This window comes from Oribacterium sp. oral taxon 078 str. F0262 (assembly GCF_000160135.1).
Taxonomy (GTDB): Bacteria; Bacillota; Clostridia; order Lachnospirales; family Lachnospiraceae; genus Oribacterium.
In genome coordinates this window covers 62,170-119,840 of the sequence record NZ_GG729934.1, presented here as the reverse complement: position 1 = coordinate 119,840, position 57,671 = coordinate 62,170, and the positions used below count along the sequence as shown (strand labels likewise).

Below are 57,671 nucleotides of genomic sequence, written 5' to 3'. Positions count from 1 at the left end.
TATGAGCTTCTGCATTACGATCTCTCCCCGCTGGATCAGTTTCTGGGCTCTACCTCCTTCTCCCTCCTCCGAAACTATCAGGCAGCGGGAAAAAGGACTGTCCACAGCCTCCGAGAGGCATCCCTCACGATCTCGGCGCTCGAGCGCTCCCTGATGAGAGCGGGAAATCCCCTGGGCATACAGCGTGCGATCTCGGAATTCTACCGCCGCTTTGGAAGCGGGAGCTTCGCGCTCCACCGAGCTTTCCGCATCGAGGGCACGGAAAAGGAGAGGGAGCTCGTCCCGATCAAGGCGCTGGACCCGGTGGATTTCGATTCACTCCTGGGCTATGAGGCGCAGAAGAAGCTGCTCTGTGAGAACACGGAGGCCTTCCTTCAGGGAAGGCCCTGCAACAATGTCCTCCTCTACGGGGATGCCGGAACCGGGAAATCCACCATGATCCGGGCGTTGCTCCATCATTTTCAGGAAAAGGGGCTTCGGCTGATTGAGATCTATAAGCAGCAGCTCCGGGAGCTCCTCTGGCTGAACGAAATCCTGCGGAATCGGAATTACCGCTTCCTTCTCTTTCTGGATGATCTCTCCTTCGAGGAGTCAGAGACAGAATATAAGTACCTGAAGTCTTTGATCGAGGGCGGAATCGAGGCGAGACCCGACAATATCCTGATCTATGCGACCTCCAACAGGAGACATCTCGTGCGGGAGTTTCTCTCGGACCGGAAGGATATGGTGGATCAGGAGGAGCTGCACCACTCCGATACCATGGAGGAAAAGCTCTCCCTCTCTGACCGCTTCGGCCTGAATATCCTCTTTCAGGAACCGAGCTTCGAAGACTATCAGAGGATTGTGCTCCTTCTCGCGGGGAGGGAGGGGCTTAAGATGGAAAGAGAGGAGCTTCTCCAAAAGGCGAGGGCCTGGTCGGTGCAAAGGGGCGGGCGCACGGGGAGGACAGCGAGACAGTTCATCCATTCTCTGGGCTGAGTTTAACTCCAACGGGGCGATTCAAGCTTGCTCCAGTCCGAGTGCCGTGATCTCCGGGATCGAAATCTCCGTTCCGTCCGAAAAGCGGAGAAGCCGCTTCTGCCGGTCGATCTTAGAAAGGCTCCCCCGGTAAAACTGCGTGCTGCCCCCGTCCTTCCGCTCATCCGGCAGGAAGAAGCGGAGCGCGATCCGGGGACTTTCTCCCCTGTCCAGCTCCGCCGAAAGCTTTCTAAATTCCCGATCGAGCTCCTCCTTCTGATCCTCGGAGAGCTCCGGCCTTTGCTCGGTCCGCCTCGCGCTCTCCGAGACCGCGGCGGCATAGCCCGTGAGGGCAGCGAAGGGAGAGAACTGAGAGGCGCGCTTATGGAGGCTCATCCTGGGATAAGCCGGAAGAAGAGGACGATCTGCATCCAGGATTTCTCCGTATTTTTCGATACATTCTCTTCTCTCTCCTTCCGCTTTTCTCTCTTTTCCTTCTGTATTCTCTGCTCCTTCTGTATTCTCTGCATTCCCCGAATTTCCCCTATTCCTTCTATTCTCTTTATCCTCCTCTCTCTCTTCCCCCCTGTCTAAAGGAAAGTCCGGAAAAATCCCCTTCCCTCCTCTTCGGAGAGAAGAAATGCTCCTCCCCTCTGCCGCACTTTGCATGCTGTCTTTCCCCACGAGAGTGCCGAGCTCCGGGCACTGCTTCATCTCCTCCTCTCCGCTCCTGTGTCCGCCGATTTCAGCATTTCTCTCTATGGCGGTTCCGCCCTCCTCGAGATTCATACCGCGGAGAACCGCGTTCTTCCCAAAGCGCCTTTTCAGAGAAAGGATGGCCTCCTGCGCTTTTCTCTCCTTCCCGAGCCTTTCCTCCCGCTCTCTTTTCTCCTTCTCCAGCTTTTCATAGTCCGTGAAAAGGTCGAGCTGCCCGTAGCTCTCACACTCTCCTCCCGCCTCCTGCTCCGGCACCGCCTCTTCAGCGCAGAGATAGATCCTCCGCACAAGAAGACGGGGATCCGCGATGCTGTCGTAGAGCTCCATCATGGCCTCCGTGATCAGCCGTGCCGAGGAGGTCCGGAAGGGGAGCCTTCTGCTCCCGTGCACAGGCTTCGGGACCGCTCTCCCATAGTGATCCCGCTCGACGCTCCCGCAGTAGCTCCCTCCGGATACCCCCCTTGGGAGGTTTTCGATGTCAAAGCCGATATTCAGAGAGATCAGGTCCGTGACCAGCCTCTTTTCCAGGAGCTCCAGAGCCAGAAGGTCCGTCATCTCCCGCACGATAAGCCTCGCCTTCCCAAAGGGATAGGGTGTATGCAGCACCTGGCCGTTTCCGAGACTGTTTTTTTCCGGACGATAGGACTGAATCTCTGAAATCGTACAGCTCTCCTCCCCGAAGGCATGATCGATGAGAAGCTCCGCATTGACCCCGAAAAGGCGGTAGAGAAGCTCCGCGCTCTGGCAGCCCCTCTCTCTGAGAGCGCAGCGGGCGATGTCCCCCATCGTGAGGAGGTTCTGCTTTTCCAGCTGCCTCTGCATCCCCCTCCCAAGCCTCCAAAAATCCGTGAGCGGGCGGTGATTCCAGAGCTTTTCCCGATAGGAGCGAAGGTCCAGCTCCGCGATCCGCACACCGTCCTGATCCGCTGCCGCATGCTTTGCGACGATATCCATCGCAATCTTCGCAAGATACAGATTCGGCCCGATGCCGCAGGTCGCCGTGATTCCGCTCTCTCTGAGCACCTCCCGGATCATCCGGATCGCAAGCGCATGCGCTCCGACCCGATAGGTCGGAAGATAATCCGTGATATCAATGAAAACCTCATCGATCGAGTAGACATGGATATCCTTTTCCGAGACAAAGCGAAGATAAATTTTGTAGATCTCCGTGCTGTACTTCATGTAGAGAGACATCCGGGGCCTTGCGACGATGTAATCGATAGAGAGCGCGGGGTCCGCGGAAAGCTCCTCCAAAAAGCAGGAGGAGCCGCAAAGCTTTGCCCCCGGCGCCCTCCGCCTTCTCTCATAATTCTTCTCCTTCACGCGGGCGGCCACCTCGAAAAGACGGGGCCTTCCTGGGATTCCCAGCCGTTTAAGGGCCGGTGTCACCGCAAGGCAGATCGTCTTCTCCGTCCGGGAACGATCCGCGACGACGAGATTGGTCCTGAGCGGGTCCAGTCCCCGGCTCACGCACTCCACCGACGCAAAAAAAGATTTCAGATCGATCGCGAGATAGCAGCGCTCCCACGGGCAAAAGGATTCCCCCATACTCCTGACCTCCCAGGCTCCACCGCCGGATGTTTTCCGCCTTTCCTTCCTGAAATCACTGTATCACAGAACATGTATTCTGTAAACATATTTTCTGTTATTTCTTGATTTTTGACAGAAAAAAGGAATAATGCTATGATTACGACATTAAAGCCCATGGAGAAACGCCTGAGAAAGCGATGACAAGCTCCGGCTCAGATTAGAATGGAGGACAGCTCAAGTGAGAGACGACGACAGTTTTTTCTTTGTGATTTTATTTTGTTATCTTTTTTCGAAGAAGGGCCTTCTGGCCACATTGATCATGCTCTACGCCACCGCCCTGACACTGATGGACACCATGCCAAGAGCGGTCCAGGGCTATCGAAGAGAGCGGCAGAGAAGAAACGCCTCCTCCCGCGAGGACTGAGCTTTTTCTGATTTTTATCCTGCGCCAGCTGCGGCCCGGCAGGGACTTTTTTATCTTTTGCGTACTGCCTATCGTCCGACAGGGGCATGGAGAAATTATTTGGAACTATGCCCTGATGCTTGTACAGGAATTGATCGTATACTCCGTTCCTAGCTGCAGCTTTTAACAGTCCGTCACTTCCCAGTATCCGTTTTTGTTGGCTCCGTGACGAATGATCCTCTTTTCTTCTTTCAGATTCGCCAGTATCCGCTGTACCTGCCGCTGTGTCAGCCCAAGTGAAGATGCCAACACCCTGGATGTAAGTCTTCCATCCTGGCGGAGCATGGACAGCAGTTTATCCTCATTTGTTACGACATTTGTTGCGACATTTAATGCGACATTTAAGCCGTCAGTCTTATTCTGGTTTTCATGCAACTCCTTCAAGGCGTCGCGGATCATACCAAGCATAAATGCCACAAATTCCGTGGAATCTCCGGCATTGTTTGCTTTTTGCAGCACACGGTAGTATTCTTCCTGATTTTCATGCACCAATGTCTCTACCGGGAGCCATGCGAATAGCTCATTCCACTTCAGAAGGATCAAGGACTGCCAGAGTCTTCCAGTGCGTCCGTTCCCATCCGCAAAAGGGTGGATAAACTCAAACTCATAATGAAAGATACAGCTTTTTACCAGCGGATGATATTTGGATTCTTTCAGCCAGGTCATCAACTGCGATATCAAATCGGGAACATATCGCGCCGGCGTCCCGGTATGGATCAGCTGATCCCCGGCATAAACACCCACATTGCCGCTGCGGAATCTTCCGGCCTCCTTTACAAGCCCCGTCATCATCAGCTTGTGTGCATAAAGCAGGTTTTTTACGCTGTACGGATCAAGCTCAGAAACTCGCTCGTAAGCCGCATAAGCATTCTTCACTTCCTGAATATCCTGCGGTGGTCCAAGTACGCGTTTCCCATCAATCACATCACTGACTTGATTCAAAGACAGCGCATTCTGTTCAATTGCCAAAGAAGAATAAATAGATTTAATCCTGTTTTCTCTGCGCAATACAGGATTCTGATGAAGAGCCTCATATGTCACGATGGAACCAACATACTGCCCGATTTCAACAATCAGATTCGTGATCTCCTCCGTCATATGAAATGGCGGCTGATATATTTCATTCATCGACAACCCCTCCATTACGCCAAGAATACCGTTTTTTGGGGAAGAACCTCCTTTTTGGCTTCTTCCGCCTCACAATACTTCTGCTTCCTCTCTCCTCCCAGAAGAAACATCATTGGCCGCCTTATCCGGAGACCCATATGGATCATTCATAAGCGGAATTTCATATCCGGAATCCATACGCTCGGCTGCCCAGTCATAAATGTCTCTCTGTACCTGCTCTCTTTCCGGAGAGATTCCGTTCTTTAGATAGTCTTCCTTCCATCGGTTTTGCATCATCTCAAATTCCGGAGATTCAATCCACAGATTCAGGAATTTATAGCCCTCCTCTGTCAGCCCTATATCTGCCACAAACCATATCCCACTTCCCTCATCTCCGTTATCTGTATGAAGAACATTTTCCAGGTAGAAGATAATTTCATTGACTCCTCTGGAAAGCGGCGTAACCTTTGTAATAAAAATCTCTCGATCATATGAGCTTACAGCATGTGATCTGGTCAGAGCATAATCATAGACAAATGCTTCGATCAAAAGTCGATTCTCTTTCCGGACTTCATTGGAGAGGTCGTAGTATACTCCCAGATCCGGCATTTCTCTGCTCAGATAACTGTCCAAGTACGTCCTTGTGAACTGATCGATCAGCTGATTTTCCCCCTCCGGGATCGTCACGGTCCGCTCGCTCGAGTCATTCAGTTCATCTCCGATCTTCCTGCTGTTTTTCAAAAACAGCTTCTCCACGTTCTCGTTCTTCAGCGGTTTTTCCCAAGAGTAACGGGTTTCCAGCTCGACTTTATCCGCATCTTCCCCGTCCTTTCGCTCTGAGGCAGCGGCTTCCTCCGAAACAACAACATGGATATGGGAATTCCAATCCTCAGCATCTTCCTCTCCCATACAGGCCTTATCCCATTCCGATAATAAAAAGTCGAGTTCATCCGCGTCGTTAATCGAAATGGAAAAAATCGGAAGTAAAAGTGCCGCCAGTGCAGAGAGCAAGACAACGGACAGGATACTTTTTCTCCCCCTCATTTGCTTTTCTCCTTCCGGAAGGTCTGCTGTATTCCTGTCTAAATCCGTCTTACAGCAGACAATTTTCGACTGCTCTGCTCTTTCATTTACAGCCCCGATGAAATCTACTGTCACTTTATCCTTTTCCCGCCCCCGGATCAAGTAATTTTATTTGATTACAGCTTCCGTCGGCAGAAGCAGGGGCTCCCGTGTGTCGTCCCCTTAATATACAGGAGATGACTTTAATATTGTCTTGGAATAGCTTCTTATACAAGCATTTTGACCCTAACTTTTTTATATTTTATGATTTCAGTGCCAAAAGTCCTGTCTCCACGACATGCTTGCACAAGAGTGGAGACAGGACTTTATGGCACGCCCCTTTATAAGCGTATAACGGGACTCTGTCCTGTGTGAATGCGAATATAGGGCAGCAGGGAGCAGCATGCTGTGAACTAAGGAAACACGGATTCCATCGAGACAATTCCGTGCCAACGGGCGTGATGCCGAAAAAGCGTGCGGAACGCCGGTACTTAATGAACACGAGTGTAACGAAGTGTGAATTTAGTACCGCTGCGTGGAGCCCCGAACGAGAGTGTCTTTTAAGGCACACGCCTATGGCACAGGCGTCATGAATCCATCCGTCTTTCCCCAAGAGGAAGAAAGCTTAAATCCCCTTAAAGACAAAGGCAAACTGGAGTGCCCGGTCGTTTGGGAGAAGATATTCCTCGTGGGTACGGGCTCCCCAGCTGTCATCCCCTCCCTCTCTCATCCGTGATCTCCGCCCAGCGGACCGCGCATCGGTTCCCGCTCTCCTGCGGAACAAGGTAGGGCTCCCTGAGGTGCGCGATTTCTCTCTCGTAGATGCCAAGCCGCGCTCCGCTCCTCCTGTCGCAGTAGTTTTCTCCGGGGCCCAGCCCATAATAGAGGAGCCGCTTAAAGTCCGCATCCAGGATAAGGAGATAACCGAACTCCGGCATGGGCGGGAGCAGCGCGTTTCCCGGATAGTCCAGGATGACGCGGACCCTCCCGTCCGGAAAGATCCGGTAGGAAAGATAGAGCGGCGTCCCCAGCGTCCCGGGCAGGAAATGCTTCCATTTCAGCTCGATAAAATCCTCGGTCTCTGAGAGGATCGGGTAGCGGAGGAAGTCCTCCGCTCTTTGCCGCGCTGTAGTTATCCGGAAAGGAAAAGCTCCCGCAAAAGCCCGCTTCTCCCGGGCTTTCCTCCCCGTCCCCCGTAAAAAGCCGCCGGGACCGAAGGCCTAGGCCGGAGGCAGAATCAGCTGCCGCATCGAAGGCCTCCCCGCCGCTTTTTTCTCTCCCTCCCGCTCCTCCCGCCGGGGAAAAAGCATCAGCTTCTTCTATCCGGAAGACCGTCTGTCCGAAGGCAATTTCATATCCTCTTTTCGCATAGGGCCTGTCCTCCCAGAGGCGAAAGGAGAGTGTGAGCGCATATTCTCCCGCCGGAAGCTCGGGGAGATCCGGGATCGCATACTTCCGCTCAGAGAGCGGGGGGAGAGAAAGAGAAAGACTCTCCTCCCGGATTCTCCTCCCCTCCCGCTCCAGAATAAGAACGCCGTCAAATTCCGAGGCATCCGTAAAGAGGAAGCGGTTTTTGATCCAAACGCTCCGCTCCCTTTGGCATATCCGGATCGAGAGGCCCTGATAGCAGAATTTCACCTCCTGCATCTTTTCGTAGGGCCTTCGGTTTCCGTCAAGGGGATGCCGATAAAGCAGATGGTCAGGTATGCCGTCGTGCCGTCTGCCGCCTCCGCCGGAGTGGACATTGCCGAAACGATTGGATTCACCAGCACAAGAAAAACCGCCATCAGAGTGACAGACACCGCCATAAACAATGTCGCGGTATTGCCGACATCCTTTGCCGCCTGTCTGCGATCACCCGCACCGATGGCTTGTCCAATGCTGACAGTTGTTCCCATCGCAAGCCCGACAATCATAACCGTGAGCATGTGCATGACCTGTGAACCGATGGAAACGGCAGTCGTGCTGGCAACGCCCTCAAACCGGCCGATAATATAGAGGTCAGCCATCCCGTAGAGCGTCTGCAAGAAATACGATAGTAAGTACGGCAGCGAGAACAGAATGACATTCTTAAACACACTGCCGCTTGTGAGATTTTTTTCCATGTGTCTTTGGCCTTTCTTTGCTGAACTGCCTCTATCATAAAGTCTACAACAGATATAGAGTAAAGAACTTTTTTCCGTCGCTGTTTTATAAAGGCGAATATAGGTGGCCGCCGTAGAAGTCCCTCCTTCCGACAAGCAGTGTTTTTGTTTTGGGACACTTTGTCCCTGTACCTCCTTAATAATATATGAAAATGAGCAGGATTAAGATAAAAATAGACACAATGGCTTTATTGCTTAAACGCTTAAAAGGCAAAGCGGATTTTTGAAAAAATCAAAGTCCGGCACTTTTCTCATAAAAAGGGCCGGACTTTGATTTCGAAAAAATTCCCCGGAGATCCCTCTCCGAAATCAATCAGTACGATGTGATATAATTATTGATATGTGCGACTCTATAGGAATGATAATATTCCATATACTTGGATAAGGGATATGCTGCATGATTATCAGTATGCGCTGCACAGTATATCTCCCCATTTCGGATTTCAGAAATAATTACAGAGTGCCTCCAGAAGCTCCCGTTATAGAACTGAATGACATCCCCGACCTGAGCATTTGACTTATCATATCCCGTCGTCGTAGCGCTGATTCCATAGACATCTCCCGCCTGCTTCGGATTATCATTTTTCTGGAAATACGTCCAGAGCTCATTGACTCCCACCCAGGAGACCGTTTCATAAGTATATTTTCCTTCATGATTCCTTTTGCAGGACCATTTGACGCTGTTATCTTTCCCCTGTCTGTCGAACGGCCAGCCGGGGCTCTGCCACATACACTGGGATACATAATTTGTGCAGTCTCCTCCGGAACCATTTTGGGGGACGAATAAATCGTTGTATTTATATGCGTACTTTTTTGCCTTTTTCGCTACAGTTTCCCTGTCATAAGCTATTGTGGTTCTCCTCCTCATAAGAGAAACATCATTGGCCGCCTTATCCGGAGACTCGTATGGATCATTCATAAGCGGAATTTCATATCCGGAATTTCGAACCTCTTCCGCTCGATTCCAAATATCCCTCTGGACTTGCTCCTTTTCCGGAGAGATTCCATTCTTTAGATAGTCGTCCTTCCATCGGTTTTGTGTTATTTCAAATTCCGGTGATTCAATCCACAGATTCAGGAATTTATAGCCCTCCTCTGTCAGCCCTATATCCGCCACAAACCATGTTCCGCTGTCCTCGTCTCCGTTATCTGTGTGAAGAACATCCACCAGATAAAAAATAACTTCGTCAACCCCTCTGGAAAGCGGCGTGACTTTTGTAATAAAAAATTCTCGATCGTAGCTATCCACCGTATGAGCTCCCGAGACCGCATGTTCATAAATATAGGCTTCGATCAAAAGTCGATTCTCTTTCCGGACTTCATTGGAGAGGTCGTAGTATACTCCCAGATCCGGCATTTCTCTGCTCAGATAACTGTCCAAGTACGTCCTTGTGAACTGATCGATCAGCTGATTTTCCCCCTCCGGGATCGTCACGGTCCGCTCGCTCGAGTCATTCAGTTCATCTCCGATCTTCCTGCTGTTTTTCAAAAACAGCTTCTCCACGTTCTCGTTCTTCAGCGGTTTTTCCCAGGAGTAACGGGTTTCCAGCTCGACTTTATCCGCATCTTCCCCGTCCTTTCGCTCTGAGGCAGCGGCTTCCTCCGAAACAACAACATGAATAGGGGATTCTGTTTCTTCCGTCTCCTCTTCCTTCCTGTAGTCCTTATCCCACTCCATGAGTTCATCGGAATCGCTGAGCGCAGAAGATGAACCCGGTGTCAGCATTCCCGCCAGTACAGAGAGCAAAACAAGCGCTATAATACTCCTCTTCCCCGTCATTTCTTACCTCCTTTCTTTGGTTTAAATATCTTACAATCACGATAAAATACATTTTGATATTGCCTGAGAATGGTTTCTTGTTCAAGTATTTTTGTCTTAATTTTTTTTTAATATTTTATGACTCCAGTGCCAAAAAGTCCTGTCTCCACGACATGCTTGCACAAGAGTGGAGACAGGACTTTATGGCACGCCCCTTTATAAGCGTATAACGGGACTCTGTCCTGTGTGAATGCGAATATAGGGCGACAGGGAGCAGCGTGCTGTGAACTAAGGAAACGCGGATTCCATCGGGACAATTCCGTGCCAACGGGCGTGATGCCGCAAAAGCGTGCGGAACGCCGGTACTTAATGAACACGAGTGTAACGAAGTGTGAATTTAGTACCGCTGCGTGGAGCCCCGAACGAGAGTGTCTTTTAAGGCACACGCCTATGGCACAGGCGTCATGAATCCATCCGTCTTTCCCCAAGAGGAAGAAAGCTTAAATCCCCTTAAAGACAAAGGCGAACTGAAGCGCCCGGTCGTTTGGAAGGAGATACTCCTCGTGGGTGCGGGCCCCCCAGCTGTCATCTCCTCCCACTCCCATTTGCTTTAGATTCGCGCGGAGAACCGTGAACTGAGGACGCGGGAGCTCGTGCGCGTGAAGAGCCTCCTCCAGCTGCTCCGGCGTATAGTTCGATGCGGAGAGCTCCATGCTGCCCGGCTCCGCCATATAGGGATCCTCCGGCACGCAGGGACGGAAATCCGCCCCGGAGAGCCGGAGCCCTCTTCCTCTCTCATCCGTGATCTCCGCCCAGCGGACCGCGCATCGGTTCCCGCTCTCCTGCGGAACGAGGTAGGGCTCCCTGAGCTGCGCGATTTCCCTCTCATAGATGCCAAGCCGCGCTCCGCTCCTCCTGTCGCAGTAGTTTTCCCCGGGGCCCATCCCATAATAGCGGAGCCGCTTAAAGTCCGCATTCAGGATAAGGAGGTAGCCGAACTCCGGCATGGGCGGGAGCAGCGCGTTTCCCGGATAATCCAGGATGACGCGGACTCTCCCGTCCGGAAAGACCCGGTAGGAAAGATAGAGCGGCGTCCCCAGCGTCCCGGGCAGGTAATGCTTCCATTTCAGCTCGATACAGTCCTCGGTCTCTAAGAGGATCGGGTAGCGGAGAAAGTCCTCTGATCCCGGGGAATGAGGATCCGTCTCCAGGGGTCTTGCCGTCTGGTAGAGGCTTGCGAGCTTCCAGATCCCGCAGCGAAGCGGCATCTGATTACCGAGATCGTTGCTGATCGGGGCTCTCCAGAAATTCGGTCTGGGAAGGCGCTCCAGAAGCTCCCTCCCCGCATAGCGGTAGGATACAAGTCCTCCCTTGAGGAGGGAGAAAAGGAGGTCGAAGTGCTCCCCCCGGATCCCGATATTGCAGGAGCCCCGGATCAGCCGAAGCCCTCTCCTTCCGAGTCCTCCGCTCTTTGCCGCGCTGTAGTTGTCCGGAAAGGAAAAGCTCCCGCAAAAGTCCGCTTCTCCCGGGCTTTCCTCCCCGTCTCCCGTAAAAAGCCGCCGGGACCGAAGGCCGAAGCCGGAGGAAAGGTCAGCTGCCGCATCGAATGCTTCCCCGCCGCTTTTTTCTCTCCCTCCCGCTCCTCCCGCCGGGGGAAGAGCGCTGTCTTTTTCTATCCGGAAGGCCGTCTGTCCGAAGGCAATCTCATATCCTCTTTTCGCATAGGGCCTGTCCTCCCGGAGGCGAAAGGAGAGCGTGATCGCATATTCTCCCGCCGGAAGCTCGGGGAGATCCGGGAGCGCATACTTCCGCTCAGAGAGCGGGGGGAGAGAAAGAGAAAGACTCTCCTCCCGGATTCTCCTCCCCTCCCGCTCCAGAATAAGAAGGCAGTCAAATTCCGAGGCATCCGTAAAGAGGAAGCGGTTTTTGATCCAAACGCTCCGCTCCCTTTGGAATATCCGGATCGAGAGGCCCTGATAGCAGAATTTCACCTCCTGCATCTTTTCGTAGGGCCTTCGGTTTCCGTCGAGAATTCCGTTTCCGCTGAAGTCAAAGTCCGTGGGGCGCTCCAGGAAGTCCCCGCCGTAGGCCTGGTACTCCTCCCCGTAGCGGTTTTTCGAGCGGAGAGACTGGTCGATGAAATCCCAGATAAAGCCCCCCTGAAAGCGCATCTCCCGGTCCGAAAGCTCCGTGTACTTCTGCATCCCCCCGTTGGAATTTCCCATGGAATGCGTATATTCACAGAGCAGAAACGGCTTCTCCCTGTGCTCTTTCAGAAAGTCCTCGATCCTTGAGACCGGGATATACATCTGCGACTCCATGTCCGTCGTATCCGGATAGCGCCGGTCGTGCGCAACACCCTCGTAATGCACGAGGCGAGTCCTGTCCTTTTCATGAAAAAAATCCGTCATCCTCTTCGGGATCTCTCCTCCGTAGGATTCGTTTCCGATCGACCAGATCAGGATGGAGCTATGATTCTTGTCCCGCTGATAGCAGGAATTCACCCGGTCCAGCATCATCGGAAGGTACTCCATCCGGTCCCCCGGTATGGCATCCTCCGCCCTCTTCTGCCCCTTTTGCACCATGAGCCAGACCCCGTGGCTCTCCATATTGTTTTCCGCGATGAGATAGAGTCCGAGCTCATCGCAGAGCCGGTAGAGAAGAGAGGCATTCGGATAATGACTGGTCCGGACCGCATTGATATTGTTTCGCTTCATGAGAAGGAGATCCCTCCTCACATCCTCCTCCCGCACGGCCCTTCCCCTGTCCGAGGAGAACTCGTGCCGGTTTACTCCGAAAAAGACGATGCGCCTCCCGTTAAGACACATTAGTCCATCCTTTAGCTCGAATCTCCTCACCCCCACATGCTCGGAAATCAGCTCGGAGAGCTCTCCCTCCTCATCAAAGAGCTCCAGCTGAAGCTCATAGAGATTCGGCTTCTCCGCGCTCCATAAATGCGGCTCCTCGATCCTCCCGGAAAAGGAAAGCGGAAAGGAGCTCCCGTCTCCAAAGCTCTCCTCCGAGGAATCCAATGGGAGGCAAAGCTCTCCTCCGAGGATTTCCTCCCCCAAGAAGCGGAGCCCCCAGCGAATTCTCCCTTTCTTTTCGTTCAGAAGAAGGCGGACCTTTACGGAAGCGCTCTCTAAGTCTTCCTCCGGCTCCGCCGTGATCGAAAGATCCCGGACATGGAGCTTTGGCTCTATGAAGAGATAGACGTCCCTAAAGATCCCGGAGAAGCGGAAGAAGTCCTGATCCTCCAGCCAGCTCCCCGCACTCCACTGAAAGACCTGCACGGAGAGCTTGTTCTCCCGATCCGGAAGGAGGAAGGGCGTGAGCTCAAACTCGGAGGGCGTGAAGCTGTCCTCGGAATAGCCGACAAAGCTCCCGTTCAGCCAGAGCGAGAAGGCGGATTCCACGCCCTGAAAGGAGAGATAGAGGCGCTTCCCCCGCATCCTCTCCGGGACCGAAAAGTATTTCACATAGCTTCCCACCGGATTAAAGTCCTCCGGGATCATCCCCGGATCGATCTCCTCCCTCCCGTCCCAGGGGTACTGCGTATTCACATAGCCGGGCCTGCCATAGCCCTCCAGCTGGATATGCCCCGGGACCCGGATCTCCCCCCAGCGCCTTGCGTCATAATCCATCCGAAAGAAGCCGGGCACTGTCTCCCCGTAATTTCTCGCATAGTGAAAATACCAGATTCCGTTCAGGGACTCCCGAAAGGAAGTGACGCCGCTCTCCCTCTCCGCGGCATTAGAAAAACAGAGGTGATCCGAATGTGCCGGCAGGCGATTTTTTGCAAAGATCTCCGGGTCCCGAACGATGGAATAGTCAAACTCATTCATAGGAAGTGCACTCCTTTCTGCCCTCTCCCTCTCACTCAGCCTTTCACCGAGCCCTGCATGAGACCGGAGAGCAGGAAATTCCGAAAGAGAACGGCGAGCAGCGCGGGGATCAGAAGAGAGAGGATTCCGGAGGCGCAGATCAGGCCGTAGCTCACATCATTCCTCCCCATGAAATCCGACAGCACAAGCGTCAGCACCCGCTTCTCCGGAGAGGATATGAGAATCAGGGGGATCTGAAACTGGCCCCAGCTCATGAGAAAGAGCATGAGGGACACCGTAAGAAGGATCGGTCCGGAAAGAGGCAGAATCACGCGGAAAAAGAGCTGCCTCTCCGTACAGCCGTCCACCCTCGCCGCGTCGTAGAGCTCATCCGGTATCGCGCTGAAGTAGTTCATCATGATCCAGGTGATCAAAGGCAGGAAGGAGGAGACATAGACGATGGCCGCCCAGATCCTTTTATCCAAAAGCCCCAGCTTGGAAAAGACAGCATAGAGCGGGATCAATGTGGCGAAGGCCGGGATGACGGTCGTGAGCACGAGAAGCCTCAGGATGAAGATCCTGCCCCGAAACTCATAGCGGGAGAAGGCATAGGAGGCGGGAAGAGCCGCGAAAATCCCGATAAAAATGCAAAGAAGGGACAAAAAAACCGAATTTCCGATGCCCTGAAGGAGGATTTGTCCCACCCTTTGAGAATGGTCCAGAAGCTCCCGGTAGTTTCCGAGATAGAGGGAGGGCGGAAGCAGTCCGCCTCCCCTGTGAAAAAGCTCATACTCCTCTGTCAGGCTTAAAAGGAAGCACCAGAGAATGGGCCCCAGCGAAAAGAGGAGGAAGAGAAGGGAAAAGACATAATAGAAGAGCCGCTCACTCCATTTCTCCTTCATCGGCTTCGCTCCTTTCCGATCCTTTTGATATAGAAATAGCCGAGAAGCCCGGAGGAAAGCAGGATGAGATAGCTGATGGCGGAGCCAAGCCCCAGATCCAGAAAACGAAAGCTCGTCCGGTAATGGTAGACCAGAAGGGTCGAGAGCTCATAGCGGTCTCCGGAGAGCGCCAGGAGCTCATCGAAGACATTGATGCCCGCCATGCTGGTCTGAAGAAAAAGGATGGGGAAGATCGGGAGGAGCAGGGGAAAGCTGATCGCCCAGTACTCCTGAAAGCGGCTGCTGCCGTCCACCCTGGCCGCCTCATAGAGCTCTGTCGGAATCGCCTGAAGAGAAGAAAGAACCAGGATACTGCCAAAGGGAATCACCCGCCAGACCACGACCAGGGCCGCGAGAAGGAGCGCCGAGAAACGATTCTCCGTCCATGGAAACGGGGCTGAGATCAGTCCGAGTCCGAGGAGGATCCGGTTCGCAAGACCATAGCCGGGGTAAAAGATGAATCTCCAAAGAATTCCGTTCACGAGCGGCGGCAGAGCCCACGGGATGATTGCCGCTGCCGTCAGGACGGAATTCAGGGGAGATTTCCGGTTCAGGAGAAGCCCCGTCAGCATGCTGACGGGGAAGGCGATCAGGAGCACGAAGAAAAGCACGAACACGCTGTTTGAAAGCGCGGTCCAGAACTCCGGGGAGCTCAGGATGCTCCGGTAATTATCGAGTCCGATGAAGCGAATGTCATAGCTTTCCGTCAGCCGGTACCTCTGCATACTGAAGAGAAAGGTGCGGATCGCCGGGTAGAATACGGTGCTTCCCATGATGAGGAGGCAGGGGGAAAGCAGAAGCCAGGGCGTCAGATTCTCTTTTTTCATCCTTCTTTTACAATTTTATTGACCTTTTCCACCAGCTGATCCGCAGCTTCCTCCGCGCTCAGCTTTCCGTTTGCCATCTGATTTATGGTATTGAAGATCTCCGTGCTCATCCTCGTATAGTAGATCGGGACGCCATTCGGGAAGGGGCTCTCTATCCTCTTCGCGAGCTCCAGCATTGCCCCCGGATTCTGAATCTTTCCATCCTTTAAGAGCTTCTCCAGGACAGAGGTTCTGGTGGGCAGATTGGAGATCTCCTCATAGAGCTGATACTGCACCTCCGGTGAGCTGTACCATTCCACGAACTTTTTGGCCCCCTCCGGATTCTTGCTGTAGGGGGAGATTCCCACAGCCTCCGCAAAGGGCGTCGTGACTTCCGCCTGGGCCTCCTTTCCGGGGAGAAGGATGGGGATCACCTGTCCCACCACCTTGGATTTTCTGGGATCATTGACCGCCATCACATTCGAGGAGGGGCCCACCATAAATGCCGCCTCTCCGTTCCGAAGCCGCGGGAAGGCCTCCGACACCGCGCGGTTTGCCGGGTCGGACAGTCCCTCCCGGTTGATCTCATCCAGAATGCTAAGGGCATCCAGCGCCGCCTCGCGGTTTAGGGTATTGTCCTCATTGAAGACCTTCCCGTCCAGGGTATAGGCCAGCCAGAGGAAGGTCGTCGTCGACTTCTCATCCGCGCTCATGGGATTCGAGACCGGGTATTCACAGATCCCCTTCTCCTTTAAAAGCTTCGCATCGGAGATGACCTCCTTCCAGGTCTTCGGGGGCTCGCTGATCCCTGCCTGGTCGAACATGCTTTTATTATAATAGGCGATCCGGTAGTCATTGGAATAGGGAACGGCATAGAGCGTCCCGTCCACGGAAAAGGTCTTCGCGCTCAGCATATCGTCCATATCCTCCTGAGAGAGGGAAATCGGGGCGATCCATCCCGCCTTCTGAAACTCCCCGACCCAGGACCAGTCCACCTCGAAGACATCCGCCGCCGCTGTCTTCCCGGCCGCGGCGGTGGAGATCTTGTTTCGGATATCGTCCCAGCCGGTCGTGAGCACATTGACCTTTACGCCGGACTGCTCCTCAAAGTCCTTCAGCATCTCCTCCGTCGGGACTCCCCAGTCCGGGATCATAAAGGAGATCTCGGAAGCGGCCTTTCCCTGCTTTTCGCTCTCAGACTCCGCCTTTTCCTCCGCTGCCGCGCTGCTCCCCTTCTTCTGCTCCGCATCCTTCGCGCTTCCCTCCTGCGTCTTTCCTCCGCAGGCATAAAGCAGCGAAGAGGCGAGACAGAGGCAAAGAGCCGCCCTTCGTATTGTCTTCATCCTATCCTCCGTTCTTCTCCGCTTCCGTTCCATGATGCCGCTTTACTTCTTTCCGCCGCCGATCAGCCGATAGCCGCTCAGCATGGCCATCAGCATACAAAACGTGGCCGCGATGGCCCAGAATTTGTGACTTTCCATCTTCTTCATCTCTCATTCGCCTTTCCGGCGAAGGCCCCGCAGATCAATACGCCGGTCCTCCGCGCTTCCTTTTCCTTCCGCTCCCCTCCCCCGGGCGCTTTCTCCCGGAGAAAAGCGGAGCGGTCCAACGCGCCTATCATACAACATTTTCCGGGAAAAGGGGAGGGATAAGGTCTCAGAGCATCATCCGTCCCTCTATTCCGAGAAAGTCAATTTCCTTTTTCCTCCCGTCCTTAAAGGACAAAAGCAGCGGCCCATAGCCTCCCTTTTTCTCCGGATCAAAGAAGCGGATGCTCTCCAGCGGGAAAAGCTCCTCCGGGCTGAAGTCCTCCGGAGCGTCCCGGCATAGTACCTGGGAAATACAAAAGTAGTCCTCATAGCTGTACTGCTTCAGGCAGTCCGCTTCCGCATAGACGAGGATCGAGTTCTCGGAATCCGGATTGCAATCCCTCTGCCGAAGATAATCCAGTCGGGAAAATCCGAAAAAGATGCTCATGGCAAGCTGCTTCGCTCTTCCCCGGCTGTCCCTTCCCTTAAGAATAAGGGCCTGCCAGTCCCCCTCTTTCTTTCGCAGGATTTCGCTTCCGTTATCCGGAAAGCCATAGGCCCCCAGGCGGATCCGAAGCGGCCTTTGGAAAAGCCGGAGCTTATCCGCGCGAAAGAGCCCCTCTGCCACCGGAAAATCCGCGAGATTGATCCCCTGAAGCCAGTGATATTCCTTTTCCGATGAGAAATCAAAGAACTGCCTCCGGTACAGTACGCCATCCTTCTGCCCCGCAAAAAAGCAGGCGTTGGCCGTGGAAACCGAAGAAAAGCTGAGATCCTCCAGTGTGTACTGCTGGCTCTCGATCCTCGGATCGCTTCCGGCCTCCCAGGGATACTTCGTATTATAGGAGAGCTTCCCGTAGTTCCAGATCCCGCTCCGGTCCCCTGCCTTCTTCAGGACCTTCCCCGTCCGAAGCTCCGTCATGCCGTTGCTGCCGTGATTCACACAGCAAAGTCCGGGACCATAAAGGCAGTACTCCCGGTTCTCTCCCCTTTTCAGCTTCTCCCAGCCTCCATTCGTTTCCCTCTCCGTCCAGAAGGGATGCTCCTTCGGAAGGCAGAGGCAGAGGAAGGCCTTTCCCAGCCAGAAAGGGGATGCGGCGCAGGAATAAGGCTGAATCAGGGGAGGAAAGGAACGATAGAAGCCAAGGCATGGGATCCCCTGATAAAACACATCCTCTCTGCTCAAAAACTGGAGGAGAGAGCCGGAGGAAATCCGGCGGGAAAGGCCCGGATCCGCCGAAGGATTTCGGAGAAAGAAATTCGCGGCAAAGGCGCTGGTCGCGGCATTTCGATAGATATTGCTTCTCCCCCACATATTGGTATATCCGTCCCGATCGAAAAAGGCGGGCAGGCTCTCCATCATCTGATTGGCATGCTTTTCGAAATAAGCGGAAAGCTTCGCTTCCTTTCGATAGCCGTACCAGAGATTCCAAAGCGGAGCGTAGACATTGAAGGCCCAGACCGAATAGTAGTCAAAGCACTGTCCGTCCCGGTACCATCCGTCTCCGGCGTAATAGTTTAAGACGGCCTGTGCATGATCCCGCATGAGGCCTTCCTCGATGGGATAGCCCTCCCGCTCGAGAAATGCGAGGGCAAGCATATTGAAAAGCCGCCAGTTCTGGGGGACGGTATTTCCCTCGGCATAGCCCCGGATAAAAGCCGCGATCCGGTCCTTTTCCGGGCGGCTGTAGCTTTGCCAGATTAGCTCCCGGCAGGCCCAGAGGCAGATCACGAGGGCACAGACCTCCACCGTCTGCTGGTAGACCCGAAAGGGATTTTGCTGCTCCCCCATGGCCTCCATCGCCGCATAATCCAGGACATAGGCGGGATCCTCCGGATCGCAGGCCCGAAGAAGCTGAGCGCGGTAATACTCCGAAAGCGATATTCCTGCGATCTTAAGCTCCGGCTCCTCCTTTAAAAGCGGGGCCGCAATGAAAAAGGAGCGGGCCAGTCCCTCGAAATACTCCGCCTGCACCTTGTGAGGCGGAGTATTTCGATTGGGATAGCTGATTGCATATTCGTATCTCGGCATGAGAAGAGGAGCCCTCGGGTCCTGAACATTCCGGAAAATTCCGTTTAAGAGAAACTTCCCTGCTGAAATCCAGCCCTCTCTGTTTAATCCGGTATAGGGACTTAGCTCCCAGTCCGGATCCCGCACGGAAAAGGAAGCCTGCTCCGCCTCGCATTTTTCGGTACAATTTCCCCGGGGCCCGGCAGCAGACCTGCAGCTCCTGACTTCAGAGGATTGTTTCATTGTGCTCTCCTTATCCATCTCCCTCTTCAAAAGTTTTTCCCTTCACAGGAAGCGAAAGACTCTCCTATCCTCATAGCTGCTTATAGAAGTACGGCGCCTGTTCCGTCTCATCCGCTCACGGAAGCACAGCGTCTGTTCTCTCTCCTGATCGGGCTTTATTCCGTAATATGCTCCGGTTTGGACGCTCAGCGGGAGGGATATCCATACGCCTCCAGCTCCGTCAGTGCCGGAAAGGGACTGGGATCATCCGCCGGGATCAGCTCCCGGAGACAAAGAGAGCGAATTCCCTTTTTGTCCACCGGAAAATGCTGCCCCTCTCCGTTTCTCTTCTCCAGATCCAGGGAAAGACTGCTGCCGTCCGAAAAGCTCAGCTCCGCCTTCACCCACCAGTTGTCGTGCGGAAAATCCGCACGGGTATAGAGCACCAGCTCCCGAAGATCCACCGGCCTCCCAAATTCAAGATGCCACTCGGCGTCTGCTCTTCGGTTGATGCCCCAGGACTGATACGGCCACCTTCCGTGTCCTTGGCAGAGCTTCACACCGTCTATCGCATTTTTAGCGGCAAATACCGCTTCTCCCCGGGTCTCCACATTGGCATGGGCATGGGGGAAGATGCCCGTCTCCCCATGCTGATCATAAGGATTCAGGGCGAGGTTTCTGTAGGCGCCATCCTCCTCCGGGGAAGCCTCCCGGAGATACAAAAGGCCTGAGCCCTTCGTGAAGGCCATGGGCGGATATGTGGATGCCGCCTCCCCGAAGGGAATCTCATAGCGGAAGCTGTCCTTTTTGGCATAGAGCAGCACCTCGTCGAGACAGGCGTCCAGCCGGACCCGGTATGCCTTTCCCGGCACGAGCCCGCTGAGCAGGATAAAGTCTCCCTCCTCATAGCAATCCTGATAGAAGAGCCCGGGCTCACTCCCCTCGGAAACTGCCTTGCACTGTCTTTTCTCCCGATCCCAGATTTCAATCCTTCCCCGCATCATATCCAATCTCTTCCTTTCCTCTTCTTACGCAGAGCTCCTCAGCTCATCCACAGGAATCATTCTACCATAACGAAAGGATAAAAGGGACTGCGGCTTCCCCGAAAGCGGAAAAGAGGGGGCAGAGCCTTGCGGATCCTGTTTTCGAATGCTATGATCTCCCTGCGGAGAAATGTGCCGCGTGATCGGAAAGAAAAGAGGAAACGCCTTGAATTATTTGGTCCTGGATCTTGAGATGTGCAAGGTCCCCAGGGAATATCAGAGCAGGGGCTACCTTTGCCCCATGGAGATCATTCAGATCGGCGCGGTGCTCCTGGACGAGAGCTTCCGGAATATGGAGGAGATCAGTCTCTACGTGCACCCGGAGCACGGCGTGATCGACCGCTTCATCGCAAATCTCACCGGTATCCAAAGGAGACAGGTGAAGGAGAGCAAAAAGCTCCGGGAGGCGCTTTTGGAGCTTGAGCAGAGAGTCTCGGAGAAGGGGGAATATAAGATTTATACCTGGAGCGGGAGTGACTACTCTCAGCTTCGTCGGGAGCTGGATCTGAAGGAGATTTCGGAGGAGGCGATCGAACGCTTCATGGAGCAGGAGCGCTGGGTGGATTACCAGAAAATTTTCGGGGAGCGCTACCGCCTCGGGCGGAAGGTAAGCCTGGAGGAGGCGCTCTCTCTCTGCGGGATCACGCCGGATGGAAAGGCCCATAACGGCCTGGATGACTCCATCAATACCGGATATATCATCGAAAAGCTGGAAAAGGACCCTGATTTTCAGCTCATACACTATGACGGAAAGGAGAAGCTGGACAGTGAGCCCATGCGCTTCGGCCTTGGCTCCCTGCTCGCGGGAATCCAGCTGGACGACAGCAAAGGCTGACACAGCATTGTTTCCATTCCATCCCGGATCCTATTCCGCTTTTCGCGTTTTCTGTGATTCCTCCCGGCCCTCTTTCCGGCTTTTATAAGCTATACGGAAATAAAGTACCGAAAGCATAGATAAAGCACTGAAAGCATAAAAGGAGCTGCCGAATCTCTTCGGCAGCTCCTCTCTCATGAAATACGGCAGCTCAAAGACCGATGCCCTCAGGATCTACCTGGGGTTCCTGATCTCCGCCTGTGCGGCTGCAAGCCTCGCCACCGGCACACGGAAGGGGGAGCAGGAGACATAGTCCAGTCCGATGTCATGGCAGAACTCCACGGAGGAAGGATCTCCGCCGTGCTCTCCGCAGATTCCGACATGGAGCTTCGGATTCGCGGGTCTTCCGAGATCGACCGCCATCTTCATAAGCTTCCCTACGCCCTCCTGATCGAGCTTTGCGAAGGGATCCGACTCGAAGATCTTCGCGTCATAGTAGGCGTTTAAGAACTTACCGGCGTCGTCTCTCGAGAAGCCGAAGCACATCTGCGTGAGATCATTCGTCCCGAAGCAGAAGAAGTCCGCATCCTTCGCGATCAGATCCGCGGTGAGGCAGGCTCTCGGAATCTCGATCATGGTTCCCACCTGGTAGCTTAAGCTGCTGCCCGCCGCCTTGATCTCCTGATCCGCGGTCTCGACAACCGTTTTCTTCACATAGCGAAGCTCCTTGTCCTCGCAGGTCAGCGGGATCATGATCTCCGGCTCGAGCTTCCAGTCCGGATGCTTCTTCTGCACATTGATCGCAGCGCGGATAACGGCTCTTGTCTGCATCGCGGCGATCTCCGGATAAGTCACAGTAAGGCGGCAGCCTCTGTGTCCCATCATCGGGTTGAACTCATGAAGGGAGCTGATGATATCCCGGATCTCCTGGACCGTCTTCTTCTTCGCCTTAGCGAGCTTCTCGATCTCGGCCTCCTCGGTCGGGACGAACTCGTGCAGAGGCGGATCCAGGAAGCGGATCGTCACAGGATTCCCCTCCAGGGCCTCATAGATGGCCTCGAAGTCACCCTGCTGATAGGGCAGGATCTTCGCCAGGGCCTCCTCTCTCTCCTCCACGGTGTCGGAGCAGATCATCTCCCGGAAGGCCTCGATCCTCTCCGGATCAAAGAACATATGCTCCGTCCGGCAAAGGCCGATGCCCTCCGCCCCGAGCTCTCTCGCCTTCTTCGCATCTCTCGGCGTGTCCGCATTCGTCCGCACGGCGAGCTTCCGGAATTTATCCGCCCAGCCCATGATGCGGCCGAACTCCCCGGCGATCACCGCGTCCACCGTCGGGATCAGTCCCTCATAGATATTTCCGCTGGTTCCATCGATGCTGATGAAGTCTCCCTCATGGAAGGTCTTGCCGGCGAGCGTGAACTTCCGGTTCGCCTCGTCCATGACGATATCGCCGCAGCCGGAGACGCAGCAGGTTCCCATGCCTCTCGCAACGACAGCCGCGTGGCTCGTCATACCGCCGCGGACAGTCAGGATGCCCTGGGCGGACTTCATGCCGGTGATATCCTCCGGAGAGGTCTCCAGACGGACGAGGACGACCTTCTCTCCTCTCTTCGCCCAGTCCACCGCGTCATCCGCCGTGAACACGACCTTTCCGCAGGCGGCTCCCGGAGATGCGCCCAGTCCTCTGCCCAGCGGCGTCGCAGCCTTCAGGGCCTTCTGGTCAAACTGCGGGTGCAGGAGGGTATCCAGATTCCGGGGATCGATCATCGCGACCGCCTCCTTCTCCGTCCTCATGCCCTCGTCCACCAGATCACAGGCAATCTTCAGCGCAGCCTGCGCCGTCCTCTTTCCGTTTCTGGTCTGCAGCATATAGAGCTTTCCGTGCTCAACGGTAAACTCCATATCCTGCATATCCCTATAGTGCTCCTCCAGGGTCTTGCAGACTGAGACAAACTGCTGGAAGGCCTCCGGGAACTTCTGCTCCATCTCCTTGATGTGCATCGGGGTGCGGACACCGGCCACGACATCCTCTCCCTGTGCATTGGTCAGGAATTCGCCGAAAAGTCCCTTCTCCCCGGTCGCCGGATCCCTGGTAAAGGCCACGCCGGTGCCGCAGTCATCTCCCATATTTCCAAAGGCCATGGACTGCACATTGACCGCCGTCCCCCAGGAATAGGGGATATCGTTGTCACGGCGGTAGACATTGGCGCGGGGATTATCCCAGGAGCGGAAGACCGCCTTGATCGCGCCGTAGAGCTGAGCCTTGGGATCATCCGGGAAATCGGAGCCGATCTTCTCTTTGTATGCGGCCTTGAACTGCTCCGCCAGCTCGCTAAGATCATCCGCCGTGAGCTCTACATCCTGCTTCACGCCTCTCTGGGCCTTCATCTTGTCGATCAGCTCTTCGAAATACTTCTTTCCGACCTCCATCACGACATCGGAATACATCTGGATGAAGCGCCGGTAGCAGTCCCAGGCCCATCTCGGATTCTTTGATTTCTCGGCGATGACCTTCACAACCTCCTCGTTGAGTCCCAGGTTCAGGATGGTGTCCATCATGCCGGGCATGGAGGCTCTCGCACCGGAGCGGACCGAGACCAGGAGCGGATTCTCATGATCCCCGAACTTCTTCCCGGTGATTCCCTCCATCTTCTTTACATACTCTTCGATCTGCGCCATGATCTCCGGATTGATCTCCCGCCCGTCTTCATAGTACTGCGTGCAGGCCTCCGTCGTGATCGTAAAGCCCTGCGGGACGGGGAGCCCGATATTGGTCATCTCCGCGAGGTTTGCCCCCTTGCCCCCGAGGAGCTCTCTCATGTCGGCGTTTCCTTCCGTGAACAGGTAAACCCATTTTCTAGCCATCGCTTAGCCTCCTAAAGTCATCTTGTCGCCTATCCTGGATCCGGAGATACTGTGATTCCGCTGTCTAAGACCCCGCTTCGCACCGCACTGAAAAAGGCGCAGAGGAAGAGCATTAAGACATGCCCCTCTTCCGTGCAGACGAAACAAGGTTTTGCGGGATCACCTTTGATATCCAAATTTCATTATAAACCAGGATATTTTTTCAGTAAAGGGCTATCCTGTCTGTAAGCGGTTACAGTTCAAAGAGCTCCTTCAGCGTCTCTGCCCTTCCATCCGAAAACACGAAACCATCCATCCCCGCTATAGACGCGGCCTCTATGTTCTCCGGCAGATCATCGATGAAGAAGCATTCCGAGGGCCGCAGGGAAAAGAGCCGGAAGAAGCGCTCGTAGATGATATCCTGCGGCTTAATGCAGCGGTGCTCCGCGGAAAAGAAAACGCCGTCATAGAGCTCCGGAAGCGGCATCACTCTCCGATAGCAGCCCGGAAGCCGAAGGCTCGCGTTGGAAAGGATAAAGATCCGCTGCCCCCTCTCGTGGAGGCCGCGGATAATTTCCGCAGTCCCGGGCTTTTCCCTCATATTATAGAGATGCCACTGGGAAAAGGCCTTTCTCGCAAGCTCCTTCGCCTCTTCCGAGGAGAGGCGGGGAAGCCAGCGCCTCTCCGCCTCCTCCTCTGAAATCAGACCGGCGTCCAGCTTCAGCCACTCCGAAGAGCAGAAAACCGTATTGTGGACCTCCCGGATCAGCGCTTCGTTCCCGCTGAATTTCCGGCTCACACGATCCTCATCGTAATCAATCAGGACTTTTCCCATGTCGAAGACGATATTTTTATAGCTTTTGATATTTTTCATCGCTCTCTTTTCCGGAATCTCTCTGCCCTCTCCGGGGATCAGCTCTTCCCGGCTGCTCCTTACTCTCCCCACTGGAGCTCTGCCGCCCGGATCAGATGCTTTGCGAGCACTGCCGTCGTGACGGAGCCGAGTCCTCCCGGCACCGGACTCAGCATGGAGGCCTTTTCCGTCATGGTATTGTAATCGCAGTCTCCGCAGAGCTTGCCCTCCTCGTCCATATTGATGCCGACATCGACCACGATCGCGCCCTCCCGGATATAGCTCGATCCGACGAACTTCGCCTTCCCGATCGCGACGACCAGGATATCCGCCTCCTTTGTGATCTCCTTCAGATTCTCGGACTTCGAATGACAGACTGTGACGGTCGCGTTCTCCTTCAGGAAAAGCATCGAGAGGGGCTTCCCCACGACCATGGAGCGCCCCAGAATGACCACTCTCTTCCCCGCGATCGGGATCTCATAGCCCTTCAGCATTTCAATGACGGCCTGCGCGGTACAGGGGGCGAAGGCCGAGGGCTCTCCCAGCATGACCCCCGCGATATTTTCCTTCGTAATGCAGTCCAGGTCCTTCTCCGGGCGGAGCTTTCGGAGAATCTCCTTCTCATTGATCTTGGGAGGCAGCGGTCTCATGATAAGAATTCCGTTGATCTCCGGGTCATCGTTGATGAAATCGAAGGCCTTCTGGAACTCCTCATCGCTCGCGTCCTCCGGGAGCTCATAGTCCTTTACCTCCAGGCCGAAATCAAGAAAGCGCTTCCGCACCCCCCTCTGATAGGAGATGTCCGCTTCCTTCGCCCCGACCCGGATGATCGCAAGCGTAGGAACCTTCCCGTGATGACTCTCGCAGCGCTTAAGGCACTCCTCCTTCAGCTTCTCCACAACCAGTTTTCCCCGTAATTCCTGCATTTTTCACCTCTTTCCGCCCCCTCCGAAAGACGGCCGATGCCGTCTTTCGAAGGGACCTTTCCTATCATCACACCGGCGATCCCGGCGTGGACATCCCGTCTATGATTCCAGGCTCTTTTCCACCATGCAGTAGATCTTCTCCGCGCGCTCAGCCCCCTCCTTTTTCAGGCTGAGAAGCTTCTCCTTTGTCTTCTCCGCAAAGTCGCGATCCTTCATGGCCTTTACATTGATGATGACATTCATCGCGCCCCCGAGGACCGCGGTATTCAGAAATTCCGCGCTGACTCCGGCATCGGAAACCGCAATCCGGGACCCTCTCTCCGCCAGCTCCTCGACGAGCAGAAGCGCCTTTACCGCGGTCTCCATGATCTCCAGCGGCACAAGGCTCGCCTCATGAAGGCATTTCTCCATGATCCTGTCCTTTTCCAGGCGCTGCTCCTCCGTCTCCTTCGGGAGTCCGTAGGCCTTTGAGAGCGGCAGAAAGACCTCCTCATCCCTCTCCGCAAGGCGCATGAAATCCTCCTTCAAAACGGAGAGCTCCTTCATGATTTCCCCGAGCCTCTCCTCAAAGTCCGCATAGCGCTTCTTTCCCGTCGTCAGATTCCCGACCATCATTCCGAGGCATACGCCGCAGGCTCCGGAAAGAGCGGACGCTCCTCCTCCGCCGGGGATCGGAGATGCGGAAGCGAGCCTCGTCAGGAAATCACCGAGCTCCTGATCTCCCAGTCTCTTTGTCCCGGATTCCTTTTTTTCCTCTGCCATTTGCTTTCCTCCTTTATATGATGCTGTAAAAGTCCCATCCGATGAAGATCGATGCGGATGCCGCTCCTGCGAAGACAGATCCATAACCATCAGACAGGCAAATTATAACTATAAGGACTCATTGTCAGGCCCCCTCTCTCTTATAGAGAGACGTGTCCCAGGCTCCGGTATCCCTTTTTATGCAGATATCACGGGCGAAAACGCCCGGCACTGGAATCATTATATACAAAATTATGCTTTTTGCATAGCTTAGTTGGGATGCTTTTCAGAATTTTTCGCATATTTCTCTGTAAATCACGGTGATATCATGCTATATGCCCTGCATTATGACGATATAAGTCCTTGTCAGGCTACAGGCTACCCGCCATGCTCGCAGGAGCGGGTAGCCTGGCATCTTGTGGACTTTGGGCGCAGCAAAACAGCCGCCGTGCTTCCACGAGCGGCTGTTTTGCTTGCCATAAACGGGTCTTTCCTGCTCTATTACGCTTTTTCTGTCTCCTGCAGCTTCACGGCGCGCACCTTTTCCGGAAGACCGAAGAGGGTGATGAAGCCGGAGGCATCGTGGTGGTCGTAGAGATCACCGGTCGCAAAGCTTGCGAGAGATTCGTTGTAGAGGGAATAGGGGGAGCTCACGCCGGCCCTTATGATATTTCCCTTATAGAGCGCGAGCTTCGTCCTCCCGCTCACGTATTTCTGTGTGGAGGAGACGAAGGCCTCCAGCGCTTCCCGGAGCGGGGCAAACCACTTTCCCTCGTAGACGGTCTGCGCGAACTTCACGTCAGCAAGCTCCTTGAATTCCATGGTCTGCCGGTCCAGAATCAGCTCCTCCAGCTGCTTATGGGCTTCTATCAGGATCGTTCCGCCGGGTGTCTCATAGACGCCCCGGCTCTTCATGCCGACCACACGGTTTTCGACGATATCCGTGATGCCGATGCCGTTCGCTCCGCCGACCCGGTTGAGCTCCGTGAGGATCTCCCGCAGGCTCATCTTCCTTCCGTTCAGGGCGACGGGCTTCCCCTTCTCCCAGTCGATGCTGAGCTCCGTTCTCTGGTCCGGAGCTTTCTCCGGAGTCACGGAGAGCACGAGCATGTGCTCATAATCCGGCGCGTTCTCCGGATTTTCCAGCTCCAGCCCCTCGTGGGAGATATGCCAGAGATTTCGGTCCCGGCTGTAAGAATTCTCATGGGAGCCGAAGGCGAGATCGATCCCCTTCTCCTTGCAGTAGGCGATTTCATCCTCTCTGGAACGGAAGGTCCAGACATCGCTCATCCGCCACGGTGCAAGGATATCGAGGTCGGGGGCCAGGGCCTTTATGGCAAGCTCAAAGCGGATCTGATCATTTCCCTTTCCCGTTGCGCCGTGGCAGATCGCCTTCGCGCCTTCCTTCCGCGCGATCTCCACAAGGCGCTTTGCGATAGCCGGACGGGCCATCGCAGTTCCGAGCAGATACTTATTCTCATAGCAGGCATTGGCCCGGATGCAGGGAAGCACATAATTCTCACAGAAATCATCGCTGATGTCCTCGATGTAGAGCTTTGCCGCTCCGGACAGCTTCGCTCTCTCCGAGAGGCCGTCCAGCTCCTCCCCCTGTCCCACATCGACACAGACACAGATGACCTCATAGCCGAAGTTCTCCTTCAGCCAGGGGATAATCGCCGTCGTGTCCAGTCCTCCGGAATACGCCAGCACAACCTTTTCCCCCTGCGTCTTGTTTTTCGGCATCAGCTTTCCCATATATCCTGCCTTTCCGGCGGATCTTTCCCCGCCCTGAAATTCATCCCGCGGGCAGTCCGCCCGTTCCGAAATCAAGCTGTATCTTACTACCGGAGGACGGAAAAGGCAAGCAGAATTTGGATTTTTATTCTATTTTTTATAAAATTTATTCATCGAAATGCCGTGTTCCCTCTCAGAGCGCCCCCGGGGCTCCCTTCGTTCTCCGCTTTTTCACACAGCTCTCCAGAGAAATCTCCCCGTAGATATCGTCCTCGATCTCCGGACAAATCGCTTTGAATTCCGGAAGGCTCAGCTCGTCCAGGGAGCATCCCTTCCCCTCGCAGTAGAGAACGAGCTCCCCGACGATGCCGTGCGCGGTGCGGAAGGGAATCCCCTTTCCGACCAGGTAGTCTGCGACATCCGTGGCGTTGCTGAAGCCGCGTTTTGCGCTCTCCCTCATCCGCTCCGTGTCCCACTCGATCGTCTTCAGCATTCCGCTCATCAGCCGCACGGAATCCCGCACGGTATCCATGGCGTCGAAGGCGGCCTCTTTATCCTCCTGCATGTCCTTATTATAGGCAAGAGGAAGCCCCTTCATGACCGTGAGGAGCGCGAAGAGATCCCCGTATACCCTCCCGCACTTCCCGCGGATGAGCTCCGCGATATCCGGATTCTTCTTCTGCGGCATGATGCTGGAGCCTGTGGAGTAGGCGTCGGAAAGCCGGAGAAAACGGTATTCGTTGGAATTCCACAGGATGAGCTCCTCGCTGAGGCGGGACAGATGCATGGCGATGAGAGAGAGATCGAAGAGATATTCCAGGAGATAATCCCGGTCGGAGACAGAATCCATGGAATTCTCGCTCGCCCGGTCAAAGCCAAGCTCCGAAGCCGTCATCTCCCGGTCCAGAGGATAGCTCGTCCCGGCGAAGGCGCCCGCGCCAAGCGGCGATTCGTTGAGTCTATTCCTACAGTCCGAAAGCCTTGAGCGGTCCCGCCGAAACATCTCCCGGTAAGCGCCGAGATGATGCGCGAGAGTCGTGGGCTGCGCCTTTTGCAGGTGGGTAAAGCCCGGCATATAGCTCTCCCTGTGCCTTTCCATGAGTTCTGTGAGGACCCCGATCAGCTCCGCGAGCTCCTCCTTCATCCGGTCCAGCTCCTCCCTCGTGCAGAGCTTCATGTCGAGTGCCACCTGATCGTTTCGGGATCTCCCGGTGTGAAGGCGCTTCCCCGCCTCTCCGATCCGCTTCGTGAGCTCCGCTTCGATAAAGCTGTGGATATCCTCCGAGTCCCCTTCGATCACAAGCCTTCCGCCCTCGATGTCCGACAGGATGCCGTAGAGTCCTCTGATGATGCTCTCCGCGTCCTTTTCCGATAGAATCCCCTGCTTTCCGAGCATCCTGGCATGAGCGACGGAGCCCTCGATGTCCTCCCGGTAAAGCCTCCTGTCGAAGGGGAGAGAGGCATTAAATCTCTCCACCAGTTCGTCTGTCTTTCCTCTGAATCTCCCTCCCCAAAGCTTCATTCTTTCTCCTCTCCTTCGCTCTTTGCGCTTTCCGGAAGCTCACTCAGATCCTCAGTGAAAAGATCCTCCAGCTCCATCTCCTCCGCCTCTGCCTCATTTCTCCGCGGATTCCGGCCTCTCTTCTTCTCTGCTCTGCCTTCCCGCGGATTCCGGCTCGTTTTCTCCCCCGGCTCCGAGCCGCCTCCTTCCGGGCTTTGCCTGGATTCCGGCGCAGCCGCTCTGCCCTTTGCCGCTCTCTCCTCCTCCATCGTCGGGAGGGGGAAATCCTCCGGCTCTTCGGCCTCGGCTTCTTCCTCCTCCGGCTCTTTTTCGCCCGGCAGATCTTCGCAATCCTCGGGATCCTCGTACTCCTCCAGTTCCTCGCAGTCCTCCAGATCTTCAAAGTCCGAAAAGACTCCTCTTTCTTCCGGCTCTCTCTCCTCCGAAAAAGACGGAGAATCCTCCTTTTCCTCCATCACTTCCCCTCCCCCCGCGGGCAGCTCACCCTCTTCGGGAAGTTCATTCTCTTCGAGAAGCTCATCCCCTTCGGAAAACTCGTCCTCTTCGGGAAGCTCATCTTCTTCGGAAATATCCGCCCTCTCGGAGGTCAGAGCGATAAAATCCGGACCTCCCCGGTATCTCTTCTCCCTTCTCTTCCATTTCCCTTCCCTCCAGCTTTTCCGGGAGAGGAAAAAGAGGAGGAGGAAGAGGCAAAGGGAGAGAATCGAAGAGAGGATTCCGAGGAAAAGCCCCTTTGGAAAGTAGCTGAGCGTGATCTCATGCACTCCCGCATCCAGCGGGATCCCGAGAAAGCAGTTCAGCGCCTTCACCGGCTTTACCTTCCTCCCGTCCACTCTGGCACTCCAGCCCTCATCATAGGGCACAAAGAGGAGAAGTGTGGAATCCTCCGAGGGCGTCGCCGAGCCGGAGAGCTTTGTGTCTGTGTGAAGCTTTGGCTCCCAGCTTCTTCCGGAGAGCTTTCGATAGAGCTCCTTCAGCGCCGTAAAGTCGAAGCGATAGGCCTCGCAGTCCATGCTCTGCCCCGCGGTATCCGCTGAGAGGCGCACCTCCTCCCCTTCGCTCAGATAGCCAAGCTCCAGAAAATAGCCCCGGTCCACATTTTCAAAGCTCTTTTCCCCGGAGGCGAGCTTCGCCTTCACCTGCTTTAGCTTCGGATTCGTCACATAGACATAGTATTCCCCCGCCGTATCCGCCGTGAAGCTGTAATCCTTCTCCTGGAAATTCCCGATCACCGGGATCAGCACCGGGGAGCTCTGCATCGCGTCGCAGAAGGAATTCTGCACCAGAGCGGGCGTCCCCATATCTGTATGCCAGTTCGTGAGCTCCTCCTCTCTCAGGAAGAGTCCCGGGGGAAGGGAATACTCATTTTGATAAAGGAGCATCTCTCCGGAGCCGTCCCGATAGGACAGGCCCCTCTTTTCCGCCGCCGCCGGCTCCTCGGAGTAGATATCATACTTCACGGAAAAAAGCATGTTGACAAGCGGAGTAGAGCCGGTGATGGAATAGGCATTCGTAGAGGCCTCGCAGCCTATCTTTCGGAAGAAGTCAGAGCACTCCTTATAGGCAGTCGAGGAGAAGATGGATACACTCGGGAAATTCAGAAAGGCCCCGTCATCCTTCGTCTTTCTCGTCATCTTCTCAAAGCGGCAGAAGCTCTTGTCCTCCGCCCGGGCGGCCCGGACGAGCCGTATCGTATCCGCATTGTCCGCCGTATAGGAGGTCCTCGATGTGGTCGTGACCGAGGTCGCGGCCATATTGATTGCGCACTCCATGCCGAGGAGTACGAGGGCAGAGAGAAGGAGCGCATTATAATTCAGCCCTCCCTTCTTCTCCAGGTAAAAGAGAAGGTAGTAGAGCAGTACGAAGAGGATCGCCGTATAGAAGACAGCCCAGTGAAAGGCGTCGTCAGTCACCACCTTCTGGCAGAGGATGATAAAGGAGAGGGCTGAGGCGAGGGAAATCCCGAGCTCTCTGAGCCCCGTGGCCTTTCTTTTCAGGTAGGCCTCATAGCAAAGGCAGAGCAGCATGAAGATATAGAGGAAGCTCTGTCTGCACGGCAGACTGTTCGGGTAATGAAGACCGTGCCAGATGAAGTTCAGGATATTGATGGAAAAGCTCAGATAAAAAAAGAGGAGGAGCAGTCCGCTCGCAAGCTTCTTCCGAAGAGAGATTTTCCCGTTCAGAAAATACATCGGAAGAAGCAGGAAGGTGACAGTTCCGGAGTAGAGGTTCGGCCAGTGATCCAGGCCCTGCTCCGTCTCCACAAGCGGCATATGGCGGGCAAACATATCGATGATCCCGAAGTATTGCTTTGCGGTCTCCGGGAAGTTGATATCCCCGGATGCGGTGCCCTTTAAGGCATAGATCTCCGGAAGGAGCGTCACGGCGGCGAGTCCCCCCGCGATCAGGGAATAGAGAAAGAAGCGCCCTGCCCTCCGTAAGAGGAACGGCATCCCCTCCCTCCCGTCCAGGATAAGATAGGAGAGGAAGGAGAGAAACAGAAAGAGGCAGATCATGATGGAGATATAATAGTTCGAGAGGATGGAAAGCCCCAATGTCAGTGTGTAGAGCACGGGACTTCCGCCGGAGAGCATGCGCTCCATCCCGAGGAGAATGAGCGGAAAGAGGAGAATGCAGTCCAGCCACATGATATTCCAGGAATACGCCGCAACGTAGCCGCTCATGGCATAGAGGATGCCGAAAAAGCAGCAGCCGAAGTTTGTCCTGTGATAATGCTTCCGAAAGTAAAATGCCGCAGAAAGTCCCGAGAGGCCGATCTTTAAAACGATAAGATAGGTCATGAACTCAATGACGAGGTTCTTTGGCACGAGAAGGATCAGAAAGTTCACCGGGCTCGCGAGATAATAGGAATAGAGCGCGGAGAAATTCACGCCGAGGCCCACATTCCAGCTGTAGAGAAGACTCCCGCCGTGGCGGAGCTTATATTGAAATTCCGAGAAGAAGGGGGCGTACTGATGATACATATCCGTCCTGAGAAAGCTCTCCCTCCCGAAGGGAAAGATGCCCCGCGCGAAGAATATGACGATCATGCTGAGCACCGGTATGAGGAAGGACAGAAGGTAGGCGTCAGATGAGCGGACGATCTTTTTATTCATGCATTTTCTCCCTGAAGATCCAGAATTTGCTCGCGAGATAATTAAAGCCCAGATTGAAGACGGAGCTCAGCGCCCAGGCGAGACTGTGCCCGAGCTCCATGATGTCCACAAGGAGGATCATGAGGAGGAAGCATACCGCCCCCGAGAAAAGCCGCGCTGCGAGAAAGGCGGAAAATTCCCGCAAAAGCCGCGGAAGGGACATGTCTTTATTCTGAAAGACATAGAGCTTATTGCTCCAATAGGCAAAGAGTACCGCAGCGAGAAAGGCGGGGGCATAGGCAAACTTATAGGCCAGCCTCCCCGCTACTCCGAGTCGGGCAAGTCCAAAATCCAGGAGGCTGAAGACGAAAAAATTCACAAGAGTCGTGAAGACTCCCGTGACGATATAGAGCAGTGCCTCCCTGCCCTCCTTCTTCCCCGAAAAACGCATGAGAAAACCCTTTCTGCCGATCTTTCCCGAAAACGAAGCCGCCTGATATTTTAGCATATCCTCCGGCGCTGTAAAAGCCCCGGCGAAAAGTCAGTGCCGGGGCGGAAGGAAGCGGAAAAAGCGATGCTGCCCGTCGGAAAAACTCCGCCGTATGCACAGAGATCAGGCGGTGCAGGAAGGCGGACTCATGCACTTTTTGTATAAAATCCCGTGCAATTTAAAATTCTTCCTTTTATGCCCTGATTTTCTTCAGAAAATTGTCAGTATTTGGGTATAACGCTAATCTTTTCCGAAATCTCGGAAAAGACTGGAAATGCTGTCTCCGCTCTGATAAAATTTTTATTATATGGGTTCTGTCTTTTTCTGTCAAGAGGACTCTATAAATTAAAGAAAGGAGGGCAGAATGTTTCAGTCCGGAACCTACGTCGTTTACGGATGCAAAGGAGTGCATAAAATTACGGGCATCACTACGTTGAATCTGGAGGGCATCCCAAAGGACAAAAATTACTATATTCTGGAGCCGCTCAAAAAAGCGCAGGCAGCGATCTACGCCCCTGTCGAGGAGATGCGGATCCGGATGAGGCCGGTCATGAGTCGGGAGGAGGCGGAGCATTTCCTTCAGAGCATGGGGCTCATCCTTCCCCTGTCCATTCGGAATCCAAGAGCAAGAGAGGAGGCCTGTCGGGAATGCATCAGAAGCTGCGAACCCGATGAGCTCCTCCGCGTCATTAAGACGCTGCAGCACCGGAAGACGGAACGGGCAAGGCAGGGGAAGAAGCTCACGCTCTGCGACCTCCACTATATGGAGCAGGCGGAGAGCACGCTCTATGAGGAGCTCTCCCTCTCCCTCTCTCTGGACCGGAGCCTCATCGAGGATAAGATCCGCCGCTTCGTCTCCGAGGAGGAGGAAGTGAGGGAATGCAGGCAGTAAATCCTATTTGTGATAGGGTTCCCCCGCGTTGATCTTGAAGGAGCGATAGAGCTGCTCCAGCGCGATGAGGCGCATCAGCTGGTGCGGGAAGGTCATCCGGGAAAAGCTCAAAAGGAAATCCGCTCTCTGCAGGACCTCCTCTGATACCCCGAGGGATCCTCCGATCAGGATGCTGATGTCGGACTGACCTCGGAGCATAAGCTCCGAGAGCTTCCCGGCGAGCTCCTCTGAGGAGAGCTCTCTTCCCTCGATCGCAAGCACAATGAGAAAGGACTTTCCCGGCACCTTCGCGAGAAGCCTCTTCCCCTCGATCTCCTTGATTTTTCTTTCTATGGCCTCCGGAGCGTGCTCCGGAGTTTTTTCATCCGGGACCTCTGCGATTTCCAGCGTACAAAAGGAAGAGAGACGCTTCACGTATTCCGCGGCAGCGTCCCTCAGAGACCTCTCCTTTATTTTTCCGGCAGCGATAAGCCGAAGCTTCATATCAAATCCCCTTCAAAGCGCATCAGACTCTCTTCAGAGCGAAGCTTTCGATGCCCGAGGGATAGTCCTTCGAGGAGCAGTGTCCGGCGGCATCGAAGCTGTATTTCTTGCCGTCGATCTCGTAGCTCTTGTAGTACTCCCCCTCTCCCTGGTACATGCCGCTGGGGCGCCCCTTCGCCGATGCGCCGAAGTAGAAGTGCTGCGTCACGCCCGTACTGTCCGGGATCATCGCCCAGCCGGTCAGGACTCTCCCCGCATTCGGGTTGTCGTGCTTTGCGCTGTCGCACTCCGCGAAATACCAGCTCTCCTTCTTTGCGGGATCCTGAAACCAGCCCTCCGCGAGCTTCCCATCGTCGAGGAAGTAGTAGTAGCGATCCCCGATCTGCACCCACTGTCTCCTCGCATACTTCCAGGCGGCATTCTTCGTATCGAGATAGAGAAGCTTCCAGTAGCTTCCGTTGTTCTCCCACTGAAAGGCGGCCTGTTTCCCTGCCTTCACCGCCTTCAGCTCCTCCTTCCCCGCGCTTCTCTCCTCCGCGCGGGAAAGGAGCGGAGCCGAGAGCGACAGAAAAAGCAGCACGATGAGAAATCCGAAATTTTTTATCTTGAACTTCATTTTACCCTCCATACCTTCCGGCAGAGGGAAACTATGAAAAAGCGTCCTCCGCCGGCATTCAGAGCGCAGCACTCCCCCGAAGCTGTGAAAGCCTCTCCCGGAGAGCCGTGAGCATCTCTTGATATTTTTGCAGCTTGCTCCTCTCCTCTTTGACCTTTTCCTCCGGCGCCTTCTGGACAAAGCGCTCATTGGAGAGCATCCCCTCCGAGCGGCTGATCTCTCCGAGAAGACGCTTCTCTTCCTTCCCGAGTCGTTCCAGCTCCTTTTTAATATCCACAAGTTCTTCGAGCGGGATGTAGATATTCGCCTTCGGGATCACAACGGAGACAGAGCCCTCTGCGATTCCATTCCTGTCGTCCTGAATTATAACATCGGAGGCGAAGGCAAGGGTAGCGAAGAATACCTTACTATGCCGAAACATTTTTCTTACACGGCTGTCCCCGCTCACAAGATAAACTCTGGTCTTCCGGGAGGGCGCGGCGTTCATCTCGTTTCGGACGGCGCGGATCGCGCGGACGGCCTCCTTCACGGCCTCGATCTCCTCCTCGTCCTCCGGGAAGTTGAAATCCTCCCGGTAGAAAACCCATCTGCTCCTCATAAGCGGGACCTTCCCCTCCGCGAGGAAGAGCTCAGAGAGCGTGTCGTAAATTTCCTCCGTGATGAAGGGGCAGAAGGGGTGCAGAAGCTTCAGAGAGCACATGAGCACCTCACAGAGCGTCCAGAGCGCGGCGATCCGGCTCTCCCTGTCCTCCCCGTGAAGGCGCGGCTTCACCATCTCGATGAACCAGTCGCAAAACTCCTCCCAGAGGAAGCTCTGGATCTTATCCAGGGCGATGCCGAGATCATAGGAGGAGAGGTTTCTCTCGATCTCCTGCGCAGTATGATTCATGCGGGAGAGAATCCAGCGGTCCGCCGCATAGAGCTCCTTCGGGCGGCTTCTCTCCAGGATGGCATCCAGCTCTCCGCCCCCCTCTCCCCGGAGGACAGAGAGGCTCTCCTCGTCCAGATTCATCATGATAAAGCGGGAGGCATTCCAGACCTTGTTCATGAAGTTTCTGCCCGCCTCGGCCTTCGACCAGTAGAAGCGCATGTCATTTCCCGGCGCGTTTCCGCTGAGAAGCGTCATGCGAAGCGCATCCGCCCCGTATTTTCTGATGACCTCCAGGGGGTCGATGCCGTTTCCGAGGGATTTACTCATCTTCCGACCCTGATCGTCCCGGACCAGGCCGTGGATCAGGACATGGCGGAAGGGGAGCTTTCCGGTCTGCTCGATCCCGGAGAAGACCATGCGGACAACCCAGAAGAAGATGATGTCATAGGCCGTGACAAGGACATCCGTCGGGTAGAAATAGGAGAGCTCCGCCGTCTTTTCCGGCCAGCCGAGCGTCTCAAAGGGCCAGAGCGCGCTGGAAAACCAGGTGTCCAGCGTGTCCTCGTCCTGATGAAAATGAGTAGAGCCGCATTTTTCGCAGCACTTCGGCGCTTCCTCGGAGACGATCAGCTCCCCGCAGTCATCGCAGTAATAGGCCGGGATCCTGTGTCCCCACCAAAGCTGCCTCGAAATGCACCAGTCGCGAATATTTTCCAGCCAGTGGAGATAGGTCTTTCCGTAATTTTCCGGGATAAAGCGGAGCTCTCCGCTCTTAAGCGCCTCGATCGCAGGCTTCGCGAGCTCCTCCATCCGGACAAACCACTGGGGCTTTACCATGGGCTCCACCGTGGTCCCGCAGCGGTCGTGAGTCCCCACATTGTGCCGATGCGGCACGACCTTTACCAAAAGTCCCTCCGCCTTCAGATCCTCCACGATCTGCTTCCTGGCCTCGTAGCGATCCATGCCGTCGTACTTCGAGCCGGGAAGATGAATCGAGGCATCGTCATTTAAGATATTGATCTCCGGGAGCCCGTGGCGCTTTCCGACCTCGAAATCATTCGGGTCGTGGGCCGGGGTGATCTTCACACAGCCGGTCCCGAAATCCCGATCCACATAGCTGTCCGCGATCACCGGGATCCTCCGCCCCGTGATCGGAAGGATCAGCTCCTTGCCCACAAGGTCCCGATATCTCTCATCCTCCGGATTGACCGCGACCGCGCTGTCCCCGAGCAGGGTCTCCGGGCGGGTCGTCGCGATCTCCACGAATCTCCCCTCTTCTCCGACGATGGGATAGTTGATATGCCAAAAGAAGCCGTCCTGCTCCTCATGGACCACCTCGGCGTCGGAGAGGGAGGTCCTGCAGTGCGGACAGTAATTCACGATGCGGGAGCCGCGGTAGATATAGCCCTTTCTGTAGAGGGAGAGAAAGGCCGTCTGCACGGCCCGGGAGCAGCCCTCATCCATCGTAAAGCGAAGTCTGTCCCAGTCCGCGGAGGATCCGATCTTGTGAAGCTGATTCACGATCCGCTTCTCGTACTCCTCCTTCCAGCTCCAGGCCTCCTTTAAAAAGCCCTCTCTGCCGAGTGCATGCTTGTCGATTCCCCGCGCCTTCAGCTCATTCGTGACTCTGACCTCCGTCGCGATCGCGGCGTGATCGCAGCCGGGCTGCCAGAGGGCTTCATAGCCCTCCATCCTCTTCCAGCGGATCAGACTGTCCTGGAGCGTGTTGTCCAAGGCATGCCCCATGTGGAGCTGCCCGGTGATATTGGGCGGCGGCATCATAATCGTATAGGGCTTCTTCTTCGGATTGACCTCCGCGTGGAAATATCCCCCCTTAAGCCACATCTCATAGATGCGCTCCTCCACTTCCTCCGGGCAATAGGTTTTTGCCAGTTCTTTCATTCGTCTTCTCCCTCAACTGTATCCGCTGAAAATCCTGTGCCGCTTTCCGGCGGCGCGCTCAATTTCTGCTCCGGTACTCCGCCTTCCATCTTCCGATCTCCTCCCCCGCCAGGCGGCAGAAATCCTTCGGATCCTTCTCATAGAGCGCACGGAGCCGTTTGATCTTCTCTGTATTTTCCGCATTCTTTCTCGCCGCGGCATATTGTCGGTCCCAGGCCTCCTTCCCCGCCTCCCGGAAGTCCTTCGCATATCTTCTCCCCCGGTTCTCCGAGGGCTCCAGCCGCCCGAGAAAATAGAGCCGCTTCAGAGCCTCCTTCATCTTCTCACTCTGATAGAGCTCCTCATAGATCTCACCGGCCTGATGGAAGCGGGTGAGCGCCACATAGCTGTCCGCCAGCTTTCTCTTCCTCGTCGGGCTGTGCTCCTCCGACTCCGCCTTCTGATAGGCCTCCGCGGCCTTCCGGTAACGCTTGAGGGAAAGGTACGCATCCCCCTGCTTCTCCGAAAATTCCGCGGGGGAGAGGACCCGGATCGCGGCGAGCCTCTGCTCGTATTCCCTCAGCTCCCACTCCGCACAGTAATTTCCCTCCCGCAGGATGCGGAGCAGGGCGAGATTCCACTTCTCCTCCTGTCCGATATAGCTCTTCAGCTTCTCCGCGAGATAGGAAAAGCCGAGCTCCTCCTGGAGCCATTGGCAGAGCTTTTCATCCACAATGCTCTCCGGCAGGAGGACCGGATAATGCAAAAGCACATAGCAGAGCTCCTGCATGCTCCAGAGATTTTTATCCAGAGTCTCATAGTAGAAGGGATGCTCCGCCTTCTTCGTGCAAAGGATCAGTCCCATTACGCTCCTCCCGCCGTTTTTCTAAGATCCAGCTCCTCCGTCAGAACCGCCCCGCTGGAGGGATAGATCTCCCCGAAGCCATCGTCCCTCACTTCGACCCGGAAATGCTCCCCATCCGGAAAGCTCGTCTTAAGGACGATCCGCACGCTCCGGTCCTTCCTCTCCGGGAAGCCGTTCAGATGCATGCGAAGCTGTGAGGCACTCCCCATCGAGCTCGCGGGACTTAAGCGAAAATCAATATAGTTCTGGCCGTCCAGGATCAGCTCGTGCTCGGTGGAAAGCCCCATCCAGGGCTCCCCGGCGGAGGCCAGAATCAGGCTCTTGTCCCGTTCCCGCACGCTGACCCGGAGGGAAATATCGCAGCAGACCCTGCTGTCACAGAGAAGTCTGCAGTCCTCCGTCCTCTCCGCGGCAAGCACCTCGCTGTAGTAGAGCGCTCCCAGGGCAATGAGCTGCTGCTCCGTGCACACCTTCCTCCCCTTCAGGAGATAGGACATGAAGTTTCTCGCAAAGTCCGTATTCTCGAAGCCCTTTCCGCAGAGCATCACAAGACCGTAGTTTCCCTTTTGCAGCTTTCTCTCCGCAAGTCTTCGCAGGATCCTGTCCCCCGTCTTCTGCCCGGACTCCGTCTCCAAGGCCTCCAGCGAGATGGACTCGTCCTGCGGCTCGGAAAACGCGAAGGCGCACTTCTTCGCCCCCTGTGTGACGCGGAGCTCATAGTAAGAAAGGCTTCGGTCCTCGAGCTCAAACATCCCGACCTTTCGGTTATAGAGGAGCTTTTCCTGCCTCAGCATATAGTGGATGAAGCTCTCTGTGTGCGTGAGGATGCATAGCTCAAAGCTCTCTCCGAGCATGGCGGAAAGGAGAGCGCGGAGCCGCTCCATGAGCGCCTGGTCCATGAAGCGGAGCGAGACGACGAGGATCGATCTCCCGGGCAGAAAATCCGGAAAAGCCTCTCCGCCGGACTCCTCCTCCGCTTCTGCCTCCGCTTCTTCGGAAACGGGAGAATCCTCCGGCTCCAAAGCCGCATCCTCGATCTCCTCGATCAGGGCCTCCGGGCCCTGCTCCTGCTCTCCGCTCTCCTCCTGCTCTCCGCTCTCCCCCTCCTCTTCTTTCCCGTCTCTTTTCTCCCCTCCGCCGGCTTCCTCCAGGACGAGTCGGAGAAAGGTCTCCATGAGCTCCTCTGCGCTGTATTTCCGATCCCCGAGCGACGCGCTCTCTCCCTTTCGGTAAAGGGAAAAAAGCTGCTCCAGCAGGAAACCGGAGCCCTCCCGGCCCATCTCCAGAGCAGCCTCCCCGATCCTCCATTCCTCTCCCCGCTTTGATCGGCAGAGCACAGTGGGGAAGGAAAGCTGCTTCCTCCCCCCATCCGTACAAAGAGCCGTGCGCCTCTCCCCAAGGGACAGGCCGATCCGTCTCTCCGTCTCTTCCATTACCATCTCCCGCATCCTCCCGCTGTCCTTCTCCGCCTCTTCCGCCCGTTTCGTCTTCCCATTTCGTATCTTTTCGTATATAAAGTATAACTCTCCCTGTCAAAAAGGAATCGCACCTGCCCTTCTCCGCCTGATGGGACAAGTATAGCTCGGGGGGCCAAAACGCGAATGCCCATCAGCCCTCGTCAGTCGGAAAAGAGTGTCTCGATCATGGCTTCCTTCTCCAGATAGAGAAGCATGGTGTCCCTGAGCTCCTCTCCTCTTCCCTCTTCATAGAGGCGCCCCATCCGATCCAGCAGGCCGAAGAGACCGTTTTCCGCCCAGCCGGCCGTCCTCTCCGGACGTATGCTTCCGCTCTTTACCGGCTCCGTTCCGTTCCCCTCATAGATCCGATACTCCGCCTCCTCCCCCGCAAAAAGGGGCAGAGCGGCGGTATAGATATTCTGAAAGGCCCGCTGAAATTCCTCCTCGTGGAAGTTCTTCTCCCCCGGGAGGATCCGCACGAAGAGCCTCGGCTTTCCCTCTCTCTCCCCCCGATACTCCAGAAAGTTCCGCCCTGCCGGAAGCTCCGGGAGCAGCGGCGAATCGCGGAACTTCTCCATATAGCGGAAAAAGATGTTTTTCCTCCTGAGCTCCCTCAGGATCCTGGATAGAATCTCCCTCTCCTTCTCCGTGAGAGACTTCTTCTCCGAGTAATGAAGGCTCAGAGAGAGGAGGTAGAGAAGCGGGATCTTTTCAATCCTGCTCTCGCTGTCGATCTCCTCTCCCAGAAGCTGAAAGATGCGCTCGGGGACAGAGCTTCCGAGCAGAAAATAGTCCGCAGCCCTCTGACTGAGCCACGCTCTCTTAAGGAGCTCCCCGCCCCCGAGAGAGGCATAGATGTCGTAGACCTCATCCAGCTTCTCCCTGCGCTCCGTAAAAAGGAGCTGGGCGAGCAGGCGCTCCGCCATGCTTCGCTCCGCCTCCCGGAAGCCGCCTGTCTCTCTCGCGTCCTCTCCTCTCTCCTTCTCCAGCGCCCTTCTGAGGATCCGATCCATCTCGTCGGAAAGACCATTATAATGCTCCAGCAGGAACTGAAGGAGAGTGAAATCCCCGGCTCCGCTGTCAAAGAGCTTCTTCCCCTCCAGCAAAAAGAGCTCCTCATGGCTCTCCCTCTCCATGCTCCCGTGAAAGAAATCGGAGATGAGAAGCCTGTCCCATCCGATTCTGTGGGACAGAAGGAGCTCCGAAGCGCTCTCATACTCCCCCCGCTTCAGAAGATCAGAAAAAAGAAGCGTCCTCTCCCCGAGGCTCTTCCCCTCCTTTGCGATCCCCTTCAGATAGTCCAGATCCCTCTTCGTAAGGGAGGCCGCCTCCCGCTCCGTGAGCTTGCTGTGGCAGCGGAGAACGGATACCAGGATCGCATGGCGAAAGTCCGAGGAGATCAAGGGACTCTCCGATTCCTTTTCCAGGAAGGCGAGCTCCGCTGTGCTCCGGATCCCGTTTCGGAGCACCTGCTCCGCCCGGAGAAGGCGGAAAAAGACCTGCTCCGGGACAAGCTCCATGCAGCGCTTCTCCAGCTCCGGCTTATGCAGAAGGCGCCGCTTCTCATAGGGTACCCCCCCGTAGCGCCTCCCCTCCTCATCCTGAAAGAGGATGACGGCCTCCGGGAAATACTGCGGGAAAAAGACCCGTCCGTCCCGGATCGGGAAGCTCTCCTCCCGGCGAAGCTCCGGCTGCAGCAGGATGAGCTTCTTCATCCTGGGATCCTCCACAAAGACCTCACAGGTGTAGAGCAGCTGCGGCAGAACCCTCGCGATCCTGCGGTCCACCATGTCCGGATAGATCATCCGCTCATAGATCAGGGAGAGGCGCTCATCGATCTTCCCGGCAAGAAGCTTGTCGATGGCAAAGCGCTGGATCTCCCGCTCAAAGCTCTGATAAATGTCGGAGTCCTCCTGGAAGTTCCGAAGGACATTGCTGTAAAGGGGAAGCTTCATCCTCTCCTCGAGGCGGCTCTCATAGGCGAAGTAGAGATAGAGCTCCCTCGGAAGCTCAATCCCGCTGTCCGGCAGGGCATAGATGCAGTACTCGTAGAGCCTTGTGAGGCGGGAGCCGTTCTCTATCGCTCTTTGATAAATGAGGAAGGCCTCCGGGTCCGCGATATCCGCTTCGATCAGGCGGCGGGCCATCTCCTCGACTCTCCTTGGGTCCTTGAGCTCCTCCTCGCTCAGATAAAAGCTTCTCTCTCCGAAGGGAGCTGTCCCGGTCTCTGCTCCTCTCTCTCTCCGCTCTGTTTCCGCTCCCCGGCTCTGCCTTCTCAGCGCGGCGGAAAACTCCTGCAGCTCCCGCTTCCCTGCATTTCCGGCATTTCCGGAAAAGGCGCGAAAATAAAGCCTTGCGCGTGAATCCTCCAAAAAAGGAGCCTCCCGGAAATCCTTTCTCCGAAAGAGCTGCAGGGCGAGCTTTGGATCCTCCTCATATAAGCGGAGGAAATCCTCTGTGCGCCGGAGCCTCCGGATCTCCCGAAGCTCCGCAGAAAGCCTCGCGCGGAAGCAATAGGGGATCTGGAGCTCCCCTCCGTTGCTTATCACGGAGAGCTTCCCCTTTAACTCCTCCCCGGCGGAGAGATCTCCCCCCTCGACGAGGAGGGGAACACTGCTGCGGATCCCCCCGAAGGCCGCTCTCTCCACCTTTACAAAAATATGATCGGAGTAGACCAGCCCCTTCATGCTGACCCCGTTCCGGGAGGAAATGTTCAAGCGAAACCTCCCATTCTCCCCCGGCTCCAGCTCTCCCTCCAGAGAAGACTCCGCGACATAGAGGCTCGGAGCACTGAGATCCACTATGCCCCTGGCCAGTTTATTGATCTTATCCTTCATGGCAAGTCTCCGTGCCCTGCAAAAACATCCCCCCGGCCGCTTCCTTGCGCCCGGAGGGCAGTGATCTTCCCCCGCTTATCAGGCCTCGGACTCCGCGCTCTTTCCCTTGCTCTTCTCCTTCAGAAGATGCTGTGCGCTCACAAGCTTCACGCAGAGACAGAAGAGCTGCGACGCCGTGCGGAGATCCTCGATCGGAGGATAGGTCGGGGCGATGCGGATATTGGAATCCCGCGGGTCCTTCCCGTAGGGATAGGTCGCACCGGCAGGAGTCAGCTTCACGCCGGCCTTCTTGCACTTCGCTGCCACCTCCTTCGCGCAGCCGTCCATGGTATCAAAGCTGATAAAGTAGCCCCCCTTCGGCTTGGTCCAGCTCCCGATGCCGAGGCCTCCCAGGTTTTTCTCCAGTATCGTCTCCACAGTCTCGAACTTGGGGCGCAGGATATCCGCGTGCTTCCTCATATGCTCGATCATATTATGGATATCCTCGAAGAAGCGCACGTGACGGAGCTGATTCACCTTATCATGGCCGATCGTCTGATAGCGGAGCTGTCTCTGAATATCCTCCAGATTGTTGGAGCTCGCGGCGATCGCGGCGATGCCGGAACCCGGGAAAGTGATCTTCGAGGTGGAGGAGAACTTATAGACGAGGTCCGGATTCCCCGCCCTCTTGCACTCCGCGAGGATCTCGATCAGGTAGTCCTGCTCCTTGTCATAGAGGTGATGCACGCCGTAGGCATTGTCCCAGTAAATCCGGAAATCCTTTGCCGCGGGCTGCAGTCTCGCGAATCTCCGGACCGTCTCGTCGCTGTAGCTGTAGCCCTGGGGGTTGGAATACTTCGGCACGCACCAGATCCCCTTGATGCTCTCATCCTCCCTGACCAGTCTCTCGACAAGAGCCATATCCGGCCCGCTCGGCATCATCGGGACCGGAATCATCTCGATTCCGAAGTACTCCGTGATGCTGAAGTGCCTGTCATAGCCCGGGACCGGGCAGAGCCACTTCACCTTATCCAGCCGGCACCAGGGGACATTCCCCATCACGCCGTGCGTCATGGAGCGGGAAATGGAGTCATACATCACATTCAGGGAGGAGTTTCCGTAGATGATGATGTTGTCCGGATTGTTCTCCATCATATCGGAAATCAGGACCTTGGCCTCTGCGATCCCGTTCAGTACTCCGTAATTTCTGCAGTCCGTCCCGTCCTCACAGAACATGTCCGCATCGCTGTTCAGCGCGTCCATAAGTCCCATGGAGAGGTCGAGCTGCTCCTTGCAGGGCTTTCCGCGGCTCATGTCGAGGCTCATCTCCATCGCCTGATATCTTCCGTATTCCTTTTTCAGCTCGCGGATCAGCTGCTCAAGCTCTTCCACGCTCATCTTATCGTAAGCTTTCATCCCGCCTCCTCTGCTTCCCTTATCCTGCTCCTGCCGCCCTCACTGATCTGATCTTTAAAGGCGCTTCGCGCCTCCCGTCATGCGCCCAGACAGTCGCATTCCCGTGGGGCTCCGCCCCTCTCCTTGCTCCTGTCCGGGCGTGTCTTAAAGTCCTTCTCCCGCGCCCGTGCTCGCACGGCGCGGCCACGGACTTTAGACACTGTAATCATCATATACTGATCTCTTTTGTCTTGCAAGCAAGAATATCCGCATCAGGAGGTGCTTTTGTTCATTGTCTTTGCAGTGGCTGGTCAGTGAGGAGGGTGTTTTGGCTGAGCGCTTCGACGCGGGTTTTCAGGAAGGCGAGCTCGCGCTCTGCATCCTTGTCCCCATTCCAGCGGTTCGTGTAGTCCGTGAAGGCACGGTAGGCCTCCTCCCATCTCGCGGAGCGCTCCAGGTAAACCGCTTCGTCAAAGACGAGGTCCCGGTCCGCGGACAGTCCCGCGGCTCTCGCCTGATCCAAAAAGTTCCGCGCCTCCTCGAGCTTTCCCTCATCGAGACTCCGGGATGCCTGCCGAAGGAGGAGCTTCGCGTTCACTCTCTCCTTCAGCTTCTGATAGACCTCCCGTTTCTTGTCCACCTTTTCCAGGATCTCCAGTGTGTGCGATGCCGCATCGAGATCTCCGAGCATGTATTCCGATTCCGCGCGGTAGGTGAGAATGTCGAACTGAAGCCTGGAGACCCTGCCGTGGCTTTTATCGAGGGCCTCATCCAGCTTCTTCACCGCCTCTTCATATTTTCCCTTTTCCACGAGCTCTATGCCGGAGAGCCGAAGCTCCTCCGCCTCCCGGTTTGCACAGGAGGAGAGCGTCAGGGCGAAAAACAGAAGTAAAAGCGCCGCCGCTTTTCCCCTTCCCGACAAATCCTTTCTTTTCTTCACGGGTTCCTCCTTTTTAGGGCAATTCTTCCCTCTGATGCCCTGCCGCCAATTCTTCGGCAAAGCATGGGCGGGGCATGTCCGCGTTTTCCAAAAGACAGAGCGCGGCCTATCAGCGGATGCCTGTCGCACCGAAGCCGCCCCGGTCCTCATTTTCCAGACTTTCCACCTCCTCAAAGCAGAGTCTCGGCTGATGCCTCAGGATTCGGAACTGACAGATCCTGTCATTGATGTGAATCTCTGTGTCACGGAGCGCATAGACCGGCATCATCAGGATATCATTGTCTCCGCAGTAGCTCTCATCCACCACGCCGGGAGAATTGGGCTGAATCAGGCCGAAGTTCTGAAAGGTGGAGCTCCGGGGCGCGACCAGCATCTCATAGCCCCGGGGAAGCTCCACGGAAATTCCGAGACTGATCCGGCAGAATTCTCCCTTTTTGATCTTCCGCTCCTCCGCGGAGCGAAGATCAATCCAGTCTCCCTTTCCTTCTATGTAAGTCAGCTTCTCGATCTCCTTCGAGTGGTAGCGGACCTTGAGCTTTTCTTCCATTTTTTCCGTTCTCCCTTCGTCCCTCGCTTCGCTGCCCCACCGGGGCTCCTCCATCCTCCGCTGATGCTTCGGCAGGAGTCGGATCCTTCGCCTCGCCGCCATTTTACACCGGCCCGGGCTCTTCTCCGGCTCCTGCCCCGCTTTCCGGGTGCGGTGCATTCGCTTCCTCCTTTGCCTCATCCCTTCCCTCGGAAGGAGCCTTCGGAGGAATTTCCTCTTTTTGGAATAAGGGCGGCGGGAGAGCCTCCTCTTTTTCCTCGAAAGCAGTCGAAGCAGCCATTTCATTCTCCTCCTGCAGAGCGGAGAGAACGATTTCCTCCTCCCATTCAGAGGAGGACGGCGGAAGAGCTTCCCCGGCGGCCGCTTCTTCTCCCTTCTCTTCCTCTTCGGAAATATGCAGGGGCGCCGCAAGCTCTTCTTCCTTTTCTTCTTCGGAGGGAGACGACGAAGGGGCTTTCTCGGCGGCTTCTTCTCCCCCCTTCTCTTCCTCTTCGGAAGGGAACGAAGCTGCCGGAGCCTCTTCTTCGGAAAGGCGCAGGGGCGCCGAAGTTTCTTCTTCGGAAAGGATTGAAGGCGCTGCAATCTCTTCTTCCTTTTCTTCTTCGGAGGAGGACAGCGAAAGGGCCTCTCCGGTGGCCGCCTCTTCCTCCTCGCCGCTGAGACCGAGGGCGTCCGCAAGCTCTTCCTTGACCTCGGTCTCGATGGAAGCCTCGATCTCCTCGCTGAGCGCCGGGAGATCCTTTATGCTCTCTGCACCAAAGCGGCGGAGGAACTCCTCCGTCGTCGCAAAGAGGGCGGGGCGGCCCGGCGCATTGAGCCTTCCCTCCTCATAGATCAGTCCGTACTCGACGAGACGATTCACCGCATGATCCGATTTCACACCGCGTATCTTCTCGATCTCCGCCTTTGTGACAGGCTGCCGGTAGGCGACGATCGCGAGTGTCTCCATGACGACATCCGTCATTACCGGTTTTTTCGGATGCTTCGCGACCCGGATCAGCGCCTCAAACTGCGCGGGATTCGTGTACATCTGATAGCTCTCCTCGAGTCTTCGGATCAGGATGCCGCCGTTTCGCTCCCGGTAGCTCCGATAAAGCCTCTCCGCGGCCTCCTCCGCGGCCTCAGGACCCGTCCCAAGCGCCGTCGCGATCTCCTCCCTGCTGACGGCCCGGCCCATCGCAAAAAGCAGAGCCTCCACGATTTTCTCCTCCTCGCGAAGCTCCTCCTTGTATTCCTCGTCGATTTCTCCCACAAGCCTTTCCTGTACCGGATTCAAGCTCATCCGTCAAATTCCTCCACCTCTGTGAGATCGGGCTCCCTCTCTCCCTCCTCTCCGCCCACTACCTGGATATCCATATCGGAGAAGGGCGCATCCTGCATCAATGTGATTTTCCCCATCTTCATAAGCTCGAGAACCGCGAGAAAGCTGACCACGATGTCCATGCGGTCCTCCTTTTTCCGGATCATGTGCCGGAAGGAGAAGCGCCCATGGCGCCTCGCATAGGACAGGACATCCCGAATCCTGCCGGAGAGGCTCACTCTCTCCCTCCGGATCACGCCGAACTTTGAGCGGACCCGGTCCACCGCCTCCTCTTGCCTCCGGGAGAGATCCTCAAGGGCCTCCCGAAGCTTTTCCAGACTGAGCCCCTTGAGAAGCTCCGTGAGATCCAGAGGAGGTGTGTAGCGGAGGACCTCCTCCGGCATCGCCCCGCTCCTGTAGAAAACTCTGTCCGCGTCCTCCTCCTTCTCCCGGAGGATCCGGCTGATATACTTGTACTTCTTGTATTCGAGGAGACGTTCCACAAGCTCCGCCCGGGGATCGATCTCCTCTCCCTCTTCGTCGAGCTCCCGGGGGAGCAGCATTCTGGATTTGATTTCGAGCAGCGTCGCGGCCATCACGAGAAAGTCCGAGACGATGTCCAGATCCTCCTCCTCGAGCCGGTTTACATAATCCAGGTATTGCTCCGTGATCTCCGCGATCGGAATATCATAGATATCGATCTTATTTTTTTCGATGAGCTGCAGGAGAAGATCCAGCGGACCCTCGAAGACATCCAGCTTATAGCGCAGTCTCTCCATTCCCTCTCTCTTCCTCCCTCTCCGGCAGCAGCGTGATGAGGCTGAGCTCCGGCGGATTGTTCAGACGGATATTGACGGTATGCGTCCCGATTCCCCGGCTTATGACAAGGTTTCCCCCGCGAATGGGAAAGAGTCCCGACACCTTTTTCACGAAAAGTCGGTACTGCGGTGTCATCACTCCCCCGATCAGGGGAAGCCGGATCGTCCCGCCGTGCAGATGTCCGGAAAGTACGAGATCCGCCCCGCTTCGGACCGCCTCCTCATCGTAGAGCGGCGTGTGAAGGAGAAAGATATGGTAGCGCCCCTTCGCCCCATCCTCCGGAAAGCCCGCGGCGCGGCGAAGCTCCGCGGGAGAAAGCGGCTTCTTTTTCCGAAAGGGCAGCGGCCGGTAATATTCCATCGGGAGGCTCACCCCGCTCAGGCTGAGATCCGAGAGCCCTCCTTCCGGAAGAACGGTCTCCTTATCCAAAAGACGGACAGCCCCGAGTCCCCGCTCGAAGAGGGCCGCCTTTTCCCGGCTCTTTGCATGCTCCTTCCTCGGGTACTCTGCGCGAAAATACCGCCCCCTCCAGCCGGCCTTCTCAAAGAGGCGCTCCTCGTGATTCCCGAGAGCGAGATAAACCGGAAACTCTCTCCCCAGAGCGCGGAGGAGGCGAACCGATTTCCGCACCCGGTCCCGCTCGCTCCTCCTTTTATGGCAGACCACGAGATCTCCGCCGAGCAGGATGAAGTCGGGGCGGAGCGCGCGGATCCTTCGGAGCAGCTCCTCATTCTTCTCCCCGAATTCCTTCTCATGGACATCCGTCAAAAAAAGAAAGCGGTGCGCCCTCTTGATCTTTCCGGAGCGAAAGCAATAGCTCTCCAGGCGAAGCTGATTTCTTTCCCCGTCCGAACATTTTTTCAGAAAGATCACCAAAGCCAGCACGGAAAATATGTTCAATGCCCCGATGAAGATCTTCGCCAAAGTCCCGCATTTCCTGCTATTATGAAAGGGAGGGAGCCTTCCTTCTCCCAGACAGTGCAGGCATCCCTTACCATGCAGGCATCCCTTTTTCTTATTATAATTATAATTTTGATTCGTTTTATAATTCCGGCTTCGAAGCCTCTTTCCCAAAAAAGGAGAAATCATGATCAGCTACTCCCCCTTCTGGCGGCTGCTCTCCGCCACTAAAGTCACGCAGTATCATCTGATCCACCACCACAAAATCTCCGCGAGCCAGCTTCACAGGCTTCGGAAAAACCTGCCGGTCTCCACGGAGACCATCCATGAGATATGTAAGATTTTCGGCTGCGGGGTCTCCGATGTGATGGAGTATGTGAGCTATCTCCCGTAGTCCGTATAGGCGGCTCTCGCCTCCTCGAAGCTCCGCTTCCGCTCCGGGTCCTCCGTCTCCGCGCCTTCGCTTCCCTTCTCTCCCTCCTCTGTACTCGCTGTCTCCGATCCCGCATTTCCCCCGCTCTCTCCGGAGGCGCCGGATGATCCCGCATTTCCCTGCTCGCTCCGGACCTCCTCCAGAATCCTCATGAATTCCTTTCCGGTTATAGTCTCCTGCTCGATCAGAAATTCCGCGATCCGGTCCAGCGCATAGCGGTTCTCGCTCAGAATCCTCCTCGCCTCCCCGTAGCACTGCTTTAAGATGAGGGCGACCTCCCGGTCCACCTCGGTCGCGGTGTAATCCCCGCAGTTCATCACGCTCTTTCCGCTCAGATACATGCTCTCCTGTGTCGCAAGTCCCATGAGGCCGAACTTGTCCGACATCCCGTACTGCGTCACCATTGATCTCGCGATCTTCGTCGCATTCTCGATGTCATTGGCGGCCCCGGTGGTCACAGTCTCAAAGACCAGCTCCTCCGCCGCTCTCCCTGCGAGAAAACCGACCATCATATCGTGGAGCTCCGCCTTCGTATTGAGATACTTCTCCTCCTCCGGCACCTGCATCACATAGCCGAGCGCCCCCATGGTCCTCGGGACGATCGTGATCTTCTGCACCGGCTCGGAGTGCTTCTGAATCGCCGCAACCAAAGCGTGACCCACCTCATGGTAGGACACAATCCTCCGCTCCTCCTTTGAGAGGATGCGGTCCTTCTTCTCCTTTCCGACCAGGACGACCTCGACCGACTCGAAAAGATCCGCCTGGGAGACCTTCCGCCTTCCCTTCTTCACAGCCGTGATCGCGGCCTCATTCATCATATTCGCAAGATCCGCCCCGACCGCACCGCTCGTCGCAAGCGCGATCTCATCGAAGTCCACCGTGGAATCGAGCTGGATGCCCTTCGCATGGACCTTCAGGATATTGACTCTCCCCTTTAAATCCGGCTTCTCCACGATCACTCTTCGATCGAATCTCCCGGGGCGAAGCAGCGCCGGATCCAAAATCTCCGGGCGGTTCGTCGCTCCCATCACCATGATGCCCTTCCCCGCATCGAAGCCGTCCATCTCCGAGAGGAGCTGGTTTAAGGTCTGCTCCCTCTCATCATTTCCGCCGTAGCGGCTGTCCCTCGTCTTTCCGATGGCGTCGATCTCATCGATGAAGACGATACAGGGGGCATTCTGCGCCGCCTGCCGGAAGAGATCCCGCACCCGGCTTGCGCCAACGCCGACAAACATCTCCACAAAATCCGAGCCGGAGAGCGAGTAAAAGGGAACCTGCGCCTCCCCCGCCACAGCCTTTGCGAGGAGGGTCTTCCCCGTTCCCGGCGGCCCCACGAGAAGCGCCCCCTTGGGAAGCTTCGCCCCGATATCCACATACTTTTCGGGATTATGCAGAAAATCCACGATCTCCACGAGGCTCTCCTTCGCCTCATCCTCCCCGGCGACATCCTTAAAGCTCACGCCGGTCTCTCTCTGCATGTACATCTTCGCCGTGGACTTCCCGACACCCATGACCCCGCCGGATCCGCCCCCCATCCTGCGCATCATAAAATTCATCGCGATAAAGAAGAGGATAAGGGGAATCACAAGACCGATCATGGTCTGCATGATGAGGCTAGAATTGTCCGGCTTCTTCCGATAGATCTCCACCTGATGCTGGTAGAGTCTTTGCACAAGCTGCCCCGCATCGGCATTGATCGGCACGACGAAATATGTCCCGCTCCCCTTTCCGCGGGAGGCTTCGGCGCTATCCTTCTCCCCGGCCGCACTGCTCTCCCCCGCGCCCTCCTTCGGATAGACGGCGATCTGGCTGTCCCCCCACTCTACCTTCTGGATCTGATCCTTTTCCACCATCGTGAGGAACTCGCTGTAGCTCTTCTCCTGCGGATCCGGTACCGAAAAGAAATGCTGCACCATCGAATAGATGAAGAAGGTCAGCACAGCGGCGATGATCAAAATCAGAAAGGACTGCCCCGGACCGGGCATACGTCCTCCGTCTCTCAGATCGTTTTCATTCATGCTCTCTCCTTATGCCGAAAAAGGCACCGCCGAAAAGGCGGGCCGAATCTATCATTTTTATATTCGCATTCCGAGCTCTCGCTCTCCTTGCTCATACCTGCTTTGCCCGTCCAATGCCTCAGCGTCCCCGCGTACTAGCACGCCGGACGATGAGGCATTGGACGGGACTTTTACAGTATAAGTAAATCAGGGGCATAAATCAAGGCGCTGTCTTTTTCGCTGCTCCCTTCGTTTTTTTATCCCGCGGAAAAGATGGGAGTATTCCGCATGCAGAGCGGCAGAGCATGGGAGAGGCCGTTCAGCGGAGCGGACCGCGGAGCTTTGCTGCGACCTCTTCTCCCATTTCTTCCGTTGAGAGAAGCTTGAGCCCTTTCTTTTCCTCCAGGATATCCTTTGTCCGGCAGCCGTCCCGAAGGACCTTCTCCACGGCTGTCTCCACGTCCTCTGCCTCCTTTGGAAGCTCCAGGGAATAGCGGAGGAGCATCGCGGCGGAGAGTATCGCAGCCAGGGGGTTTGCGATATTTTGTCCCGCAATATCCGGCGCAGAGCCTCCGCTTGGCTCGTAGAGACCGAAGCGGTCCTCCCGGAGGGAGGCGGAAGGAAGCATTCCGAGGGAGCCCGCGATCTCCGCCATCTCATCGGAGAGAATATCCCCGAACATATTTTCTGTCAGGATCACATCGAAGCTGCCCGGCTTCCGCACGAGAAGCATCGCGGTGGAATCCACGAGGGCATGGCTCAGCTCCACCTCCGGACAGGCCTTCCCTTCCTCCTCCACGATCCTTCGCCAAAGCCTCGAGCTGTCCAGAACATTCGCCTTGTCCACGGAGCAAAGCCTCCCTCTCCGCCCTCCGGCGATCGAAAAGGCCTTCCGCGCGACCCTCCGGATCTCGGATTCCCGGTAACAAAGCTCGTCCCTCGCGACGAGCTCTCCCCCCTCCCTCACTGTGCTCCTTTCGCCGAAATAGAGCCCTCCGGTGAGCTCCCGCACCATCATAAGGTCAAAGCCGTCCCCGATGACGGACTCCCGAAGCGGGCAGGCATTCCGAAGCTCCGGGTAGAGCTTCGCCGGCCGGAGATTGCAAAAGAGCCCGAGCCCCTTCCGAAGCTTCAAAAGACCGGCCTCCGGTCTTTTTTCCGGCGGGAGAAGATACCAGGGCGAGACGCCGACCTTTCCTCCGATCGATCCCATCAGCACCGCGTCCGAAGCTCTGCATTTCTCGAGGGTCTCCTCCGTCAACGGCTCTCCGAAGCGATCGATCGAAGAGCCGCCCATGAGGAGCTCCCGGAACTCAAAATGATGTCCGTAGAGCGCGGCGATCCTGAGAAGTACCTTTCTTGCCTCCCGGACGATTTCCGGACCGATCCCGTCTCCCTCTATCACAGCAATCCTGTATTCCATTTTTCCTCCTGAAAGCATTGATCGGACGCTGCACTCTTTATGGCCCGGCAGCAGGTTCCGGCTCTCCCCGCTTCCTTTCCGGATGCCGCAGCGTGCTGCGCCCTTCCGTCACTTTGTTCTTTGAAGAGCATATCGCGGATTCGATTCCCCGGGCAATATATTTTTGCTATACTAGTCATGTTTCTCTTTTCAGCAGCGCAGAAGCAGCGTCATACTGCCGCGCTGACAGCGCTCCGCTTTCCGCCCGATCGGGCATGGCTCTGTCCCGCTCTCCTCTCGAATGACGGGATGGATGCCGGAATGAATGCCGGGACAAGCGCCTGTGGGATATCCTGCGCCTGATGGAGATTTTTGCGCCTTATGCACCGAGTATAGGGGGGAGAGATCCATGGATTTTAAACTGCATGCAGACTATGCGCCAACGGGAGACCAGCCTAAGGCCATTGAGGAGCTGGTACGGGGCTTTCAGGAGGGCAATCAATTCCAGACCCTACTGGGAGTGACGGGCTCCGGCAAGACCTTTACCATGGCGAATGTGATCGAAAGGCTGAAGCGGCCGACTCTCATCATTTCCCACAATAAAACGCTCGCGGCCCAGCTCTACTCGGAGATGAAGGAATTCTTCCCGGAAAATTCGGTGGAGTACTTTGTCTCCTACTACGATTACTATCAGCCGGAGGCCTATGTCCCCTCCACGGACACCTATATCGAGAAGGACTCCGACATCAATGAGGAAATCGACAAGCTCAGAAACTCCGCGATGGCCGCCCTCTCGGAGCGAAGGGATGTGGTCGTCGTGGCCTCCGTCTCCTGCATCTACGGGCTGGGTGCACCGACGGAATATCTCAATATGGCCCTCTCTCTCCGACCCGGGCAGAGTAAGGACAGAGACGAGATGATCCGGCACCTGATCGAGATCCAGTACAATCGAAACGACATGGACTTCCACCGCGGGACCTTCCGGGTCATGGGAGATATCGTGGACGTCTTTCCCGCATCCGAGGGAGAGCAGGCCTACCGGATCGAATTCTTCGGAGATGAGATCGACAGGATCCGAATCATTGACCCGCTGAGCGGGAAGGCGAAGTCGGAGCTTTCTCATGTCATGATCTTTCCGGCGAGCCCCTATGTCATCCCTCCGGAGAAGCTGAGTCTCGCCTGCGATAATATCCTGAAGGAGCTGGAGGAGAGGGTAAATTACTTTAAGTCCGAGGACAAGCTTCTCGAGGCACAGCGGATCTCGGAGCGGACGAACTTCGATGTGGAGATGCTGCGGGAGACCGGCGTATGCTCCGGCATCGAGAACTATACGAGGCATTTGAACTTCTCCGCGCCCGGAGAGCCGCCCTACACACTCATGGACTATTTCCCGGAGGATTTCCTCATCATCGTGGACGAAAGCCACATCAGTCTGCCGCAGATCCGGGGGATGTACAACGGAAATCTCTCCCGGAAAACGACGCTCGTCGATTACGGCTTCCGCCTCCCCTCGGCGCTGGACAACCGCCCCTTAAATTTCGGCGAATTCGAGAGAAAGATCAACCAGATGCTCTTCGTCTCCGCTACGCCGGGGGACTATGAGGCTGAGCACGAGCTTCTCCGGGCGGAGCAGATCATCCGCCCCACCGGCCTCCTGGACCCCGAGATCTCCGTCCGCCCGATCAGAGGCCAGATCGATGATCTCATCGGAGAGATCCGGAGGGAAACGGAGAAAAAGCACAAGATCCTCGTCACCACTCTCACAAAGCGGATGGCCGAGGATCTCACGAAATATCTGAAGGAGGCAGGCATCCTGGTCAAGTACCTCCACTCCGATATCGACACGCTGGAGAGAGCCGCCATCATAAGGGATATGCGCCTCGGAAAGTTCGACGTGCTGGTCGGCATCAATCTCCTCCGGGAGGGTCTCGACATCCCAGAGATCACACTGGTCGCGATCCTGGACGCGGACAAGGAGGGCTTCCTCCGCTCCGAGACCTCCCTCATCCAGACCGTAGGCCGCGCCGCGAGGAATGCCGAGGGGCATGTCATCATGTATGCGGATCAGATCACGGACTCCATGCGGCGCACGATGCAGGAGACCGAGCGAAGGCGGAAAATTCAGATCTCCTATAATGAAGAGCACGGCATCACGCCGACCACGATCAAAAAGGCTGTCCGGGAGCTCATCGCGATCTCAAAGGCGGTCAGCGACAGCGGAAGCGGAATCCAGAAGGATGCGGAGTCCATGAGCGCCCGGGAGCTGGAAAAGCTCATCCGGGAGCTCACAAAGAGAATGAGGGCTGCCGCCGCCGAGCTGAACTTCGAGGAGGCCGCCCTCTGCCGGGACAGAATCGAAGAGCTCCGAAAGCAAAAAGAGGGAGAAGGATAGGGGGAGCCGACAGAAACCTGGAAAAACCGCGCTCCGGGGCGGCAGCTATAGAGCGATCGGCCGGAAGAAAGGGACGCGGAAGAGCTTCATTGACTGCTTCTTCCGCCGAGCTCTCAGAGCTCATGGATCTCATCCGCGATGCCGAGGGTCGAGGCCCGGTGCGAGACCAGCACGACCGTCCGGTTTTCCCTCTCCTCCTTCAGAGACTTCAGGATCGCGCCCTCATTCAGGACATCGAGGTTTGCGGTCGGCTCATCCAGAAGGAGTAGGGGTACCCCGTGGAGAAAGGCTCTCGCAAGGCCGATTCTCTGCCGCTCTCCTCCGGAGAGATTCTCCCCGAGCTCGCTGAGCCGGGTATCATAGCCCTTCGGAAGCGCTTCGATAAAGTCGTGGACGGATGCCTTCCTCGCGGCCTCCCGGATCTCCTCTTTCCCTGCCCCGATTTTCCCGAGCGCGATATTTTCCGCGATCGTATCCTGAAAGAGCACGCTCTCCTGCGTGAGAAGACTCTCCATCCTGCGAAGATCCGCGGTATTGATTCTTCGGATATCCTTCCCGGAGATCTGCACCTCTCCCCTGTCCGCATCCCAAAAGCGGAGCAAAAGGCGGAGCAGCGTGGACTTCCCGGAGCCGCTCGGCCCGTGAATTCCGAGGATGCTCCTCTCCCGGATGCGAAGGCTGAGATCCCTCAGCACCTCTTCTCCTCCGTAGGAAAAGCTGACCCCGCAAAAGGCCGCGCCGGAAAACACGGTCTCCTCCTGCCCCTCGATCTCCTCTGTCTCCGGCTCCTCCTCCAAAAGAGAGAGCACCCGCTCCCCGCAGGCGAGCGTCTGATTCAGCGTGCCGGAGAGCCGAAGGAGCGCGCTCGTCGGCCCGAAGGAGCTCATCATGGCCGTCGCAGAGAGTAGAACCGCCGAAAGGGAGAGCTGGCCCCGGAGACTGAGCCAGATGCCGAGAAAGAGCATGCCGAAGGAGAAGAAGCTGATGCAGGCCCCCGCCTCCGCATTCGCGTCTCCGTCGAGAAGCTTCAGACGTCGCTTAAGCTCCGCGAGTCTCCCGGATCTCTCCCTAAGCTCAGAAAGCCGCTCGCCCGTCCTTCCGTACTGTATCGTCTCCTGCATCCCGCGGAAGCTGTCCAGCAAAAAGCCGTTCATCGCCCCGAAGCTCTCCTGATAGAGCACGCCGCTCTCCCTCCCCCGGGCACTGCTTCTCATAGGAAGGAGCACGCCGAGCGTCAGATAGGCGAAGAAAGCAAGCAGAGCGAGGAGGGGGTGAAAGCTTCCGAGGAAAAGGATCATGAGGACAGAGCTCACAGCGGCGATGAGGATCGGCGAAAGAGTATGTGCGTAAAAGACCTCCAGCAGCTCGATATCGCTTGTGATGAGGGAGATGAGCTCTCCCCTCTCCCTCCCCTCAAGCTTCGCCGGGGCGAGACGCCGAAGCGCCGAAAAGACCTTCTGCCGAAGAAGCGCGAGCAGGCGAAATGCGATATAGTGGTTGCAGTACTGCTCGACATAATGAAGGAAAGCCCGGAGCAAAGCGGAAAGCATAAGTAAGACGGCGATCCCAAAGAGGGTAGAGGGAAGGAAGGAGGGGACCGGGAGAGCGAGAATCTCAAGTCCCCCCGCAGCGGCAATCACCGTGAGAAAGGCCGCAAGGAGATGCCCGGCGACTCCGGAAAGTGCGGCGAGCAGCATGACGGGAAGGAGGGGAAGGACCAAAACCGAAAGCCTTCCCATGATCCGGATCCCCGATCTTCTCTTGCTAGGCATAGCATTTCCTCCCTTCCGAAAGCGGACAGAGTCCCGCGGCATAGCTCTCCAGCTCGCTCTGCGCCAAAAAGAGCGCCGCGTAGCCTCCCTTTCTCCTCATAAGCTCCTCATGACTTCCTCTCTCCGCGATTCTCCCGTCCTCCATCCGATAGATGCAGTCCGCCTGCACCGCGTTTTTCAGGCGGTGCGAGATCAAAAGCACAGAGCGTCTTTCGGAGAGCCGCCGTATCGCCTCCATGATTTTTTCCTCGCTCTCCGAGTCGATATTGGAGGCCGCCTCGTCAAAGAGATAGACCGGTGTATCCCTTAAAAGGGCCCGGGCGATCGCAAGGCGCTGCCGCTGCCCCCCGGAGAGATTCTCTCCTCGCTCTGAAAGAAATGTGTCAAGTCCCTGCTGCGAGAGGAGATATCCCTCCAGCCTTACCTCTCTCAGGGCATCCCACATTTTCTGCTCCGAGGTCCCCGGGGAAGCCATGAGGAGGTTCTCCCGGACTGTCCCGCGAAAGAGATAGCTGTCGTGCCGCACCAGGGTGACGGTCCTCATGAGACTTTCCTCCGAGAGCTCCGAAAGCTCCGTCCCATTTAGAAGGATCTGCCCCTCATAGTCCCTCACTCTCCCACTGAGAAGCCCGGCTATCGTGCTCTTTCCGCAGCCGGAGAGACCAACGAGAGCGCTTAAGCCCCGATCGGGAAGAAAAAGGCTGATCCCCTTCAATATCCTCCGATCCCCATCATAGGAGAAGCGGACATCCGAAAGCC

Annotated in this window: 44 protein-coding genes and 1 pseudogene (2 of these 45 only partly in view); 6 read left to right on the top strand and 39 right to left on the bottom strand. The window is 56.1% G+C overall.

The window, feature by feature from the left end:
* Nucleotides 1-978, top strand: partial view of an ATP-binding protein gene (locus GCWU000341_RS04315; RefSeq protein ID WP_009214549.1) — the 3' portion only. Its footprint begins 357 nt before the window's first position; only the last 978 of its 1,335 coding nucleotides appear in the window; the start codon falls outside the window, past its left edge; it ends in the stop codon at nucleotides 976-978.
* 705 nt (nucleotides 979-1,683) lie between these two features.
* Here the strand turns inward: GCWU000341_RS04315 and GCWU000341_RS04310 are convergent.
* Nucleotides 1,684-3,222: pseudogene (locus tag GCWU000341_RS04310) on the bottom strand (Y-family DNA polymerase); the annotation flags it as partial.
* Nucleotides 3,223-3,442: 220 nt separating this feature from the next.
* Here GCWU000341_RS04310 and GCWU000341_RS04305 point away from each other — a divergent pair.
* Entirely contained in the window at nucleotides 3,443-3,628 is a 186-nt protein-coding gene (locus tag GCWU000341_RS04305; protein ID WP_009214546.1) for a hypothetical protein, read from the top strand.
* 162 nt (nucleotides 3,629-3,790) lie between these two features.
* Here GCWU000341_RS04305 and GCWU000341_RS04300 read toward each other — a convergent pair whose 3' ends face one another.
* The 14 genes from GCWU000341_RS04300 to GCWU000341_RS04245 all read right to left on the bottom strand — a co-directional run bounded on the left by GCWU000341_RS04300 (nucleotide 3,791) and on the right by GCWU000341_RS04245 (nucleotide 20,076).
* Entirely contained in the window at nucleotides 3,791-4,795 is a 1,005-nt protein-coding gene (locus GCWU000341_RS04300; protein WP_040653626.1) for a Fic family protein, read from the bottom strand.
* 69 nt (nucleotides 4,796-4,864) lie between these two features.
* The gene (locus tag GCWU000341_RS04295) at nucleotides 4,865-5,818 is read right to left on the bottom strand and encodes a hypothetical protein (protein WP_155812638.1); all 954 of its coding nucleotides are present in this window, start codon (nucleotides 5,816-5,818) and stop codon (nucleotides 4,865-4,867) included.
* Between the two features lie 728 nt (nucleotides 5,819-6,546).
* Nucleotides 6,547-6,807 (bottom strand): beta-galactosidase small subunit, encoded by a 261-nt coding sequence (locus GCWU000341_RS13440; RefSeq protein WP_242651635.1) that lies wholly within the window; start codon nucleotides 6,805-6,807, stop codon nucleotides 6,547-6,549.
* Entirely contained in the window at nucleotides 6,731-7,483 is a 753-nt protein-coding gene (locus tag GCWU000341_RS14325) for a DUF4981 domain-containing protein (RefSeq protein WP_009214541.1), read from the bottom strand. The genes GCWU000341_RS13440 and GCWU000341_RS14325 overlap by 77 nt, the downstream gene beginning before the upstream one ends.
* A complete protein-coding gene (locus tag GCWU000341_RS04280) occupies nucleotides 7,471-7,941 on the bottom strand; it encodes an MATE family efflux transporter (RefSeq protein ID WP_009214540.1) in 471 nt (156 codons plus the stop codon). The genes GCWU000341_RS14325 and GCWU000341_RS04280 overlap by 13 nt, the downstream gene beginning before the upstream one ends.
* Before the next feature lie 352 nt (nucleotides 7,942-8,293).
* The gene (locus GCWU000341_RS04275) at nucleotides 8,294-9,760 is read right to left on the bottom strand and encodes an amidase domain-containing protein (RefSeq protein ID WP_009214539.1); all 1,467 of its coding nucleotides are present in this window, start codon (nucleotides 9,758-9,760) and stop codon (nucleotides 8,294-8,296) included.
* 479 nt (nucleotides 9,761-10,239) lie between these two features.
* Nucleotides 10,240-13,584 carry a glycoside hydrolase family 2 TIM barrel-domain containing protein gene (locus GCWU000341_RS04270; protein WP_009214537.1) on the bottom strand — a complete coding sequence of 1,115 codons (3,345 nt, stop codon included), beginning with the start codon at nucleotides 13,582-13,584 and terminating at the stop codon, nucleotides 10,240-10,242.
* A 35-nt stretch (nucleotides 13,585-13,619) separates the two neighbouring features.
* Nucleotides 13,620-14,465: a carbohydrate ABC transporter permease gene (locus GCWU000341_RS04265; RefSeq protein WP_009214536.1), complete on the bottom strand. Its 846-nt coding sequence runs from the start codon at nucleotides 14,463-14,465 to the stop codon at nucleotides 13,620-13,622.
* Nucleotides 14,462-15,331, bottom strand: coding sequence for a carbohydrate ABC transporter permease (locus GCWU000341_RS04260; protein ID WP_009214535.1), 870 nt, complete (start codon nucleotides 15,329-15,331; stop codon nucleotides 14,462-14,464). Before GCWU000341_RS04260 ends, GCWU000341_RS04265 begins: the two co-directional genes overlap by 4 nt.
* A complete protein-coding gene (locus GCWU000341_RS04255; RefSeq protein ID WP_155812636.1) occupies nucleotides 15,328-16,653 on the bottom strand; it encodes an ABC transporter substrate-binding protein in 1,326 nt (441 codons plus the stop codon). The genes GCWU000341_RS04260 and GCWU000341_RS04255 overlap by 4 nt, the downstream gene beginning before the upstream one ends.
* A gap of 42 nt (nucleotides 16,654-16,695) precedes the next feature.
* Complete coding sequence (locus GCWU000341_RS13435) at nucleotides 16,696-16,800, bottom strand: DUF6219 family protein (RefSeq protein ID WP_242651625.1); 105 nt, start codon at nucleotides 16,798-16,800, stop codon at nucleotides 16,696-16,698.
* Nucleotides 16,797-16,931 carry a hypothetical protein gene (locus GCWU000341_RS14080; RefSeq protein ID WP_009214533.1) on the bottom strand — a complete coding sequence of 45 codons (135 nt, stop codon included), beginning with the start codon at nucleotides 16,929-16,931 and terminating at the stop codon, nucleotides 16,797-16,799. The genes GCWU000341_RS13435 and GCWU000341_RS14080 overlap by 4 nt, the downstream gene beginning before the upstream one ends.
* A gap of 35 nt (nucleotides 16,932-16,966) precedes the next feature.
* Nucleotides 16,967-19,093: a DUF2264 domain-containing protein gene (locus GCWU000341_RS04250; protein WP_155812632.1), complete on the bottom strand. Its 2,127-nt coding sequence runs from the start codon at nucleotides 19,091-19,093 to the stop codon at nucleotides 16,967-16,969.
* A 185-nt stretch (nucleotides 19,094-19,278) separates the two neighbouring features.
* On the bottom strand, nucleotides 19,279-20,076 hold the full coding sequence (locus tag GCWU000341_RS04245; protein ID WP_009214531.1) for a DUF7402 domain-containing protein: 798 nt from the start codon (nucleotides 20,074-20,076) through the stop codon (nucleotides 19,279-19,281).
* A gap of 205 nt (nucleotides 20,077-20,281) precedes the next feature.
* Here GCWU000341_RS04245 and GCWU000341_RS04240 point away from each other — a divergent pair, with 205 nt between their 5' ends.
* The gene (locus GCWU000341_RS04240; protein ID WP_040653622.1) at nucleotides 20,282-20,950 is read left to right on the top strand and encodes a 3'-5' exonuclease; all 669 of its coding nucleotides are present in this window, start codon (nucleotides 20,282-20,284) and stop codon (nucleotides 20,948-20,950) included.
* A 213-nt stretch (nucleotides 20,951-21,163) separates the two neighbouring features.
* Here the strand turns inward: GCWU000341_RS04240 and ppdK are convergent, their stop codons facing one another.
* The 8 genes from ppdK to GCWU000341_RS04200 all read right to left on the bottom strand — a co-directional run bounded on the left by ppdK (nucleotide 21,164) and on the right by GCWU000341_RS04200 (nucleotide 33,152).
* Complete coding sequence (gene ppdK, locus GCWU000341_RS04235; RefSeq protein ID WP_009214528.1) at nucleotides 21,164-23,794, bottom strand: pyruvate, phosphate dikinase; 2,631 nt, start codon at nucleotides 23,792-23,794, stop codon at nucleotides 21,164-21,166.
* Between the two features lie 232 nt (nucleotides 23,795-24,026).
* Nucleotides 24,027-24,719, bottom strand: a complete 693-nt coding sequence (locus GCWU000341_RS04230; protein ID WP_009214526.1) for an HAD family hydrolase — start codon at nucleotides 24,717-24,719, stop codon at nucleotides 24,027-24,029.
* A complete protein-coding gene (locus tag GCWU000341_RS04225; protein WP_009214525.1) occupies nucleotides 24,707-25,552 on the bottom strand; it encodes a bifunctional 5,10-methylenetetrahydrofolate dehydrogenase/5,10-methenyltetrahydrofolate cyclohydrolase in 846 nt (281 codons plus the stop codon). The genes GCWU000341_RS04230 and GCWU000341_RS04225 overlap by 13 nt, the downstream gene beginning before the upstream one ends.
* A gap of 99 nt (nucleotides 25,553-25,651) precedes the next feature.
* Nucleotides 25,652-26,314 (bottom strand): cyclodeaminase/cyclohydrolase family protein, encoded by a 663-nt coding sequence (locus tag GCWU000341_RS04220; RefSeq protein WP_009214524.1) that lies wholly within the window; start codon nucleotides 26,312-26,314, stop codon nucleotides 25,652-25,654.
* 480 nt (nucleotides 26,315-26,794) lie between these two features.
* Nucleotides 26,795-28,048, bottom strand: a complete 1,254-nt coding sequence (locus GCWU000341_RS04215; RefSeq protein ID WP_009214523.1) for an argininosuccinate synthase — start codon at nucleotides 28,046-28,048, stop codon at nucleotides 26,795-26,797.
* Between the two features lie 172 nt (nucleotides 28,049-28,220).
* Nucleotides 28,221-29,549 carry an argininosuccinate lyase gene (gene argH / locus GCWU000341_RS04210; protein WP_009214522.1) on the bottom strand — a complete coding sequence of 443 codons (1,329 nt, stop codon included), beginning with the start codon at nucleotides 29,547-29,549 and terminating at the stop codon, nucleotides 28,221-28,223.
* Nucleotides 29,546-32,665 (bottom strand): YfhO family protein, encoded by a 3,120-nt coding sequence (locus GCWU000341_RS04205; protein ID WP_009214521.1) that lies wholly within the window; start codon nucleotides 32,663-32,665, stop codon nucleotides 29,546-29,548. The genes argH and GCWU000341_RS04205 overlap by 4 nt, the downstream gene beginning before the upstream one ends.
* Complete coding sequence (locus GCWU000341_RS04200) at nucleotides 32,658-33,152, bottom strand: GtrA family protein (RefSeq protein WP_009214520.1); 495 nt, start codon at nucleotides 33,150-33,152, stop codon at nucleotides 32,658-32,660. Before GCWU000341_RS04200 ends, GCWU000341_RS04205 begins: the two co-directional genes overlap by 8 nt.
* A gap of 346 nt (nucleotides 33,153-33,498) precedes the next feature.
* On the opposite strand from GCWU000341_RS04200, the gene GCWU000341_RS04195 reads away from it, so the two are divergent.
* The gene (locus GCWU000341_RS04195) at nucleotides 33,499-34,026 is read left to right on the top strand and encodes a CarD family transcriptional regulator (protein WP_009214517.1); all 528 of its coding nucleotides are present in this window, start codon (nucleotides 33,499-33,501) and stop codon (nucleotides 34,024-34,026) included.
* Nucleotides 34,027-34,029: 3 nt separating this feature from the next.
* On the opposite strand, the gene rlmH is transcribed toward GCWU000341_RS04195, so the two are convergent.
* From rlmH to GCWU000341_RS04135, 12 genes are all read right to left on the bottom strand, one after another.
* Nucleotides 34,030-34,509, bottom strand: a complete 480-nt coding sequence (gene rlmH / locus GCWU000341_RS04190; RefSeq protein ID WP_009214516.1) for a 23S rRNA (pseudouridine(1915)-N(3))-methyltransferase RlmH — start codon at nucleotides 34,507-34,509, stop codon at nucleotides 34,030-34,032.
* A 22-nt stretch (nucleotides 34,510-34,531) separates the two neighbouring features.
* Nucleotides 34,532-35,125 (bottom strand): hypothetical protein, encoded by a 594-nt coding sequence (locus GCWU000341_RS04185; protein ID WP_040653615.1) that lies wholly within the window; start codon nucleotides 35,123-35,125, stop codon nucleotides 34,532-34,534.
* A gap of 58 nt (nucleotides 35,126-35,183) precedes the next feature.
* A complete protein-coding gene (locus GCWU000341_RS04180) occupies nucleotides 35,184-37,898 on the bottom strand; it encodes a valine--tRNA ligase (RefSeq protein ID WP_009214514.1) in 2,715 nt (904 codons plus the stop codon).
* Nucleotides 37,899-37,956: 58 nt separating this feature from the next.
* On the bottom strand, nucleotides 37,957-38,742 hold the full coding sequence (locus tag GCWU000341_RS04175; RefSeq protein ID WP_009214513.1) for a hypothetical protein: 786 nt from the start codon (nucleotides 38,740-38,742) through the stop codon (nucleotides 37,957-37,959).
* The gene (locus GCWU000341_RS13430; protein WP_207635065.1) at nucleotides 38,742-40,181 is read right to left on the bottom strand and encodes a DUF5716 family protein; all 1,440 of its coding nucleotides are present in this window, start codon (nucleotides 40,179-40,181) and stop codon (nucleotides 38,742-38,744) included. Before GCWU000341_RS13430 ends, GCWU000341_RS04175 begins: the two co-directional genes overlap by 1 nt.
* A 179-nt stretch (nucleotides 40,182-40,360) precedes the next feature.
* Nucleotides 40,361-43,036, bottom strand: coding sequence for a DUF5717 family protein (locus tag GCWU000341_RS04165; RefSeq protein ID WP_009214511.1), 2,676 nt, complete (start codon nucleotides 43,034-43,036; stop codon nucleotides 40,361-40,363).
* 78 nt (nucleotides 43,037-43,114) lie between these two features.
* Nucleotides 43,115-44,431, bottom strand: coding sequence for an aminotransferase (locus tag GCWU000341_RS04160; RefSeq protein ID WP_009214510.1), 1,317 nt, complete (start codon nucleotides 44,429-44,431; stop codon nucleotides 43,115-43,117).
* Nucleotides 44,432-44,699: 268 nt separating this feature from the next.
* Nucleotides 44,700-45,350 carry a hypothetical protein gene (locus GCWU000341_RS12585; protein WP_050761911.1) on the bottom strand — a complete coding sequence of 217 codons (651 nt, stop codon included), beginning with the start codon at nucleotides 45,348-45,350 and terminating at the stop codon, nucleotides 44,700-44,702.
* A 109-nt stretch (nucleotides 45,351-45,459) separates the two neighbouring features.
* Nucleotides 45,460-45,897 (bottom strand): dUTP diphosphatase, encoded by a 438-nt coding sequence (locus GCWU000341_RS04150; protein WP_040653612.1) that lies wholly within the window; start codon nucleotides 45,895-45,897, stop codon nucleotides 45,460-45,462.
* Between the two features lie 103 nt (nucleotides 45,898-46,000).
* Complete coding sequence (gene scpB / locus GCWU000341_RS14125) at nucleotides 46,001-47,179, bottom strand: SMC-Scp complex subunit ScpB (protein WP_009214506.1); 1,179 nt, start codon at nucleotides 47,177-47,179, stop codon at nucleotides 46,001-46,003.
* Nucleotides 47,176-47,976, bottom strand: coding sequence for a segregation and condensation protein A (locus GCWU000341_RS04140; protein ID WP_009214505.1), 801 nt, complete (start codon nucleotides 47,974-47,976; stop codon nucleotides 47,176-47,178). The genes scpB and GCWU000341_RS04140 overlap by 4 nt, the downstream gene beginning before the upstream one ends.
* Nucleotides 47,957-48,940, bottom strand: coding sequence for a metallophosphoesterase (locus GCWU000341_RS04135; protein ID WP_242651623.1), 984 nt, complete (start codon nucleotides 48,938-48,940; stop codon nucleotides 47,957-47,959). Before GCWU000341_RS04135 ends, GCWU000341_RS04140 begins: the two co-directional genes overlap by 20 nt.
* A gap of 163 nt (nucleotides 48,941-49,103) precedes the next feature.
* Between GCWU000341_RS04135 and GCWU000341_RS04130 the strand changes: the two genes are divergently transcribed.
* Nucleotides 49,104-49,310, top strand: a complete 207-nt coding sequence (locus GCWU000341_RS04130) for a helix-turn-helix domain-containing protein (RefSeq protein ID WP_009214503.1) — start codon at nucleotides 49,104-49,106, stop codon at nucleotides 49,308-49,310.
* Here the strand turns inward: GCWU000341_RS04130 and ftsH are convergent.
* Both ftsH and leuB read right to left on the bottom strand, forming a co-directional pair.
* Nucleotides 49,298-51,367 carry an ATP-dependent zinc metalloprotease FtsH gene (gene ftsH, locus GCWU000341_RS04125; RefSeq protein WP_009214502.1) on the bottom strand — a complete coding sequence of 690 codons (2,070 nt, stop codon included), beginning with the start codon at nucleotides 51,365-51,367 and terminating at the stop codon, nucleotides 49,298-49,300. The genes GCWU000341_RS04130 and ftsH overlap by 13 nt on opposite strands.
* A 298-nt stretch (nucleotides 51,368-51,665) precedes the next feature.
* Nucleotides 51,666-52,769: a 3-isopropylmalate dehydrogenase gene (gene leuB / locus GCWU000341_RS04120; protein ID WP_009214500.1), complete on the bottom strand. Its 1,104-nt coding sequence runs from the start codon at nucleotides 52,767-52,769 to the stop codon at nucleotides 51,666-51,668.
* 388 nt (nucleotides 52,770-53,157) lie between these two features.
* Between leuB and uvrB the strand changes: the two genes are divergently transcribed.
* Nucleotides 53,158-55,140, top strand: a complete 1,983-nt coding sequence (uvrB, locus tag GCWU000341_RS04115; protein WP_009214497.1) for an excinuclease ABC subunit UvrB — start codon at nucleotides 53,158-53,160, stop codon at nucleotides 55,138-55,140.
* 113 nt (nucleotides 55,141-55,253) lie between these two features.
* Here the strand turns inward: uvrB and GCWU000341_RS04110 are convergent, their stop codons facing one another.
* The gene (locus GCWU000341_RS04110; RefSeq protein ID WP_009214496.1) at nucleotides 55,254-56,912 is read right to left on the bottom strand and encodes an amino acid ABC transporter ATP-binding/permease protein; all 1,659 of its coding nucleotides are present in this window, start codon (nucleotides 56,910-56,912) and stop codon (nucleotides 55,254-55,256) included.
* Nucleotides 56,905-57,671, bottom strand: the 3' portion of a protein-coding gene (locus GCWU000341_RS04105) for an ABC transporter ATP-binding protein/permease (RefSeq protein WP_009214495.1). Its footprint extends 1,000 nt past the window's final position; the window shows 767 of its 1,767 coding nt (coding positions 1,001-1,767); the start codon falls outside the window, past its right edge — the gene reads right to left on this strand; its stop codon occupies nucleotides 56,905-56,907. Before GCWU000341_RS04105 ends, GCWU000341_RS04110 begins: the two co-directional genes overlap by 8 nt.

What these genes read in the sequence shown, in the direction of transcription:
- GCWU000341_RS04175 (WP_009214513.1), bottom strand. Translation starts at nt 38,742, where the DNA reads ATGGGACTGATCCTTTGCACGAAGAAGGCGGAGCATCCCTTCTACTAT.
- ftsH (WP_009214502.1), bottom strand. Translation starts at nt 51,367, where the DNA reads ATGAATGAAAACGATCTGAGAGACGGAGGACGTATGCCCGGTCCGGGG.
- GCWU000341_RS04280 (WP_009214540.1), bottom strand. Translation starts at nt 7,941, where the DNA reads ATGGAAAAAAATCTCACAAGCGGCAGTGTGTTTAAGAATGTCATTCTG.
- GCWU000341_RS04200 (WP_009214520.1), bottom strand. Translation starts at nt 33,152, where the DNA reads ATGCTAAAATATCAGGCGGCTTCGTTTTCGGGAAAGATCGGCAGAAAG.
- GCWU000341_RS13435 (WP_242651625.1), bottom strand. Translation starts at nt 16,800, where the DNA reads ATGAAGAAGATGGAAAGTCACAAATTCTGGGCCATCGCGGCCACGTTT.
- GCWU000341_RS04185 (WP_040653615.1), bottom strand. Translation starts at nt 35,125, where the DNA reads ATGAAGTTCAAGATAAAAAATTTCGGATTTCTCATCGTGCTGCTTTTT.
- GCWU000341_RS04180 (WP_009214514.1), bottom strand. Translation starts at nt 37,898, where the DNA reads ATGAAAGAACTGGCAAAAACCTATTGCCCGGAGGAAGTGGAGGAGCGC.
- GCWU000341_RS04205 (WP_009214521.1), bottom strand. Translation starts at nt 32,665, where the DNA reads ATGAATAAAAAGATCGTCCGCTCATCTGACGCCTACCTTCTGTCCTTC.
- GCWU000341_RS04265 (WP_009214536.1), bottom strand. Translation starts at nt 14,465, where the DNA reads ATGAAGGAGAAATGGAGTGAGCGGCTCTTCTATTATGTCTTTTCCCTT.
- GCWU000341_RS04140 (WP_009214505.1), bottom strand. Translation starts at nt 47,976, where the DNA reads ATGGAGAGACTGCGCTATAAGCTGGATGTCTTCGAGGGTCCGCTGGAT.
- scpB (WP_009214506.1), bottom strand. Translation starts at nt 47,179, where the DNA reads ATGAGCTTGAATCCGGTACAGGAAAGGCTTGTGGGAGAAATCGACGAG.
- GCWU000341_RS04160 (WP_009214510.1), bottom strand. Translation starts at nt 44,431, where the DNA reads ATGAAAGCTTACGATAAGATGAGCGTGGAAGAGCTTGAGCAGCTGATC.
- GCWU000341_RS04195 (WP_009214517.1), top strand. Translation starts at nt 33,499, where the DNA reads ATGTTTCAGTCCGGAACCTACGTCGTTTACGGATGCAAAGGAGTGCAT.
- GCWU000341_RS04215 (WP_009214523.1), bottom strand. Translation starts at nt 28,048, where the DNA reads ATGGGAAAGCTGATGCCGAAAAACAAGACGCAGGGGGAAAAGGTTGTG.
- GCWU000341_RS04250 (WP_155812632.1), bottom strand. Translation starts at nt 19,093, where the DNA reads ATGAAACAATCCTCTGAAGTCAGGAGCTGCAGGTCTGCTGCCGGGCCC.
- GCWU000341_RS04275 (WP_009214539.1), bottom strand. Translation starts at nt 9,760, where the DNA reads ATGACGGGGAAGAGGAGTATTATAGCGCTTGTTTTGCTCTCTGTACTG.
- rlmH (WP_009214516.1), bottom strand. Translation starts at nt 34,509, where the DNA reads ATGAAGCTTCGGCTTATCGCTGCCGGAAAAATAAAGGAGAGGTCTCTG.
- GCWU000341_RS04245 (WP_009214531.1), bottom strand. Translation starts at nt 20,076, where the DNA reads ATGATGCGGGGAAGGATTGAAATCTGGGATCGGGAGAAAAGACAGTGC.
- uvrB (WP_009214497.1), top strand. Translation starts at nt 53,158, where the DNA reads ATGGATTTTAAACTGCATGCAGACTATGCGCCAACGGGAGACCAGCCT.
- GCWU000341_RS04270 (WP_009214537.1), bottom strand. Translation starts at nt 13,584, where the DNA reads ATGAATGAGTTTGACTATTCCATCGTTCGGGACCCGGAGATCTTTGCA.
- leuB (WP_009214500.1), bottom strand. Translation starts at nt 52,769, where the DNA reads ATGGAATACAGGATTGCTGTGATAGAGGGAGACGGGATCGGTCCGGAA.
- GCWU000341_RS04300 (WP_040653626.1), bottom strand. Translation starts at nt 4,795, where the DNA reads ATGAATGAAATATATCAGCCGCCATTTCATATGACGGAGGAGATCACG.
- GCWU000341_RS14325 (WP_009214541.1), bottom strand. Translation starts at nt 7,483, where the DNA reads ATGCAGGAGGTGAAATTCTGCTATCAGGGCCTCTCGATCCGGATATGC.
- GCWU000341_RS04110 (WP_009214496.1), bottom strand. Translation starts at nt 56,912, where the DNA reads ATGCCTAGCAAGAGAAGATCGGGGATCCGGATCATGGGAAGGCTTTCG.
- GCWU000341_RS13430 (WP_207635065.1), bottom strand. Translation starts at nt 40,181, where the DNA reads ATGGTAATGGAAGAGACGGAGAGACGGATCGGCCTGTCCCTTGGGGAG.
- GCWU000341_RS04255 (WP_155812636.1), bottom strand. Translation starts at nt 16,653, where the DNA reads ATGAAGACAATACGAAGGGCGGCTCTTTGCCTCTGTCTCGCCTCTTCG.
- GCWU000341_RS04260 (WP_009214535.1), bottom strand. Translation starts at nt 15,331, where the DNA reads ATGAAAAAAGAGAATCTGACGCCCTGGCTTCTGCTTTCCCCCTGCCTC.
- ppdK (WP_009214528.1), bottom strand. Translation starts at nt 23,794, where the DNA reads ATGGCTAGAAAATGGGTTTACCTGTTCACGGAAGGAAACGCCGACATG.
- GCWU000341_RS14080 (WP_009214533.1), bottom strand. Translation starts at nt 16,931, where the DNA reads ATGATAGGCGCGTTGGACCGCTCCGCTTTTCTCCGGGAGAAAGCGCCC.
- GCWU000341_RS04150 (WP_040653612.1), bottom strand. Translation starts at nt 45,897, where the DNA reads ATGGAAGAAAAGCTCAAGGTCCGCTACCACTCGAAGGAGATCGAGAAG.
- GCWU000341_RS04130 (WP_009214503.1), top strand. Translation starts at nt 49,104, where the DNA reads ATGATCAGCTACTCCCCCTTCTGGCGGCTGCTCTCCGCCACTAAAGTC.
- GCWU000341_RS04165 (WP_009214511.1), bottom strand. Translation starts at nt 43,036, where the DNA reads ATGAAGGATAAGATCAATAAACTGGCCAGGGGCATAGTGGATCTCAGT.
- GCWU000341_RS04295 (WP_155812638.1), bottom strand. Translation starts at nt 5,818, where the DNA reads ATGAGGGGGAGAAAAAGTATCCTGTCCGTTGTCTTGCTCTCTGCACTG.
- GCWU000341_RS04225 (WP_009214525.1), bottom strand. Translation starts at nt 25,552, where the DNA reads ATGCAGGAATTACGGGGAAAACTGGTTGTGGAGAAGCTGAAGGAGGAG.
- GCWU000341_RS04220 (WP_009214524.1), bottom strand. Translation starts at nt 26,314, where the DNA reads ATGGCAGAGGAAAAAAAGGAATCCGGGACAAAGAGACTGGGAGATCAG.
- argH (WP_009214522.1), bottom strand. Translation starts at nt 29,549, where the DNA reads ATGAAGCTTTGGGGAGGGAGATTCAGAGGAAAGACAGACGAACTGGTG.